The following is a 56,748-nucleotide window of genomic DNA, read 5'->3' as shown; positions in this document are numbered from 1 at the left end:
GCCGCTCACCCGGCCGTGTCGTCGGCGAGTCCCAGCCGGTGGGCGAGGATGACGGCGTGCACGCGGTCGCGCGACCCGGTCTTGGCCAGCACCCGGCCGACGTGCGTCTTCACGGTCGACTCGCTGAGGTACAGCTCCTGCGCGATCTCGCCGTTGGTGAGACCGCGGCCGATCGCGAGGAAGACGTCGCGCTCGCGCTCGGTCAGCCCCGCGAGCGGATCGGGTCCGGGCGGACGGCGCTGAGCCCGGGTCATCCGGTCGATGACCTGCCGTGTCACCCGGGGGGAGAGCACCGCATCCCCTCGGGACACGGCTCGGATCGCGCCGATCAGCTCCTGCCGGTGCGCGTCCTTGAGCAGGAACCCGCCGGCGCCCGCCTCCAGCGCCCCGAAGGCGTACTCGTCCAGGTCGAAGGTCGTGAGCACCAGGACCCGGGTGCGCGGGTGTGCGCGCACGATCCGCTCGGTCGCCGCGATCCCATCGAGCCGCGGCATCCGGACATCCATCAGCACGACGTCGGGGGAGTGGACCGCGACGGCGCGCACGGCCGCCTCGCCGTCGGCCGCCTCGCCCACGACCTCCAGGTCCGGCTCGGCCTCGAGGACGAGACGGAAGCCGACGCGGATGAGCTCCTGGTCGTCGACCAGGAGGACCCGGATGCGCTCGCTCATCCTCCGATCCTCTCCGACCCCGCGGGCAGCACGGCGCGCACACGCCACTCGTCCGCGCCCGCCGGTCCCGCCTCGATCGTCCCGCCCACGTGGGCCACGCGCTCGTACAGTCCTTGCAGTCCGTACCCGCCCGCGCTCGAGGCGGGGCGCGCGCCGTCGTTGACGATCTCGGCGGTCACCGACCGGGCGTCGTCGCCCGGAGCGCCGCCGTCGACCCGCACGCGGATCGCGGTCGCGGCCGGCGCATGCCGCATCGCATTGGTCAGGGACTCCTGCACGACGCGGGCGAGGGCGAACAGCACGGCGTGCGGGAGGCCGTCGGTCGTCCCGGTCGTGCGCAGCGTGACGGGGAACCCGGCGCGCTGCGCGGCACGGACGGCCGTGCCCACGGCGTCCTCGACGAGCGGGGCGAGGGGAGCGTCCTCAGCGTCGCCGTCACGGAGCACACCGAGCATCGCGCGCATCTCGACGAGCGCACCCCGCGCGGTGTCCGCGACCTGCGCCGTGACCGCACGGGCGCGTTCCCGGTCCGCCGTCGCCGTCGCGCCCTCCGCGAGGGCGACGATGACGGTCAGGCTGTGCGAGACGATGTCGTGCATCTCGCGCGCGATGCGCGTGCGTTCGGCGGCCGCGGCGAGCTGCGCCTGCTGGTCGCGTTCGACGAGCAGCTGGCGGGACCGGTCGATGATGCCCTCGACGTAGCGTTTCCTGTTGCCGATGTTCACGCCGACGAGCACGCCGAGCAGTGCCGAGACGATGCCGTTGATCGCGACGTTGAGGGGCGTGTGGACGGGCGATCCGAGCAGGGCGGCCAGGAGCGCCCCTGCCAGGAGTGCGGTGCACACCGCCGCGAAGGTCGTCCATGCCCGTCGGGTGGACGAGTAGACCGGGACGGCGTAGATCGCGACCATGAGGACCGGCCCGGAGACGATCGTCTCCGGCACCAGCAGGAGGCTGAGGCTCGCGACGGTCGCGCACGCGGTGACGAGCACCGGCCACCGGCGCCGGAGCAGGAGCGCAGCACAGGCGAGCAGCGTCAGCACGCCTGTGGCGACGGCTGTCGGGGGAGCGACGGCCTGCGACCCAGGGGCGTTCTGGACCCCTGAGGTGACGGCGGTCGCGGGCGCCAGCGAGAAGAAGACGACGAGGGCCGCGATCACCACGTCCGCGAAGACGGGGTGCCGCACCCAGAACTGGCGGATGACGCCCGGCGCACGCGGCAGCCGCAGCTCGTCGTCGCGGGCGACGTCGATGCTGCGGCTGCGGCGTTTCGGCACGGATCGACTCTAGGCGTCGCGCGAGCGGAGCACCGCCCAGGAGCCGAGGAGGCCCGCGGCGCACCACCCGCCGAGCGCGAGGAGCGCGGTCGGGTCGTCGAGGCCGCCCGGCGTCGTGCCCGGCGACATGAGCGCCTGGGCGGCGTTCATCGGGAGGAGCCGGGCGAGATCGCCCACCCAGGCCCAGGCGGGATCGACGGCGCCGAAGATGTTGGTCACGATGGGCAGCACGAACAGGATGCCGACGGTCGCGGCGACGGCACCGGCGCCGTTGCGGACGACGAAGCCGAACGAGAGCCCGATGATCGCGAACACCGCCATGCTGAGTGCTCCGTAGCCGATGGGCAGGATCGACTGCTCCGGCGTCGACCAGTCGATCGGCGTCGACTGCAGCGAAGGCGCGGTGACGAGCGCCGACAGGCCGAACACGACGAGGCTCGACACCGCCAGCACGACGGCGACCACGATCGCCTTCGCCGCCAGGACGACACCGCGACGCGGCTCGGCCGTCAGGGTCGAGCGGATCATGCCCGTCGAGTACTCGCCGGTGATCGCGATCGCGCCCAGCGCGCCGGCGAGCAGCATCGTGAACTGCGTCGGCGCGACGATCGCCATGACCGGAGCGTAGTCGAAGGAGACGCCCGCCTCCTCGGCGTTCCGGTACGACCCCGCCAACTGGGCGGCGATCATGAGCGAGAACCCGATCGAGAGGACGGCGACGATCCCGAGCGACCACCAGGTGGAGCGGAGGGTCAGGATCTTGATCGTCTCGCTGCGGATGACGCGACCGAACGAGAGGCGGTGGGGCGAGGTCCGGGTCTGCACCTCGGTCGCGGTCACGGCGCTCATGCGATCTCCTTGGTCTTGTACTCGATCGCCTCGACGGTGAGGGCCAGGTAGGCGTCTTCGAGCGATCCGGTCATGGGGGTGAGCTCGTGGAGCGGGATGCCGTGGTCGGAGGCGAGGTCGCCGATGCGCGCCGCGGGGAGCCCGGCGATCTCGAGGGTGTCCGGGCCCGTCGTGACGATCTCGACCTCGGCGCCGGCGACGGCCTGGGCCAGCTCCGCCGTGCGCGGGCTGCGCACTCTGACGGTGTGCGTCGTCCAGGCGCGGACGAGGTCCTCCAACGGCGCGTCGGCGAGGACCTTGCCGCGGCCGAGCACGATCACGTGGTCGGCGGTCTGCGCCATCTCGCTCATGAGGTGGCTCGAGAGCAGCACCGTGTTGCCCTGCCGGGCGAGGTACTTCACGAACTCGCGCACCCACCGCACGCCCTCCGGATCGAGTCCGTTGACGGGCTCGTCGAGGATGAGCGTGTGCGGTTCGCCGAGCAGCGCCGCCGCGATGCCGAGGCGCTGTCCCATGCCGAGCGAGAACTTGCCGGCGCGCTTGCGGGCCACATCGGCGATGCCGGTCAGCTCGATGACCTCGTCCACCCGGCTGTGGGGGATGCCGTGGGTCGCCGCCATGGCGCGCAGGTGGTTGCGGGCGCTGCGACCGGTGTGCACGGCCTTCGCGTCCAGCAGCACGCCGACCTCGGTGAGCGGAGCGCGCAGCTGCGCGTAGCTCTGGCCGTTGATCGTGGTGCGACCGGCCGTCGGGCGGTCGAGCCCCACGATCATGCGCATCGTGGTCGACTTCCCGGCACCGTTGGGTCCGAGGAACCCCGTGACCTTGCCCGGCTGGACGGTGAAGGAGACGTCGTCGACGGCGGTCTTGTCTCCGAACCTCTTGGTGAGGCCTTCTGCGGTGATCATGTCCTCGACGCTACGGAGCGGGAGGGTGCCGCCGCATCCGACCGAGGTACCACTTTCGGGGCGGGCCCGGGTACCACGGAACGACGTCGGCCGTGCCCGAGGCAGAGCGTTCGCCGGGCTCAGTCCTCCGCGTCGCGCGACTGCACGTCGAGGGCGCGCTCCACGCCGGCGAGGTTCTCCGCCACGAGGCGCCGCAGCGCCGCCGGTGCGTCGGCGTTCTGCCCGAGCCAGGCCCGGGTCGCGTCACGGAGCTCGGCGTTCGCGAGCGGTGCGGGGTAGAGCCCCGTGATCAGGTAGCTCGCGATCTGGTAGGTGCGGCCGTTCCACACCGGGAGCAGCATGTCGAAGTACGGCGTCACGTACTCCGCCAGCAGGTCGCGGCTCGCGGGGTGGGTGAAGCCCGCCGCGGCCGAGCGCAGCACCGTGTTGGGCAGCTCGTCGCGCTCGACCAGTCGGTCCCACGCCTCGCGCTTGGCGTCCGCGCTCGGCAGGGCCGCCTTGGCCTGCGCGGCGAACTCGCCGCCCTTGGCCGTGTTGTCGGCAGCGAGCGCGGCGTCGATGTCGGCCGTCGTGACGACGCCTCCCGCGGCGAGCGAGACCAGCAGCGCCCACGACAGGTCGGCGTCGATCTCGAGCCCGTCGAGGACGATCGCCCCGTCGCGCAGCGCCCGCACGGTCTCGAACTGCGCGGGCGTCGCCGCCGCGGAGGCGAAGGCCGTGACGAACTGCAGCTGGCTGTCACTGCCGGCCCCGGCCCCCTGCGCGAGGTTCCACAGGCCGTCGGCGACCTTCGCGCGCGTCTGCTCCCGCTTCTCGGGCGCCACGTAGGAGTTCGCCGTCAGCTGCAGCTGGCCGAGCGTCGTGCGCACGGTCGTCGACTCGGTCTCGCTGCCGATGTTGCCCAGCACCAGGTCGATGTAGGCGGATGCGGAGGCCTCGGCATCCCGCGTCTGGTCCCACGCGGCGCCCCACACGAGCGAGCGGGCAAGCGGGTCCGTGATCTTGGCGAGGTGCGCGACCGCCGTCGCGAGCGACCGGTCGTCGAGGCGGATCTTGGCGTAGGCCAGGTCGTCGTCGTTGAGCAGCACGAGGTCGGGGCGGGCCAGTCCCACGAGCTCGGCGACGTCCGTGCGGTCGCCGTCGACGTCGAGCTCGAGGCGGTGCACGCGCACCAGCTCGTCTCCGCGCAGCGAGTAGAAGCCGACGCCGAGCCGGTGCGGCCGGATCGTCGGGTAGTCGGCCGGGGCCGTCTGGATGATGGCGAACCGCGTGATGGTGCCGTCGGCGGCCTCGTCGATCGACGGGGTGAGGGTGTTCACGCCCGCCGTCTCGAGCCACTTCTTGGACCAGCCGGACAGGTCGCGGCCGCTCGTCGCCTCGAGCTCGACCAGGAGGTCACGCAGCTCCGTGTTGCCGAAGGCGTGCTTCTGGAAGTAGCGCCCGACTCCCGCGAAGAACGCCTCGATGCCGACCCAGGCGGCGAGCTGCTTGAGCACCGATCCGCCCTTGGCGTAGGTGATGCCGTCGAAGTTGACCTGCACGTCCTCGAGGTCGGTGATCTCGGCGACGACCGGATGCGTGGAGGGCAGCTGGTCCTGCCGGTAGGCCCAGGTCTTCTCCATCGCGTTGAAGGTCGTCCACGCCTCGGTCCACTCGGTGGCCTCGGCGGTCGCGATCGTCGACGCCCATTCGGCGAACGACTCGTTCAGCCAGAGGTCGTTCCACCACTTCATGGTCACGAGGTCGCCGAACCACATGTGCGCCAGCTCGTGCAGGATCGTGACGACGCGGCGCTCCTTGACGGCATCCGTCACCTTGCTGCGGAACACGTAGGTCTCGGTGAAGGTCACCGCTCCCGCGTTCTCCATGGCGCCCGCGTTGAACTCGGGCACGAACAGCTGGTCGTACTTGGCGAAGGGGTAGGGGACGCCGAACTTCTCCTCGTAGTACGCGAAGCCCTGACGCGTCTTCTCGAACACGTAGTCGGCGTCGAGGTGCTGCCACAGGCTCTTTCGGGCGTAGACGCCCAGCGGCACGACGCGGCCCGAGGCGCTCGTCAGCTCCGAGAAGGTCGCCTCGTACGGGCCCGCGATGAGCGCGGTGATGTACGACGAGATCCGCGGGGTCGGCTCGAACGCCCAGGTCGCGGTGCCCTCTCCGGCGGGCACCGGCTCCGGTGTGGGCGAGTTCGACACGACCTTCCACGCGACGGGCGCCGTCACGGTGAAGCGGAACTCGGCCTTCAGGTCCGGCTGCTCGAACACGGCGAACATGCGGCGGGAATCGGGCACCTCGAACTGCGAGTACAGATAGACCTCGCCGTCGACCGGGTCGACGAACCGGTGGAGGCCCTCGCCGGTGTTCGTGTAGAGGCAGTCGGCCTCGACCACGAGCTCGTTCTGGGCGGCCAGACCTTCGAGCGCGATGCGGCTCTCTGCGAAGGCCGCGGAGGCGTCGATCTCGCGACCGTTGAGCGTGATCCGGTGCACGTCGCGCGCGATCAGGTCGATGAACGTCGAGGCGCCCTCGGTCGCTGTGAAGCGCACGGTCGTCGTCGAACCGAACACCTCGGCCCCGCGGGTCAGATCGAGCACCACGTCGTAGGACTGCGTGTCCACGACGGCGCGGCGCTCCTGCGCCTCGATACGGGTGAGATTCTCTCCGGGCACGTTTCGCTCCCTGGGTTTCGGGGAAAAGGAGGCCGTCACCGGGTCGGACGGCGCACCGTCCACCCTATGCCCGACGGGTCAGCCGGCGGGGGCGGCGTGGCGGGCGACATGGCTGCGCGCGTGCGCGATCGCGGCATCCAGCTCGGTGAACAGGTGCCTGTGATGCCGGAGCGAGGCGAGCACGCCGACCGTGCGGAACAGCTCCTCGTGCCCGGGCTGCACGCCCTTGATCAGCACCGTCACGCCACGGCGCTCGAGCGCCTGCACGATCTCGGAGAGCACGCGGGCTCCGGTCGCGTCGACGAGCTCGAGACGCGACATCCGCAGCACGACGACCTCGACGCCCTCGACGCGGGTGACGTGGTCGAAGACACGCTCGGCTGCGGCGAAGAAGAGCGGCCCGTCCAGTCGCAGGACCGCGATCCGGTCGTCGCCCGGCTGAGGGGCGCCCGCGATCGGCTCGCGGACGACGGCCGTCTCGCGCGAGAGGCTGCGCAGGGCGAACACGGCCGCGCACAGGACGCCGATCACGACCGCCACGATGAGGTCGACGGAGACGGTGACGAGCGCCGTGACGACGAAGAGGATCGCGTCGCCCCGCGTGGATCGCAGGATGGAGGAGACCGTCGCCCGCTGCACCATGCGCACGGCGGTGACCATCAGCACCCCGGCGAGAGCTGCGAGCGGGATGGATCCCACGGGCCCCGAGATGACCAGGACGACGAGCAGCAGCACGATCGCGTGCACGATGGCTGCGAGCCGGCTGCGTCCGCCCGAGCGCACGTTGACCGCCGTGCGTGCGATCGCGCCCGTCGCGGGCATGCCGCCGAACATGGCCGATCCGATCGAGGCGATGCCCTGTCCGACCAGCTCCCTGTCGGGATCGTAGGGGCCGGTGTCGGCCAGGGATGCCGCGACCCGCGCGGAGAGCAGCGACTCGATCGCCGCGAGGGCGGCGACCGTCACGGCGGGCAGCAGCAGCGCCCCCAGGGTCGCCGTGTCCAGCGAGGGCAGCACGGGAGCGGGCAGGGAGGCCGGGAGCGCTCCGATGCGAGCCAGAGGCGTAGGGACGACGAGGGCGAGGAGCGTGACGAGCACGATTCCCACGAGCGAGCCGGGGATCGCGCGGTGGATGCGGGGCGCCAGCAGCATGCAGGCCGTCACGATCGCGATGGCCGCGAGCGACCACGGCACGTAGGTCCAGTCGGCGGCGAGGATCGACTGGACCGCCGCGACGATCGCGTTGGAGGAGTGCTCCCCGGCGGCGGCCGTGTGGCCGGAGGTCGCGAAGGGCACCTCCTGCATGAAGATGATGACCGCGATGCCGAGGGTGAAGCCTTCGATGACCGGCCAGGGGATGAACGAGACGGTGCGTCCGAGCCGCAGAGCGCCGGCGGCGAGCACGATCACGCCCGCGAGCAGCGTCACCACGACGACGGCGCCGGGGCCGTGGGCGGCCACGATGGGCACGAGCACGACGACCATGGCGCCGGTGGGTCCCGAGACCTGCACGTTCGATCCGCCGAAGACAGCGGCGAGGACGCCCGCGACGATCGCCGTCACGAGTCCGGCCTCGGCCGACAGGCCGGAGCTCACGCCGAACCCCAGCGCGAGGGGGAGCGCGACGATGCCGACCGTGACGCCGGAGACCAGGTCGCCGCGCCAGGTGCGGCGCAGCATCCGGTAGTCGCGGGGCCCCGGCAGCAGGGCTCTGGCGGCGGCGCCCGCGCGCGCCAGCCGCGTCATCCCGCGACCTCGATGCGGGGGAGCGCGGCGGCCGCGGCCGCGCGATCTCCGTCGGCGGCGACGATGTCGAGCAGCAGTGCCCGTGCGGTCGCGAGGAGATCGGCGACCCGGGGCTCGGCCAGGCGGTAGAAGACGTGGCTCGCCCGCCGCTCGCTCGTGACGAGACGGTGACGCCGGAGCACGGACAGGTGCTGGGAGAGGTGGGAGGCCTCGAGCCCGGTCTCGCGCTGGAGGTCGGCGACGCTCACCTCGGGCGCGGTCGAGAGCAGCTCGAGGATGCGGATGCGCAGCGGGTGGGCGAGTCCTTTGAAGAGGTTCGCCTTGATCTCGTAGAGCGGACGCTCTCGGTGACTTATCGGCATGATGGATCCATCATATCGTCGTCGCCGAGACATCCTGCGATTCCCGTCCCGCGGCGGTGCGAGGATGGAGGGGTGACAACGATCGACACCGAGCCCCTGTCGTCCGCGCCCGTGCCGTTCGCCTCCGCGGCGGCGTCCGCCGGCCCCGCCCACGTCACCGTGCCGGTCGCCTACGACGGCATCCTCCTCGCCGGCTTCGGCGGCCCCGAGGGGCAGGACGACGTGATCCCGTTCCTGCGCAACGTCACGCGCGGCCGCGGCATCCCGGATGAGCGGCTGGAGGAGGTCGCGCACCACTATCGGCATTTCGGCGGCGTCAGCCCGATCAACGCGCAGAACCGCGCGCTCAAGGCGGCCCTGGAGGCCGAGCTCGCCCGCCGCGGCATCGACCTCCCCGTCTACTGGGGCAACCGCAACTGGGCGCCCTATCTCAGCGAGGCCGTGACCGAGGCCGCCACCGCCGGCGACACGACGCTGCTGGCGATCGCCACGAGCGCCTACAGCTCCTTCTCGAGCTGCCGTCAGTACCGCGAGGACTACGCACGCGTGCTCACCGAGACCGGTCTCGGCGACCGCGTCACGATCGACAAGGTGCGGCAGTTCTTCGACCACCCCGGCTTCGTCGCCCCTTTCGTCGCGGGGGTGACGGACGCCGTGCGCGGCATCGTCGAGGAGGGCGTCGCCGCGGAGCGCATCGCGATCCTCTTCTCGACCCACAGCATCCCGACGGCCGATGCGCAGCGATCGGGCCCGCGCGACGTCGACTTCGGGCCCGGCGGCGCCTATCAGGCGCAGCACGAGGCCGTGGCCGCCTACGTCATGGCGCAGGTGGTGGCGGCCATCCCGGATGCTGCGGCCACGCCGTGGGAGCTGGTGTTCCAGTCCCGTTCGGGCCCCGCGTCGCAGCCGTGGCTGGAACCCGATGTCTGCGACGTGATCGCCGAGCTTCCCGGACGGGGAGCCGAGGCCGTCGTCGTGGTTCCTGTCGGCTTCGTCAGCGACCACATGGAGGTCCTGTGGGACCTCGACACCGAGGCGGTGGAGGCGGCCGAGGAAGCGGGGCTGCGGGTCGTCCGTGCGCCCACGCCGGGCGTCGACCCGGCTTATGTCGCCGGCCTCGTGGATCTCGTCGAGGAGCGTCTGCAGGGGCTCCCGGTGGCCGATCGCCCCCATGTGACCGATCTCGGACCCTGGTTCGACGTGTGCCGGCCCGGCTGCTGCGAGAACGTGCGTGCGGGGTTCAAGCCCGCAGCGGCCGGCATGGCCCCCTGAGGGGTCCGTTATCCACATCCCCGCCCGGTTCGTCGTGGGTTCTTGGTGTCGACGCTGCGTGATCGGTGGAGCGGCGAGGCGTCCGACGCCTACGAGCGCGCCCAGCGGCAGTGGACCGAGCAACTGCGTGTGCCGTCGCCCGCGTCCTCACGCTCGTGAAGGACATCGTGAACAAGATCGTCGAGTTCGTCATGACCTCCAGCCAGAAGCTGGAGAGCTTCCGGGCGGCGGCATCCGACGTCTCGGGGACCGACTTCGGCTCCTGGCCGGTTGCGCGGCTCGCCTGAGATGGCGGCGATCGTGAGCACGCGCCTGCGTCGGGCCGGAGTGATCGGTGCCGTGGGGCTCGTCGTCGCCCTGCTGGCGGGGTGCGGCCCGGAGGCGCCGTACGGGTCCGACGCGTACTCCGCCGAGATCGATGTGGCACGGCAGTTCATGTCGGCGCTCGAACGCGGTGCGGCATCGAGCGCGCTCGCGCTCACGACGGGGGATCTCGGCATCCGGCCCGATGCGGCGACCGACGTCTTCTACGAGAAGGCCGAGGCGAGGCCGACGAAGGCGACCATCGTCAGCGCGGTCGAGACCTCCGACACCGAGGTGTACGTCGACGTCCGCTTCCAGCTGGCCGGTGACGACCGCGAGATCAAGCTGGGGTTCCTTCGGGGGCAGTCGTCGCCGCGCATCACCGGCTGGCTGTTCCAGGGGATGTCCGTCGCGGGATACACGGGGGAGGGGACGCCGGGAAACCTGGTCGTCTCCGACGACGTGGCCTATCCGTTCGCTCGCGACTCGCAGCAGATCGTGCTGCTTCCGGGCCGCTACTCGTTCCACTACGAGGGCTCGGGACCGGTGGCGGGCAAGAGCTTTCCCGTCGACTTCCCCTACCAGTACCAGCAGCTCGAGCCGGACCTTCCCGCGGGTCTGAGCATCTCGTACACCTCGCTGACGGTCGACGACGCCGGCTGATCCGAGCCGTCGCCCCGGCATCGAGAACCCCCGAGTGCGCGTTGCGGATGCGTCCCCTTGCGATGACAGGATAGAGATCATGCGCATCCACATCGCGACCGACCACGCCGGTCTGGAGTTCTCCACCCAGCTGCAGCAGCACCTCGCCGCTCAGGGCCACGACGTCGTGGACCACGGACCCGTCGAGTACGATCCCGTCGACGACTACCCGGCCTTCTGCATCCGCGCCGCTCAGGCCGTCGTGTGCGATCAGGCCCAGGGCATCGAGACGCTCGGCGTCGTCTTCGGCGGCTCGGGCAACGGCGAGCAGATCGCCGCGAACAAGGTGCAGGGGATCCGCGCCGCGCTCGTGTGGAACATCTCGACGGCCGAGCTCGCCCGCCAGCACAACGACGCGAACGTGATCGCGATCGGCGCTCGCCAGCACACGTTCGAGGAGGCGGCGTCCTTCATCGACCGCTTCATCGCGACGCCGTTCTCGAACGAGGAGCGGCACGTGCGCCGCATCGCCCAGATCGCCGACTTCGAGCGCGACGGCTCGCTCCTGCCGGACCCCCGGGCCGGGGCGACGCAGCCGGATGTGCTCGCCGACGAGAGCTCGAGCTTCGACCCGGAAGCGGGCTGATGCCCGAAGGGCATTCCGTCCACCGCATCGCCCGGCAGTTCGACCGCAACTTCGTCGGGCGGAACGTCGCGGCCTCCAGCCCCCAGGGACGCTTCGCGGAAGGCGCCTCGCTGCTCGACGGGCGCGAGCTGCTGGAGGCGCGCGCGGTCGGGAAGCAGATGTTCCTCGGATTCGACGGCGAGCTGTGGCTGCGGGTGCACCTGGGGCTCTACGGCGCGTGGGACTTCGCCGGCGAGATCGCGGTCGATCCCACGATCGCGAGCGCGAACGGGCGCATGGGCCAGACGAACCAGCGCGGCACGATCCTGCCGGATGAGACCGTCATGGACGCTGCCGGCGAGAACTCGCTCTCCTCGATCGGTGCTCCGCGCCGCGCTCGCGTGCACGTGCGGATGTCGGAGCAGACCACCGGCCTCGCCACCGAGGACGCGTGGCCGCCGCCGATCGTCGGGCAGGTGCGCCTGCGCCTCCTCACCGACCTCACCTGCGCCGACCTGCGTGGCCCCACCGCCTGTGAGGTGCAGACCCCGGACGAGATGCTGGCGACGATCGCACGACTCGGGCCGGACCCGCTGGTGGGCGATCCAGCCGAGGGGGAGGAGCGCTTCGTCGCGGCCGTCCGGCGCAAGGGCACGCCCATCGGCCTGCTGCTGATGGACCAGAACGTCGTGAGCGGCATCGGCAACGTGTACCGCGCCGAGATGCTTTTCCGTGCGCGGCAGAACCCGCACACGCCCGGTCGCGACGTGCCCGAGGGCGTGGTGCGCGAGCTCTGGCGGGACTGGGTGCGGCTGCTGAGGATCGGCGTCGAGACCGGTCAGATGATGACGATGGACGACCTGACGCCCGAGCAGTGGCGCGCCGCGATGGCCAGCCGGGACGACCGGCACTGGGTCTATCACCGGGCGGGCCTGCCGTGCCGCGTCTGCGGGACGCAGATCGTGCTCGAGGAGATGGCCGCGCGCAAGCTCTACTGGTGCCCGCGCTGCCAGGCGTGAGGATGCGGCCATGATCGGCGAGAGAGCGGGCACGGTCACGGGCGTGCGCATCGCGGGTCCGGGCAGCGAGCTGCTGCCCGACGACGGTCCGTTCGACGTGTTCCTCGAGAACGGGCGGATCGCGGACATCGCCCCCGCGGGCGCGGTGCGCCCCCGCGGCCTTGTGCTGGACGGGGCGGGGGCGTGGCTGGTCCCCGGTCTCTGGGACCACCACGTGCACGTCACGCAGTGGGCGCTCGCCAGCCAGCGACACGAGCTCGCCGGCGCCGCCTCGGCCGTCGAGGCCGCACACGAGATGGCCGGCGCGGCGGTGCTCGCCGACGGGCGCCGGGTGGGCACCGGCTACCGCGACGCCCTCTGGCCCGATGCCCCCTCGCTCGACGTGCTCGACGCGGCGACCGGCGACATCCCCACCTACCTCGTCAACGCCGACGTCCACAGCGCGTGGCTCAACAGCGCGGCGCTGCGGCGCGAGGGCATGATCTCGCCGGACGGCGTGCTGCGGGAGGAGCCGGCGTTCGAGATCTCCCGGCGCCTCAACGCGGTCGACCCCGACACCGCCGACACGCTCGTGACGGCGATGGCCCGGCGAGCGGCCGCCCGCGGCGTCGTCGGGGTGGTCGATCTCGACCTCGCGTGGAACCACGAGGCGTGGGAACGCCGGGTCGCGCGCGGTCTCGACCTCCTGCGCGTCTCCTACGGCGTCTATCCGGAGCATCTGGATGCGGCGATCGCGGCGGGGCTGCGCTCGGGAGATCCGCTGGGTGACGGCCTCGTCCGCATGGGGCCGCTCAAGATCATCAGCGACGGCTCGCTCGGCACACGGACGGCGGCGTGCACGCACGCCCACGCGCAGGGCGACACGGGCGTGCTCACCGTCGGTCCCGACGAGCTCGCCGCCCTCCTGACGCGCGCGACGGGCGCGGGGCTCGCGTGCGCCGTGCACGCGATCGGGGACGTCGCGAACTCGTCTGCGCTGGACGCCTTCGCCGTCAGCGGCGCGGTCGGCACGATCGAGCACGCCCAGCTGGTCGCGCACGCCGACCTGGCCCGTTTCGGTCGTCTCGGGGTGGCAGCCAGCGTCCAGCCCGAGCACGCGCTGGACGATCGCGCTCTCGTCGACGCCCTCTGGGCGGCTCAGACCGCTCTGGCCTACCCGCTGCGCTCGCTTCACGCGGCGGGCGCGGATCTCCGTTTCGGCTCCGATGCGCCGGTCGCGCCGCTCGATCCATGGCGGGCGATCGCCGCCGCCGTCTTCCGCTCCCGCGACGGCGACAGCCCGTGGCACGCCGAGGAGACCGTGCCCCTCGAGGTCGCGCTGGCCGCGTCGACCGGAGGAGGTTCGCAGAACCCGTCGACCATCGCGGTCGGCTCGCCCGCCGACGTGGTCCTGGTGGATGCCGATCCGACGACCGCGGACGAGCCGGGACTGCGCGCCATGCCGGTGCGTGCGACGCTGCTCGGCGGTCGCGTGACGCACCTGCTCTGACGCGGGGCAGGCGGAACGACGAAGGCCCCGGCGGAGAACCGGGGCCTTCGTTCGAGGAAGCGTCTCAGGCGGCGAGGTGCGCGAAGAGGAACCAGCGGTCCTTGTCGAGGCCGCGCTTGATCTCGATCGCGACGTCCTGGCTCGAGAGGTCGATCTCGTCGAGCCCGTCGATCGCGGCCTGCACGTCGACGAGGATGGCGTCGATGTCGGCGATGAGGGCGCGGATGGCGACATCCGACTGCGTGAACCCGGCGGGGACCGCCGTGGCCTGCGCCTTCGCGGCGACCGTCTGCACGCGGGCGTCGATCGGGAGGCCCAGGGCAACGATGCGCTCAGCCGCGGTGTCGGCCCAGTCCTGCGCGTGCGAGACCACGGTGTCGAACAGCTCGTGCACGCCGATGAAGTTCGCGCCGCGCACGTGCCAGTGCGCCTGCTTGCCGTTGACGACGAGAGCCTCGAGACCGAGCACGACCGGCGAGAGGAACTGGGCCGTGCCCGCCGCCGTCGTGGGGTCGACCGCCGCCGCCTGAACCTGCTGGGTGTCTGTCATGATCATGCCTCCGTCTCGACAGAAAACTTCTGTATGACCACAACGCTAGTGATCCGTGCGCATTCCGCAAGCAAGTTGAGGCTGGGCTTATCAGCCGCCTCGGGCGGGATCAGCGCCGCAGCGTCTCAGCGGGAGACTCGCCGAAACGCAGCTTGTACTCGCCGGCGAAGCGTCCGAGATGTCCGAAGCCGCACGCCTCGGCGATGGCGGTCACGGTCGTCCGCGACGGATCCGAGCCGCGGAGCCGTTCGTGGGCACGACGGAAGCGCATCTCACGCAGCAGCACCGACGGGGTCGACCCGGACGCCCGGTGCACGTGCTCCTGCAGGGTCCGCAACGGCATCCCCAGCATGCGGGCGATCTCGAGGGGCGTGAGATCCTCGATCGGCGACTGCTCGGCGGCGGCGACGAAGCGACGGTAGGTCTGGTCGCTGCTGTGGGAGGTCGCGGGGGCCTGCCAGCTCTCCAGCGAGCGGGCGACCGAGCTGTCGACCGCGAGCAGCAGCCGGCTCACCATGAGCTCGGCGGCCAGCTTGCGCGACAGCTCGCCGTTGGGTGCGTTCGGCGCATCGAGGACGTCGTGGAGCTCGAGGACGGAACGGAGGAAGGCCTGCCCGGCGGGTGTGCCCAGCTCGAGTCCCGGTGCGAGTCGCAGGCGTGAGGGATCCTCGATGCTCCACATCACGGAGGCGACCCGCAGCAGTTCCTCGCGGTCGACGTAGACGATGAGGTGGGGGGTGTCGTCCTTCCACTCCATCACGAAGTCGCGGTCGATCGGGGGCACCGTGGCCCGCTGCGGCGACGACTCGACGACCGTGCCCCCCACGCGCATGCGAGCGCGACCGCGCAGCGGGATCTGCACCAGATGGAACTCGCCGAGGCCGACGGGGGAGATGCGCACCCCCTCGCCGTAGTTGAGCAGCTCCAGCCCGACGGGACCGGCGTGCGCCGAGCGCAGGGTCAGCTGCACGCCCTGCTCCAGGGGCACGAGCGTATGCGCGCAGAACAGGTTCGCGATGAGGTCGTTCGCCTCGTCGACGTCGCCCGCGCGGACGCCCTGACGGGTCGCGAGCACATCGGAAGGGCGTGGCAGGCGGGCCGGAGGCGACAGAGTCACGTGTGGCCTCCCGGAGCGGTTCGGTCACGGCGAGGGGGCGAACACCTGCCCCCACGTTACTGCGGTGTTTCGAGGGCGAAAGCGTGTCGTTTCCGCGACGGTTTTCGGATGGATGCTGCGTTGGATGGATAGTACCCGTCTTCGCGCAGTCGCTTGACTGCCTCCACACACGTCGCGCAGGGACCATCCGGCGCGAGGGACAGGAGGTCAAGATGAGCGGACTGGACGGACGGGTCGCGATCGTCACCGGAGGGGCGACGAAGATCGGTCGCGGCGTCGTGGACGCCCTCCGCGCAGAGGGTGCCACGGTCGTCGTGGCCGACATCGACGAGCAGGGGCTCGCCGCTCTGCCCGCGGACGTCGACGCGCGGCGGATCGACATCACGGACGACGTGCAGCTGGAGCGGCTCGTCTCGGACACGGTGTCGCGCCACGGCGGCATCGACATCGTCGTGAACCTCGCCGCGACCTATCTCGACAACGGCGCCGACACGTCGCGGGCCGACTGGCTGACGGCGCTGGACGTGAACCTCGTCAGCGCCGTGCGCGTCGTCGCCGTGGCCCGCCCCCACCTCGCGTCGTCCGCCCACGCTGCCGTGATCAACTTCACCTCCATCTCGGCCAAGGTCGCGCAGACCGGCCGGTGGGTGTATCCCACGAGCAAGGCGGCGATCGTCGAGCTCACCCGCGCGATGGCGTTGGACCTGCAGCCGGACGGCATCCGGGTGAACTCGGTGAGCCCCGGATGGACGTGGTCGAACATCATGGACGGTCTCAGCGGCGGGGACCTCGCGAAGACCGACCGGGTCGCCGCGCCCTTCCACATCCTCGGCCGGGTCGGACGCCCCGACGAGGTCGGGAACGTCGTGGCGTTCCTCGCGAGCGACCTGGCCAGCGGCGTCACGGGCGCCGACTGGGCCGTCGACGGCGGCTATTCCGCCCTCGGCCCGGAGCAGAAAGACCCCACCATCCCTCTCCTCGCGGCCGAGTGACCGCATCCACAACGAAAGGCATCGCAATGTCCCGTCGTATCACCATCGTCGGCGCCGGCCAGTCCGGCCTCCAACTGGGTCTGGGCCTGCTCGCACAGGGCTTCGAGGTGCGCCTGATCTCCAACCGCACCCCCGACGACATCCGTTCCGGTCGCGTGGCCTCCAGCCAGTGCATGTTCCACACGCCGCTGCAGTACGAGGCCGCCGTCGGCGCCGACCTGTGGCCCGACGCGCCGCCCGTCGAGGGGGTCGGACTCGCGGTGCCGAACCCGGAGGCGCCGGGCGAGAAGCTCTTGGGATGGACCGGGAGGCTCGACGCGCCCGCGCAGTCCGTGGACCAGCGGCTCAAGTTCCCGGCATTGATCGAGCTCTTCGAGAAGCGCGGCGGCGAGCTCGTCTTCGAGGACGCCGGCATCGACGACCTGGAGCGCTACACCTCGGAGGACGAGCTCGTGCTGGTCGCCGCAGGCAAGGGCGAGATCGCGCGGCTGTTCGAGCGGGACGCCGCGCGCTCGACGTTCGACGCGCCGCAGCGGGCGCTCGCGCTCACCTACGTGCACGGCCTGACGCCGGATGCGGACCTGCCCAAGGTCGCGTTCAACCTCATCCCCGGCGTCGGCGAGTACTTCGTCTTCCCCGCGCTCACGCTGTCCGGACCCTGCCACATCATGGTGTTCGAGGGCATTCCGGGCGGCCCCATGGACCGCTTCGCCGGCGCCGGCGGCGCGGCGGAGCACTTCGAGATATCCAAGGACATCCTCAAGACCTTCCTGCCGTGGGAGCACGCCCGCGCTGCGGACGCCTCGCTCACCGACGAGCTGGGCGTGCTCCAGGGGCGTTTCGCGCCGACTGTCCGGAAGCCCCTCGTGACGCTGCCCTCCGGGCGGACCGTCCTCGGAATGGCGGATGTCGTCGTCCTCAACGACCCGATCACCGGTCAGGGATCCAACAACGCCTCGCGCTGCGCCCAGAGCTATCTCTCCTCGATCGTGGAGCAGGGCGACGGCGAGTACGACGACGCGTGGAAGGAACAGGTCTTCGAGCGCTACTGGACGGTCGCGGAGCCCGTGGTCACCTGGACCAACGCGTTCCTCGTGCCGCCGCCGCCCCACCTGCTGAACGTCCTCGGCGCCGCCTCTCAGTTCCCGCCGATCGCCGACCGCTTCGCCAACGGCTTCGACGACCCGTCGGACTTCGGCAGCTGGTTCCTGGACCCGGAGGGGTCCGAGCGCTACATCGCCGGCGTCGCCGCGGGCGCGGGGGTCTGACATGCCGGGCGGACGCAGGATCGCGATCATCGGCGCCGGCGAGGCCGGAGCCCAGCTCGCGCTGGGGCTGCACGACGAGGGCTACGCGGTCACCCTGATCTCCGAGCGCTCCGCCGAGCAGATCCGCACCGGCAACATCCTCTCCAGCCAGTGCATGTTCGGCTCCGCGCTCGCCGCCCAGGAGGACGTCGCCGCGTGCGCGGACGGCGCGGCGGGCGTGGAGATATCCGGCATCCGGTTCGCGGTCCCGGGGCTCGTCGAGCCCTGGGCCGCGTCCCTGGACCGGCCCGCGCTCTCGATCGACCAGCGGGTCAAGTGCGCGGAGTGGATCGAGCGGTTCGTGCGCGACGGGGGCGACTTCCGCATCGAGCACGCCGGCGTCCCGCTGCTGGAGTCCCTCGCCGCCGGCTACGACCTCGTCGTCGTCGCCACCGGAAAGGGCGAGCTCTCGCAGCTGTTCGCGACGGACCACGGCCGCAGCCCCTTCGACCGCCCGCAGCGCGTGAGCGCCGTCACCTACGTCACGGCCGCCGACGAGGACGCCGAGCCCCATCGGATCCGGCTGTCCGTGCTCCCGGGCGTCGGAGAGTTCTTCACCTTCCCGGGCCTGACCGTCTCGGGGCCCTGCCGGATGATGGTCTTCGAGGGCGTTCCCGGCGGCCCCTTCGACCGATGGGACGACGTCTCCACCCCGGCCGAGCATCTCACCCGGTCGATGGAGCTGCTGGCCGACCACCTCCCCGACGAGGCCGAGCGGTTCGTCGGCGCACGGCTCACGGACGAGGGCGCGACCCTGCGCGGACGGGTCACCCCGACCGTCAGGGTCCCGGTGGGAACCCTCGCCAGCGGGCGCTCGGTCTTCGCCCTGGGCGATGCCGCGGTGCTCAACGACCCGCTGACGGGGCAGGGGTCCAACAACGCGTCGATCGCGGCGCACCACTACCTCGACGCGATCGTGCGCCGGGGCGACAAGCCGTTCGACGCGGAGTGGATGCGGCGGACGTTCGAGGACTACTGGCGCGGATGGGGCCAATGGTCGACCGCCTGGACCAACGGGATGCTGCAGGGGCTGCGCCCCGCGCAGCTGCGTCTCATCGAGGCGGCCGAATCCGTGCCCACCCTCGCCCAGGCCATCGTGGCCGGCTTCGACGACCCGCGCACCCTCTTCCCGTGGTGGAGCGACGAGACGGCGGCCGCCGAGTTCCTGGCCGCGCGCGAGTCCGAGAGGGACGCCCGGTTCGACCTGCGCGACTTCCGCAACGCTCTCGGGCAGTTCGCGACGGGGGTGACGGTCATCACGACGCGGGCCGCCGACGGGCACCTGGTCGGAATGACCGCGAACTCGTTCGCGTCCGTCTCGATGGATCCCCCGCTCGTGCTCTGGTGTCCCGGCAAGCACGTGGCGAGCCTGTCGGACTTCACCGATGCGACGCACTTCGCGATCAACGTCCTCGCCAGCTCGCAGCACCACCTGTCCCGCCAGTTCGCGCTGCCGGGAACGGACAAGTTCGCCGGGGTGCCGATCCGGGAGGGACGCGCCGGCGTGCCGGTGCTCGAGGGAGCCCTCGCGACGTTCGAGTGCCGCACGGTGGCCCGTCACGACGCCGGCGATCACGTGATCTACGTCGGCGAGGTCGAACGGTACGAATACCACCCCGACGACCCGCTCGTCTTCCACGGCGGCGCCTACCACGACACGGCACGCCACCGGTCGGTGACCTCATGAGCGCGACCGACCGGATCGTCGTGATCGGCGGCGGGATCAACGGCATGGTCGCCGCCGCCGAGCTCGCGCGTGCCGGGCGCCACGTGACGATCGTCGAGTCGAACGCGCGACTGGGAGGGTTCATCGACTCCGGCGAGCGGACGCTCCCCGGATACGTGCACGACACCTTCTCGTCGTGGCATCCGCTCTTCGTGTCGGGCCCCGCCTACGCCGAGCTCGGCGCCGAGCTCCACCGCCACGGGCTGGAGTACGCCAACACCGAGGGTGCGCTGACGGCCACGGCGTTCACGAGACGGGGCGAACATCGTGCGGTCATCGCCTACCGCGATGCGGAGCGGACCGCCGCGGCGCTGCCGAGCGAGGCGGATGCGGCGGCCTACCTCGCGATGCTCGGCGAGCTCGGTCCGCGCGGGCCCGTCGTCTTCGGCGCGCTCGGCGCCGACCTCGGGCGCCGCAGGGCCCTGGCCGCTCTCGGCTGGAAGGCCTGGCGGAGCCTGGGTGCCTCGGGGATCTCCGAGCTCGCGAAGGACGCGCTCGCGAGCGGCAGGAGCTTCGCGGCACGACGGTTCGCGGGGCCCGAGGTCGACGCGCTCTGGGTGCCGTGGCTGCTGCACGCCGGGCTCGGGCCCGATCACGCCTCCGGCGGCGTCATGCTGCCGGTGTTCGCGGGCACGATGCATCAGGCCGGCCTTCCGATCGTGGTCGGTGGCGCGGCGCGCTTCGTCGACGCCTTCACCTCGCTGCTCACCGACCTCGGCGTCGACATCCGCACCGGCCACACCGCCCGGGAGATCGTGGTCGAATCCGGCAGGGTGCGCGCGGTACGGACCTCGGAGGGCACGATCGCCGCGGACCGGGTCGTCGCCGGCGTCGCACCGCGGGCCCTCTACGAGACCCTGCTGAAGGGCGTCGCCTCCGCCCGGGCCGGGCGCGACAAGGCAGCGGGCTACCTGCCCGGTCGAGGTGCGATGCAGATCCACCTCGCGCTCGACCGGCCCGTGCCGTGGCGCGATGCACGCTTGTCCGAGGTGCCGCTGGTCCACCTGGCCGAAGGATCCGACTCGACCGGCGTCGCGGTCGCGCAGGCCTCGGCCGGCGTCATCCCGCAGCGTCCGACCGTCGTGGTCGGCCAGCAGAGCGTGCTCGACCCCGGCCGTGCCCCCGCGGGCGGCGCGACTCTCTGGCTGCAGCTGCAGGAGGTGCCCACGCATCCCGTGGCGGATGCGGCCGAGCGGCTGCCGGCATCCCGCGGCTGGACCGACGCCGCACTGCGCGAGGGGTTCCTCGATCGCGTGCTCGGCCGTCTCGAGGAGTACGCGCCGGGGGTGACCGCCAGCGTCCTCGGACGGGACATCATCTCGCCGGCCGACCTCGAGGCCTACAACGCCAACGCGATCGACGGCGACCCCTACTCCGGGGCCGCCACCCTCGATCAGAACCTCCTGTGGCGGCCGTTCGCCGGCGGCGCCGGCCACCGGACGGGCGTCCGCGGCGTGTGGCACATCGGCGCCGCCACGCACCCGGGCCCCGGGCTCGGCGCCGGCAGCGGCCACCTCGTCGCCCAACGCCTCCTCGCCTCCCGCCGATGACCGTTCGTCCCCACACCCCCGAAGGAGCTCCCATGACCCTCACCGCCACCGTGCTCGCCGCGCTCGCCGCAGGTCGTCTGCGCATCGTCGACCTCACCAACACGCTCTCGCCGGACACGCCCACGCTCCGGCTCCCCGCGCCGTTCGCGAACCTCATCGACTTCTCCGCCGAGGTCGTCGCGGAGTTCGACGACCTCGGACCCCTGTGGAAGCACCAGAACCTGCACGTGGGCGAGCACATCGGCACGCACCTGGACGCACCCGTGCACTGGATCTCGGGTCGCCACGGCAAGGACGTCTCGCAGATCGAGCCCGAGCGCCTCGTGGGCCCGGCCGTCGTGATCGACGTGCGGGAGCACGTCGCCGCGGACCCCGACTTCCTCTTGCAGATCTCCCACGTGCAGGACTGGGAGACCGAGCACGGCCCCCTCCCGGAGAACTCCTGGCTGCTGCTGCGCACCGGCTGGGAGCAGTACTCCGACTCGCAGGAGGCGTTCCTGAACGCCGACGAGTCCGGCTCCCACACGCCGGGGATCGCGGTGGAGACCGCGCTGTGGCTGGCGACCGAGCGCCCGATCTCCGGATACGGCGTCGAGACGGTCGGCATCGACGCCGGACGCGGCGCCGAGCTCGACCCGCCGTTCCCGGCCCACTACCACCTGCTCGGCCACGACAAGTACGGGCTCACCTCGCTGCAGAACCTCGGCGAGCTCCCACCGACGGGCGCGGTGATCATCGTCGCGCCGCTGCCGATCGTGGGCGGGACGGCGAGCCCCAGCCGCGTGTTCGCCCTCGTGGAGGCGTGACGATGGACACGGCCGAGACGACCCTCTCCGCCCGCGAGGCGGCCGTCCCCGTCACGACCGTCGCGGAGCTCGTCGCGGACACCCTCGTGCGACTGGGCGTCGGACACTGCTTCGGCGTCGTCGGCAGCGGGAACTTCGCGGTCACCAACGCGCTGCGTGCGCGGGGCGTCCCGTTCACGGCGGCGCGTCACGAGGGCGGGGCGGCGACCATGGCCGACGCCTACGCGCGGATGTCGGGCGACATCGCGCTGGTGAGCGTGCACCAGGGGTGCGGGCTCACGAACGCGATCACCGGGATCGGCGAGGCGGCCAAGAGCCGCTCGGGGGTGATCGTGCTCACGGCGGAGACAGCAGGGGCATCGGTGCTCTCGAACTTCACGATCGACCAGCCGGCGCTGGCTCGCAGCGTCGGCGCGGCCGCCGAGCGCGTGCACAGCGCAGCGAGCGCGGTCGCCGACGTCGTGCGGGCCTACACCGCCGCACGGGCCGGGCGACGCACAGTCGTGCTCAACCTGCCGCTCGACGTGCAGGCGGCCGCTGCTCCCGCGGTGCCGCCCGCGGTCGGTCCGGTCGCCGCGCGCGCCACCCGACCCGCCGCATCCGAGGTCGCCGCCGTCGCCGACCTGATCGCCGCCGCGCGCCGTCCGGTGATCGTCGCAGGGCGCGGCGCGCGTGCGGCGGGCCCGGAGCTGCGGGAGCTGGGGGAGGCGGCCGGCGCGCTCCTGGCGACCTCGGCGGTCGCCAACGGGCTCTTCGCCGGCGATCCGTTCGCGCTCGGCATATCCGGGGGCTTCTCCTCGCCCCTCGCCGCGGAGCTCATCTCCGACGCCGACCTCCTCATCGGCGTGGGCTGTGCCCTGAACATGTGGACGATGCGCCACGGGAGCCTCGTCGGCACCGGCGCCCGCGTCGTCCAGATCGACGACGACCCGCTCGCCCTCGGCGCGCACCGGCCGGTCGCGCTCGGGGTGCTCGGCGACGCCGCGCTCACGGCGCGGGACCTCGCCGACGCCCTCCGTGCACGCGGCGGATCGGCGGCCCGATACCGCACGCCGGAGGTCGCCGCCCGGATCTCCGCCTCCGCCCGCTGGAACCAGACGCCGACCCCGGATCTGTCCGGCGACGGCCGGATCGACCCCCGTGTGCTCAGTGCCCGGCTCGACGAGCTGCTCCCGATCGAGCGCATCGTCTCGATCGACTCCGGCAACTTCATGGGCTATCCCAGCCAGTACCTGCGGGTGCCCGACGAGTTCGGCTTCTGCTTCACGCAGGCGTTCCAGTCGATCGGGCTGGGCCTGCCGACGGCGATCGGCGCGGCGCTCGCCCAGCCCGGGCGGCTTCCTGTGCTCGGCACGGGGGACGGCGGCTTCTTCATGGCGATCGCTGAGCTCGAGACGGCCGTGCGACTCGCGCTGCCGCTCGTCGTGGTCGTCTACAACGACGCCGCCTACGGCGCCGAGGTGCACCACTTCGCCGACGCCGACCCGGATGTCGACGTGGACACCGTGGTCTTCCCCGACACCGACATCGCGGCCATCGCCCGCGGCTACGGAGCCACCGGGCTCACCGTGCGCGCGGTCGCCGACCTCGACGCCGTCTCCGTCTGGCTCGACTCCGAGCCCGCCGCGCCTCTCGTCATCGACGCGAAGATCGCGTCCGACGGCGGCGCCTGGTGGCTGCACGAGGCGTTCCGCGGCCACTGACCACTCCCTTACCCCACCCCGAGAGGACCCTGCCATGACCCCTACCTCCGACGGGCGCAGCCCGTTCTGGAATCCGAAGACCGAGACCCTGCCCCGTGAGCAGCTGGCTGCCCTGCAGCTGGCGAAGCTGCGTCGCACGGTCGAGTGGGCCGAATCCCGGAGCCCGCTCTATCGGCGCAAGTACCGCGCGGCCGGGTTCTCGTCCGAGCAGCTGAAGAGCCTCGACGACTACGAGCGCATCCCCTTCCTCACGCGCGACGAGTGGATGGCCAACCAGGCCGAGTTCCCGCCCTACGGCGACATCCCCGTCGTCGGCGCCCCCGGGGCCATCCGCCTCCACACGACCTCCGGAACATCCGGACGCACGCCGCTGCGCGCCCTCGACTCGCGCAAGGACTGGTTCTGGTCGGCCGAGATGTGGTGCTATGCGCTGTGGGGTGCGGGAGTGCGACCCGATGACGTCGGCTACGTCGCCTTCGGCTACGGCTCCTTCATCGGGTTCTGGGGGCTGCACAACGGACTGGAGAAGATCGGCGCGCTGACGATCCCCGGCGGCGCGCAGACGACGACCCAGCGGGTGCGGCAGATCATCGACTTCGAGGCGACGGTCGTGGCGACCACTCCCACCTATGCGTTCCGGATGGCGCAGGAGGCGCGTGAGCTCGGCATCGACCTGCCCGCGTCTCCCGTGCGGACGATCATCCTCTCGGGGGAGCCGGCGGGCATGATCCCCGAGACGAAGGCGCTCATCGAGGCCGAGTGGGGCGCGAAAGCCTACGACACCGCCGGGATGACCGAGATCTCGACGATCTTCATGTTCGAGCCGGCCGACCAGCCCGGCGGCTGCCACATCATCGAGGACCACATCCTCGAGAAGGTGTTCGACCCCGACACGCTGCGCGAGCTGCCCTACGGCGAACGCGGCGAGCGGGTCACGACCTCCTTCGGTCGCGGGATCATCCCCCTCATCAAGTACCGGACGGGGGATGCCGTCGTGAAGGTGCCGTACACGGCGGGCGGCAGCGGCCGCACCTGGGACCTGTACGAGGGTGGGATCCTCGGCCGCGTCGACGACATGAAGCTCGTCCGCGGCACGAACGTGTATCCGCGCGCGGTGGAGGCGATCGTCCGGGGCTACCCCGTCGAGGAGTTCCAGATCCGCATCGAGAAGGTCGAGCTGCGCGACGAGATCTTCCTCGCGGTCGAGCCGCCCGCATCCGTCGCGGACGCCGAGTGGCCCCAGATCGCGAAGCGGCTGCAGGACGACCTCGCCGACGCGCACGAGGGGCTGCGCTTCATCATCGAGCGCGCGGCCGTCGGCACGCTTCCCCGATTCGAGCTGAAGGCCAAGCGCCTGCAGGACCTTCGCTGACCCCGAAAGGACGACGACCATGACCACTGATCTCCTCGGCACCCCGCTGACCCCGGCGGAGACCGATCTGCTCGCCGCGTACGACACCGTGAAGGCCCTCGTCGCTCGCGACGATCTGCCTCCCGCGGCGATCTCCAACGCCCGGGTCGCGCTGGCCGCCCTCGGCATCGCCGTCGCCGATCTCGCGATCGAGTTCGAGCACCTCATCGACGCCGGCGTCTGACGCGATGCTTCCCCCGACGAGCGCCCGACCGCTAGGTTTCGAGGCGGGCCTCGTGCTTCGCTCCGCTTCGGTCGCCGTGCCGAGCCCCTACCCAGGAGGTATCCCCATGAATCCCGACGACATCGTGCTCGGTCCGCTGGACCCGGGCATCACGAGGCTCGACGAGGCCTTCGCCGAGCACACCTTCAACGTCCTCGGTCACCGGTACGTCTCCAAGATCGAGACGGCCTCGACGTTCGCGTGGCTCTCGAACGACCCGGTCGGCACGGGGGTCCCGCCCCACGTGCACCCCACGCAGGACGAGTTCATCCATGTGCTGTCCGGCGAGTACACGCTCTACCTCGACGGCGACTGGCACACGGCACGCGCGGGCGACACGGTCCGGATGCCGCGGGGCATCGCCCATGCCTATTACAACCGTGCACAGGAGCCGGCGACATCGATGTTCTGGGTGAGCCCGGGCGGCAAGCTCGCGAACCTCTTCCGCCTGCTGCACGACCTCGAGGACGCCGAGGAGGTCGTACGCCTCTCCGCGCTCAACGACGTCGACTTCCTGCCGCCGGGCGCGGTGCCCGGCGCGTGAGCGACGTCGCGGCCGCGCCGGAGCGGCTCCTGCGCTATGGCGGGCATGACGACCAGTGGGTCCGACTGCGCTGCGCGCCCGCCGATCGCGTCTGCGTGTGCCTCCTCCATGGCGGGTACTGGCGTCCGCGCCACACGGCGGACCTCATGACACCGCTCGTACACGCTGCGGCGCGGACCTTCGGGGCGGCGACCGTCGCGAACATCGAGTACCGCCGCGAGCACGGTGCCGAGGCGATGCGCGCGGACGTCATCGCGGCGCTCGGGGCGATCCGGGACGAGCTCGGCGCGGCCCGGATGGTGGTGGTCGGACACTCCGCCGGCGGGCACCTCGCCCTGCTCACGGCGGCGCACGCGGACGCGGTCGTGGCCCTTGCGCCCGTCACCGACCTCGTCAGCGGGTACGCCGACGGAATCGGAGAGGGGGCGGTCGCCGAGCTCATGGGCGCCGCTCCCGACGAGCGCCCCGCGGCGTACCGCGCGCTGACGCCGAGCCCGTCGTCGGTCCCGACCCTCGTGGTGCACGGCGCCGACGACGAGCGGGTCCCGGTATCGCAGTCCCAGGGCTTCGTCCGCTCCGCACGGACGGTCGGGGCGCCCGTCGACTACCTCGAGCCCGCTCGGCTGGCACACATGGTCCTCATCGACCCCGCCGCAGGCCACTGGCCGCTCGTGCGGGAATGGACCCGCCGCGCACTCACCCCGTGATGACGCGGTCCGCGTAGCGCTGCGCCCTCTCCGCGAATCGCCACTTGAGCTCGTGGAACAGCATGGCGCTCTCGCGGCCCGGCCAGTTCCCGGGCAGCAGCTCATAGGGCAGCCCCGGGTCGAGGAAGGACAGCGGCCGCCACGCGTCCACGCCCGTCACGAACCGCCGGAACGCCTCTTCCTCGTCCGGCTCGTCGGCGAGAAGCGGGCGCACGGTCTCGGCGAAGGCGCGATGGGCATGAGCGATCGCCGCCAGGTCCCACCAGCGCGCCACCGCATCCGCGAGCGATCCCTCCACGATCGGCCGCGGAGTCGTGAACAGCACGGCCTGGGACTGCACGTCCAGCTCGGCCAGCACCCCGCGCACCTCGTCGCGCAGGAAGTCCGGACCGATCCACAGCGCCGACGCGACAGGGCCGAAGCCGATCTGCGCCAGTCGCCGCCGGAGCTGCGATCGCAGCGCGCGCCGGGACTCCGGAAGGCTGAACGAGACCACGCACCAGGGGTCGTCGAGCCGCATGGTGCGTGGCTGCAGGATGCGGCGATCCCCCTCGTCCAGCAGCCGCACGGCCCCCTCGGAAAGACGGTACCCGGCGACGCGTCCGCGTCGTTCCGGCACGAGGATGCCCTTCTGCTTCAGCCGCGTGAGCGCCGTGCGGGCGAGCGGCCCGGCGACCCCGGCCGCCTCGGCCAGCTGCACGATGGCGAGGGAGGACAGCCAGCCGCCGGCTCCCGCGCTGATAGAGACCGATCAGCGTCATCACGCGAGAGCGGGCGCTGCCGGTGCGGGGGAGGAGGTCGGTGCCCGCGTCGGCGGGCTCGACGTCGTTGCGCGCATCCATGCGTCGAGCGTACGGCGGCCGGCCCCGCGGCGTTCGCGACGGGGCCGGCGCCTCGTCAGCCGGCGACGAGCGGTTCGGCATCCACGGCCCGGCGCGCCCCGTCGATCCAGCGCGTGTGCACGGGAACGGGCTCGGGCGCGCGACGGGTGAGCAGCTCGAGCCGAGGGCGCACCGCGTCCGTGCGCGCCGTGGGCGGCTTGCGGGATCCGGCGCGGAACGGCAACGGCCAGTCGGCTCCCGGACCGCGGTACCCGAGGTCGGCGGCGGCGTGCAGCGTCCACTGCGGATCCCAGAGGTGCGTGCGCCCGAGCGCCACCAGGTCGGCGCGTCCGGCCAGCAGCAGCGAGTTCACGTCGTCCGCGGAGGAGATCGCGCCGACCGCGATCACGGTCGCACCGCTGCCGGCGAGCCGATTGCGGATGGCGTCGGCGAACGGCGTCTGGTAGCTGCGTCCGAACGCGGGCTTCTCGTGCCGCACCACCTGGCCGCTCGAGACGTCGATGCCGTCGGCGCCGTGGGCCACGAACGCGGCCGCGATCTCGACCGCGTCGGCCACGGTGTTGCCGCCGGGCGCCCAGTCGCTCGCCGAGAGGCGCACGACGATCGGGCGCTCGGCCGGCCAGGCGGCGCGCACGGCGTCGAAGACGGCGAGCGGGAAGCGCAGGCGGTTCTCGAGCGATCCGCCGTACTCGTCCGTGCGCGTGTTGGCGAGCGGGCTGAGGAACGAGGACAGCAGATAGCCGTGCGCGGCGTGGAGCTCGAGCAGATCGAAGCCCGCCTCGGCCGCCCGGCGCGTCGCGTCGACGTAGTCGTCGACGATGGCCTCGAGCTCGGCGGGCGTGAGCGCGCGCGGAACGGCGCTGCCCTCGCCGTAGGGGATCGCGGAGGGGCCGACGGGCTGCCAGCCGCCCTCCGTGAGCGGGTCGTCGATGCCCTCCCACATCAGCTTCGTCGAGCCCTTGCGACCGGAGTGACCGAGCTGCGCGCCGATGCGCGCCGTCGAGTGCGTGTGCACGAAGTCGACGATGCGCGCCCAGGCGTCGCGCTGCTCATCGGTGTACAGCCCGCCGCAGCCCAGGGTGATGCGTCCGGTCGCGCTCGGCGCGATCATCTCGGTCATCACGAGTCCGGCGCCTCCGAGCGCCTTGCTGCCGAGGTGCGCGAGGTGGAAGTCGCCCGCGACCCCGTCGACGGCCATGTACTGGTCCATGGGGGACACGACGATGCGGTTCTTGAGCTCGAGCGCCCCGATCCGGTGCGGCTGGAACAGTGCCGGGGTGTCGGCATCCGATCCGATTCGCTCCGCGAAGCTCGCCTGGACCCGCCGGGCGAAGTCGGCGTCGCGCAGTGCGAGGCCGTCGAAGGTGATGCGGCGCGAGCGGGTGAGCAGGTTGAACGTGAACTGCAGGGCGTCCTGCGCGGTGTACTGTCCGATGTTCTCGAACCACTCCAGCGATGCCTGGGCCGCTCGCTGGGTGGACAGGACGACCGGGCGGCGCTCGCTCTCGTAGGCCGCGAGGGCCGAGGCGACGTCGGGCTGCTCGGCGATGGTGGCGGCGAGCGCCAGGGCGTCCTCCATGGCGAGCTTGGTCCCCGAGCCGATGGAGAAATGCGCCGTGTGCGCCGCGTCGCCGACGAGCACCACGTTCTGGTGCGACCAGCGCTCGTTGCGGACGGTCGTGAAGTTGATCCACTTCGAGTTGTTGGCCAGCAGCTGCGCGTCGCCGAGCTCGTCCGCGAACAGCTCGCGGATGCGGTCGATCGAGCGGGTGTCGCTCACGCCCGGCGGGAGGGACTCGGTCAGGCTGGCGTCGAAGCCCGCCGCGACCCACACGTCCTCGTGCATCTCGACGATGAAGGTCGAGCGGTCCGCGGAGAAGGGATAGCCGTGCACCTGCATGACGCCGTAGGGCGTGTTCTTCACGATGAACGTGAACGCCTCGAGGGGCTTGTCGAGCGCGAGCCAGATGTACTTGGAGGCCCGAACGTCCAGCGACGGGCGGAAACGCTCGGCGTAGAACGAGCGCACCCGCGAGTTGAGACCGTCGCCGGCGACCACGAGGTCGTACTGGTGGGAGAGCTCGTCGACCGGGGGAGCTTCGGTACGGAAGCGGATCTCGACGCCGAGCTCGGCGCAGCGCTCCTGGAGCAGCAGCAGCAGCTCGCGGCGGCTCATCGCGGCGAAGCCCTGGCCGCCGACCGTGTGCGCCACCCCGTCGAAGGTCACGTCGATGTCGCTCCAGCGCGCGAACCGGCTCTGCATCTGCTCGAAGATCCGGCGGTCCGCGTTCTCGATGCCGCCCAGGGTCTCGTCGCTGAAGACGACACCGAACCCGAAGGTGTCGTCGGCGGCGTTGCGCTCCCAGACGACGATCTCGTGGGCGGGGTCGAGCTGCTTGCTGAGCGCGGCGAAGTAGAGTCCCGCGGGGCCTCCGCCGATGATGGCGATCTTCATGACACGTCCTGCCTTTCAGGTCGGGTGGTGCACGGTTGGTCTCGATCGGGGAGGCGGACCATCCCCTCCTGGGCGACGGTGGCGACGAGGGCGCCCTCGCCGGTGAAGAAGCGACCGAGGTTCAGCGCGCGACCGCTCTGCACGCCGGCGCTCTGCTGGGCGTAGAGCAGCCAGTCGTCGGCGCGGGCGTCGGCGTGGAACCAGATCGCGTGGTCCAGGCTCGCGGTCTGGAGACCGGGCGTGCGCCAGGTCGCCCCGAGGGCGCGCAGCGAGGGCTCGAGGATGCTGTAGTCGCACACGTACGCGATGGCGAGCCGATGGAGGACCGGATCGTCGGGCAGCCGTGAGAAGGCACGGAGCCAGACGTTCTGCGCGTCGGAGGAGTCGCGCGTGTGCGTGCCGTACAGATCGCCCTCGACGTGGCGATGATCGAAGCTGCGGCCGTGACCCCAGTAGCGTGCGGCGTCGTCGTCGTGAGCGGCGACGGCCTGCGCGGTGGTGGGGAGACGGTCGGGTGAGCCGCCGGCGTGGGCCGCGGGAGCGTGCCGAGGACCGTGCTCGGGCACCTGGAAGGAGACGGTGCTCGCGAAGACGAGCCTGTCGCGTTGGATGCCGCGGACGTAGCGCGTCGAGTAGCCCCGCCCGTCGCGGGTCAGCTCGACCTCGTACCGGACGGGTTCGAGCACCTCGACCGGTCGGAGGAACGTGGAGTGCGCGGAGTGCGCGACCCGGTCGGCGCCCACGGTCCGCCAGGCGGCGGCGAGGGACTGGGCGACGGCGTCGCCGCCGTAGGCCTTGGGCCACGGCACGTACTGCGGCGTCGCCTCGAACGCGCGGTCGAAGAGCGTCGGCGTCGTCTCGGCGAGGGCGATCGCGCGGAGGAAGGTCTCGGCATCCGGCGCGTCGGGGAGGTCTGCGCTCATGCCGAGACCGTCCCGTCCTCGGTGATGCGGAACGGGTTGCGCAGCTCCCCGATGCCCGCGATGCGCGTCGTGAGCACCTCGCCGTCGCTCAGGTACCGGCGCGGCGTGCGTCCGAGGCCGACCCCGCTGGGTGTGCCGGTGAGGACGAGGTCGCCGGGGGAGAGCCGCAGGAACCGGGAGATGTAGGCCACGAGCTCCGCGGCGCCGAAGAGCAGCTGATCGACCGTGCTCGACTGCACGACCTCCGCGTCGATCAGCGTCTCGATGCGCGCGCCGTCGGCGGGGTCGAACTCGTCGGCGGTGACGACGACGGGGCCGAGTGGGGTCGTGGCATCCCACACCTTGCCCTGCATCCACTGCAGCGTGCGCGACTGCCAGTCGCGCATGGACACGTCGTTGGCGATCGTGTAGCCGAGGATCGCGGCCCGTGCGTCGGCGACGGTGGCACGGGTCACGTCCGCGCCCACGACGACCGCGAGCTCCGCCTCCCAGTCGACGGCGGACGAGCCCGAGACGGCGATCTCGGCGCCCGGATCGGTGAGCGTGTCGGCGAACTTCGCGAAGAGCGTCGGATGCCTGGGCGTCTCGCGCCCGGTCTCGGCGATGTGGTCGCGGTAGTTGAGCCCGCAGCACACGATCTTCCGCGGGGAGAGCAGGGGACGAAGGAGCGTGACGTCGGCCGCCGCGGCGCGCTCCCCGGTGCGCCGAGCCGCGGCCGCCTGCGCGCTCAGGTCGCCGGCCGCGATCGCGGCGTCCAGGGTGGGTGCGGACAGCAGCCTCCAGTCGTCGCCGTCCGCCGCGGCGGCGCGCGTGCCGCCGTCGGGCAGGCGTACGGTTGCGAGTCTCATGGTCACTTCCGATCACGGTCGAGGTGGCATGACTATTACATATTGCTAGCGATCGCGTCAATACAGTCATAGAATGAGAGTGCCGCCAGAGGGCGGCCGTCCGGAAGGGAACAGCATGTCGCGTCGTATCGTCAATCCGCCCGAACTCGTGCCCCCCATTGGATTCGCGCACGCCGTGGTCGCCGGCGGCACCGTGTACCTGGGGGGTCAGACCGCACTCGACGCCGAGGGGCGCGTCGTCGCGGGCGGGATCGTCGAGCAGTTCACCCGGGCGCTGGAGAATGTCCTGATCTCGCTCCGCGCCGCCGGCGGCGAGCCGTCGGACCTGGTCAACGTCACGATCTTCCTCACGGACGTCGACGACTACCTCGCCCACGGCAAGGCCATCGGGCGCGTCTGGCGGGAGCTGGCGGGCATCGAGTATCCCGCCATGGCGGGCATCGGCATCACCCGGCTGTGGCAGCCCGAGGCGCTCGTCGAGATCCAGGCGATCGCCCACATCGATCGCTGACCTGGTGGACGCCGAAGGGGGAGCCGGGCGCGGCCCGGCTCCCCCTTCAGCGTGTCGCTAGTCGCGGATGTCGAGTTGGATGTCGGCGACGTCCTGATCGCTGAGGTTGACCACGATGTTGTCGGGGGTGCGGGTGGTCAGCCAGATGAGCTCTTTGGTGGCTCCGGCGTTTCCCTCGATGTGGGGCACGAAGGGCGGCACGTAGACGAAGTCGCCCTCCTCGAGATAGAGGACCTCCTGGTAGCGATCGCCGAAGCGGATGAACCCGCGGCCCTGCAGGACGTATCCGCCGGTCTCGGCCTCGCCATGGTGGTGCGGGTCGGAGACCTCTCCCACGCCGGTGTGGACGCGGCCGTACCAGAGGCCTTCGACCTCGGTCGTCTCGACGGAGACGCCGGAATAGCGTCGTGCCTTCGCGGTCTGGCCGGGGGCGAGGGGGAGCTCTGCGGCTCGCTGCACCGTGAGCCGCTTGAGAGCGGGAGCATCGCTCATGTGATTCCTTTCGTGTGGTGTCGTCTGTATTGCAACAGTATTGCGAAAGTACAAAAAACGAAATAGAAACCGACGATCGGACTGCTCGGTCCTCTGCCGAGAGGAGGCCCCGGGAGCGCGGGTCGAGGGGTTCAGCGGCCGGCCCCTCGTCGGCACTCTGTGGGAGACGCCCCGCTGTCGCGGGGGGATCGCGGCTAGAGTCGTGTCATGACCGTGTCTGAGGACGCATCGGTGCTGCGGATCGGGGAGCTCGCGCCGAGGCTGGATCCGACATCCTTCCTTGCCGCCGGTGCACGCCTCATCGGCGACGTCGTGCTCGGGCCGCAGGCGAGCGTCTGGTACAACGCCGTCCTCCGCGCCGAGGCTGCAACGATCACGATCGGCGCCCGCAGCAACCTGCAGGACGGCGTCGCGGTGCACGTCGACGCGGGCAGGCCCGTGACGATCGGTGAGGACGTCTCGGTCGGCCACAACGCCGTCGTGCACGGCTGCACGATCGGCGACGGCTCGCTCATCGGCATGGGAAGCGTCGTCCTCAACGGTGCCGTCATCGGCTCCGGGTGCCTCGTCGCCGGGGGAGCGGTCGTGCTGGAGGGCACGGTCGTGCCGGACGGGATGCTGGTCGCCGGTGTTCCGGCGAAGGTGCGACGCGAGCTGACCGACGAGGAGCGCCAGGGGCTGATCCGCAATGCGCAGGCGTATCTCGGGCACACCGAGACGCATCGGGGTGTGAGCGACGAACACGGGGGAGGAACGTCATGAGCGTTGACGCACAGGATCCGTCCGCCGGACCGTCTCGGCCGGGAAGCATCAGCTCCCGTTCCTACGGCGCCGCCCGGACGACCTCCAACGACGCCGCGGTGACCAACGCGCGCGACGCGGCGACCCGCGCCCGCCAGGCCAAGTACCTCGCCAAGCAGGACGAGATCAAGGAGCTCGCGAAGGCGATCGAGTCGCTGGCCAAGGCGATCGAGGCCATCGCCCGCTCGGCGGACTGATCGCCCGGATCAGGACATCTCGCCGAAGCAAGCCGTCCCCGACAGCGAACGTCCTGATCCTGCACGATGTCCTGTTGCGGCGCGCTGAGACGCGCCGGCGTGAGGCGGCCTCCCGCCGCGCTGTCGCGGCGGGAGGGACATGGAGGGGATGACGGGAATCGAACCCGCGTAATCAGTTTGGAAGACTGAGGCTCTACCATTGAGCTACATCCCCGAAGCGGCGCGAGCCGCAGCATCCGACAGTCTATACGGATGCCGCAGGCACCTCCGGACACCCGCCTCGGCGGGGCGTGGGGTTCGGCTAGACTTCGAGGCGCCGTTGTGGGCGCACCTTCGCGTGCGGGCTGCGCGGGGCGTAGCTCAGCTTGGTAGAGCGCCCGCTTTGGGAGCGGGAGGCCGCAGGTTCAAATCCTGTCGCCCCGACCACGGCACCGCGTCTCTGCCGACCATGGCGACGCACCCGGCTTTGTAGGCTGTCGTGATGTCCACGCGTGCGGCCCGCTCCTCGATCGTGGGCCGTGTCGTGCGCCATCCGCTCAGCTGGGCCGCGGTCTGCGCGACCGGGGCGGCGATCCTCGCGCCGGGTCTCGGCCTCGACCTCCCCGTGTACCTGCTCATCCTCGCCAGCGGCTTCCTCTGCGGCTACTGGTTCGTCGGCCTCACGCTACGCGACGCGCGGCCGCGCCGGGGTCTGCTCGTCCACGTGATCGTCGCGGTCCTGCTCGTGCCGCTGTTCGTGCTCCTGGTCGAGGTGATGCCAGGTCTCCTTCCGCGCGGGGCGCCGCGGACGGCGTTGGCGTTCGTGTCGATGGGAGTCGTGCCCGCTGCCGGCTGGATCTGGCTCGGGCTGATCTCTCGCGTCACGGGATGGGTGAGATCCCGGGAGAGGCGCGTCGTGCAGGCGACAGCCGAGTGGGAGCACGAAGCAGGTGTCGCGATCGTCCACGTCGGCGCGGTGCGGCTGTCGATGCGCGCGCTGGCTCTCGGGATCGCCGTGGCGATCGCTCTCGGCGGCTCGATGGCCGTGGTCGTGCTGATCGCGGTCGACGACATCGTGACGCGGTGGTTCAGCCCGCAGCTCGCTGTCGTGCTGTTCGGCGGGGCGATCGCCCTGCCGGTGTACGGCGTCCTCGCCGCTCTCGTGCGCCGCCGAACCTCGCCCTGCACGATCGCCTTCGATCGCGGCGTGCTGCGGATCACGGTCGGGGGCGAACGGCGCGAGCTCGCGTTCCGCGACATCCGCCTGCTGCGCTGGCGCCAGACGAGCGAGTACGCCCGTCTCGAGGTCCGTGTCGCCTCCCGCTCGGAGACTCTTCTGATCGGGATGGCGCGTCAGGCGCCCGGCGTCGCCGCGGCGCTGCCGCCCCTCCCACGTCGTGTCGAGGCGGAGCTCGTGCGCAGCGGACTGCAGGCGAGCAGAACCCGGCGCGGCGTCGACGAGTATCGGCGCCCGAGCGCGCACGGACGGACGGGCACGGACGCCGACGCGCCCGAAGCCGCGGAACGCCGCTGACCCCTCGGGGAGACACGCGGGCACGATCCGTTAGACTTCCTGGGCTGGACGTCGTCGTTTCTGCCTGCTCCCGCAACGGATCGGTAGGCGTTCGGGACGAACCGACCGTGTCGGCACCGGCGCCCGATCGCACGGGCGCGGCCACTCCGACATCACGACCCCACCCACAGATTCTCCGCGCGCGACCGCGTGCGGTCCGTCACGAGGAGAGAACACCACATGGTGAACAGCACCGTCGAGCAGCTGAGCCCGACCCGCGTCAAGCTGCACATCACGGTCACACCCGAGGACCTCAAGCCCTCGATCGCGCACGCGTACGAGCACATCGCGCAGGACGTGCAGATCCCCGGCTTCCGCAAGGGCAAGGTGCCCGCGCCCATCATCGACCAGCGCATCGGCCGCGGCGCCGTGCTGGAGCACGCCGTCAACGAGGGCCTCGACGGCTTCTACCGTCAGGCCGTCGCCGACAACGAGGTGCGGGTGATCGGCCGTCCCGAGGCGGAGATCGTCGAGCTGCCCGAGGTCAAGGACTTCTCCGGCGACCTCAAGGTCGACGTCGAGGTCGACGTGCGGCCCGAGTTCGAGCTGCCCGCCTACGAGGGCCTGACCATCACGGTCGACGCCGTCGAGGCCGACGAGGCCGCCATCGACGCCGAGCTCGACCGCCTGCGCGGCCGCTTCGGCACGCTCATCACGGTGGACCGTCCCGCCAAGGCCGGCGACTTCGTCGAGCTCGACCTCGTCGCCACCATCGGGGGCACGGAGATCGACCGCGCCGAGGGCGTCTCCTACGAGGTCGGATCGGGCGAGCTCCTCGAGGGCATCGACGAGGCCATCGACTCCCTCACCGCCGGCGAGGACACCACCTTCCGCTCGACCCTCGTCGGCGGAGACCACGCCGGCGAGGAGGCCGAGGTCGCCGTCACGGTCAAGGCCGTCAAGGAGCGCGAGCTCCCGGAGGCCGACGACGACTTCGCGCAGATCGCGAGCGAGTTCGACACGATCGCCGAGCTGCGCGCCTCCCTCGCCGAGCGCGTCGCCCAGCAGTCGACCTTCTCGCAGGGCGCCGCCGCGCGCGACAAGCTCGTCGAGCAGCTCATCGAGCAGTCCGACATCCCCGTCCCCGCCAAGCTCGTCGAGGACGAGGTCCACTCGCACCTCGAAGGCGAGGGCCGTCTGGAGGACGACGAGCACCGCGCCGAGGTCACCGAGGCGAGCGAGAAGCAGTTCCGCACTCAGATGATCCTCGACAAGCTCGCCGAGCAGACGAACGTCCAGGTCTCGCAGGACGAGCTGACGCAGTACCTCATCCAGTCGGCTGCCCAGTACGGCATGGCCCCGCAGGAGTTCGTCGAGGCGCTGCAGCAGGGCAACCAGCTGCCGGCGCTCGTGGGCGAGGTCGCACGCAACAAGGCGCTCGCGATCGCGCTCGGTCGGGTCAACGTCGTCGACTCGAACGGGAACCCCGTCGACCTGACCGGCTTCGTCGCCGTCGCCGACGAGGCCGCTGCCGAGGAGGACGTCGTCGAGGAGGCGGAGGAGATCGCGGATGCCGCGGCCGACGCCGAGGAGGAGAAGCCCGCCAAGAAGGCGCCCGCCCGCAAGACCGCCGCGAAGAAGGCCGACGCCGCCGAGGGCGAGGAGCAGGCCCCGAAGAAGCCCGCTCGCCGCACCGCCAAGAAGGCCGACGCGGAGTAAGACGACCAGAGCGCTCTGCGAGGGATGTCGCGAGACACCGGTCCTGCCGGGTCTCGCGACATCCCTCTTTCGTGAGCAGCCGGAGGAGACGATGAGCAACTGGCAGACGCGCGTGGACGCCGTGTGGGAGGACGCGACGCTCGATGACGAGGCGCGCCTCGCCGCGATCGCCGCCCTCGCGGCCGAGCGGCCCGACGATCCGGTGGCCCTGTTCGAGCTGGCGGGCGCCTACGACTCCGCCGGGCAGGAGGCCGACGCCGAGCCCCGCTATCGTCGAGCGTTGGCCGTGGGCCTCGACGAACAGCGGCGGGTGCAGGCGGTCATCCAGCTCGCGAGCACGTTGCGCAATCTCGGGCGGCTCGACGAGGCCCTCGGGATGCTGCGGGCCGAGGCCGAGCGCACGCACGACGGAGGCATGGACGATGCCGTCGCCGCCTTCCTCGCCCTCGCCCTCGCCTCCGTCGGCCGGGAGCGTGAGGGGCTCGCGGTGGCGCTGGCCGCCCTCGCGCCGCACCTGCCGAGGTATACGCGCTCGGTCGCCGGATATGCCGCGGAACTCGTGGATGCCCCGAGCGGTATGCCGACGGCGAACACGGGCGAGGGGCCGGAATCGCGCCGGTAGATTCGATGCCACGACCACCGAAACGGGAGTGAACATGGCTGAACCCCTTGTCGCGACGAGTGTCTTCGACAGGCTGCTGAAGGATCGCATCATCTGGCTCGGATCCGAGGTGCGCGACGAGAACGCCAACGAGATCTGCGCGAAGATCCTGCTGCTGGCCGCCGAGGACTCGCAGAAGGACATCTACCTCTACATCAACTCGCCCGGCGGCTCGATCACGGCCGGCATGGCGATCTACGACACCATGCAGTTCGTCCCGAACGACATCGTCACGGTCGGCATCGGCATGGCGGCCTCGATGGGCCAGCTGCTGCTGACGGCGGGCACGAAGGGCAAGCGCTACATCACGCCCAACGCCCGCGTGCTGCTCCACCAGCCGCACGGCGGCTTCGGCGGAACCGCGAGCGACATCCAGACGCAGGCGCAGCTCATCGTCTCGATGAAGAACCGGCTGGCCGAGATCACGGCCGCGCAGACGGGCAAGTCGGTCGAGCAGATCAACGCCGACGGCGACCGCGACCGCTGGTTCACGGCCGACGAGGCGCTCGAGTACGGCTTCGTCGACCACATCCGGGAGTCCGCGACCGACGTCATCGGCGGCGGCGGGACCGGAAACTAGGCGTACAGGCATCGGAAGAGAGAGAACCCTGATGAACACCCCCACCGCAGGAATCCCGCAGGGCCTGCAGATGCCGTCCAGCCGCTACGTCCTGCCCCAGTTCGAGGAGCGCACGGCGTACGGCTACAAGCGCCAGGACCCGTACAACAAGCTGTTCGAGGACCGCGTGATCTTCCTCGGAGTGCAGGTCGACGACGCCTCCGCCGACGACGTCATGGCGCAGCTGCTCGTGCTCGAGTCCCAGGACCCCGACCGCGACATCATCATGTACATCAACTCGCCCGGCGGCTCGTTCACGGCGATGACCGCGATCTACGACACGATGCAGTACGTCTCGCCGCAGATCCAGACCGTCGTGCTCGGTCAGGCCGCGTCGGCCGCGTCCGTGCTGCTGGCGGCGGGCGCCCCCGGCAAGCGACTCGCCCTGCCGAACGCCCGCATCCTCATGCACCAGCCCGCCATGGGCGAGTCCGGCCACGGCCAGGCCTCCGACATCGAGATCCAGGCGGCCGAGATCCTCCGGATGCGCACCTGGCTGGAGGAGACCATGGCCCGTCACACCGGAAAGCCGGTGGAGCAGATCAACAAGGACATCGACCGCGACAAGATCCTCTCGGCGGCCGAGGCGCTCGAGTACGGCATCGTCGACCAGGTGCTGACCACGCGCAAGCGCACCCCCGCCGCCCTCACCTCCTGAGAGCAGCGGGATGACGCGGGGCCCCGGTCGGGGAACGGCCGGGGCCCCGCGTCATCCGTCGTGATGTGACGCAAATGCGGGCACATGTCACAGCCAGCGGTTAGGCTCGTCACCACGGGGGAGAAGTCCGTGGGAAGAAAGGGGCGTCATGGCTCGCATCGGTGAGAGCGCAGACCTGTTCAAGTGCTCCTTCTGCGGCAAGAGTCAGAAGCAGGTGCAGCAGCTGATCGCCGGCCCGGGGGTCTACATCTGCGACGAGTGCGTCGAGCTCTGCAACGAGATCATCGAAGAGCGCATGGCCGAGCAGACCGACGGCACGGTCGCCGAGTTCGATCTGCCCAAGCCGCGCGAGATCTTCGCCTTCCTCGAGGAGTACGTCGTCGGCCAGGAGCAGGCGAAGCGCGCCCTCTCGGTCGCCGTGTACAACCACTACAAGCGCGTGCGTGCGCAGTCCACGATCACCTCCGCCGAGCAGCGGGCAGATGAGATCGAGATCGCCAAGAGCAACATCCTCATGCTCGGCCCCACCGGATGCGGTAAGACCTACCTGGCGCAGACGCTCGCCAAGCGGCTCAACGTCCCCTTCGCCGTCGCGGATGCGACCGCGCTGACCGAGGCCGGCTACGTCGGCGAAGACGTCGAGAACATCCTGTTGAAGCTCCTGCAGGCCGCGGACTTCGACACGAAGCGCGCCGAGACCGGCATCATCTACATCGACGAGGTCGACAAGATCGCCCGCAAGGCCGAGAACCCCTCGATCACCCGCGACGTGTCCGGGGAGGGCGTGCAGCAGGCGCTGCTGAAGATCCTCGAGGGCACGGTCGCCTCGGTGCCCCCGCAGGGCGGGCGCAAGCACCCGCATCAGGAGTTCATCCAGATCGACACGACGAATGTGCTCTTCATCGTCGCGGGCGCGTTCGCGGGTCTGGAAGAGATCATCTCCTCGCGCATCGGCAAGCACGGCGTCGGCTTCGGCGCTCCGCTGCAGCGCAAGGACGACGGCCCCGACCTGTTCAGCGAGGTCCTGCCCGAAGACCTGCACAAGTTCGGCCTGATCCCCGAGTTCATCGGCCGGCTCCCCGTGGTCGCGTCGGTCTCGCCGCTGGACCGCGAGGCGCTCATGGAGATTCTCACGGAGCCGAAGAACGCCCTGGTCAAGCAGTATCAGCGCATGTTCGAGCTCGACGGTGTCGAACTCGACTTCGACGACGAGGCGCTCGCGGCCATCGCCGACCTGGCCGTCTCCCGCAAGACCGGTGCGCGCGGACTTCGCGCCATCCTCGAAGACGTGCTGGGGCCGATCATGTTCGAGATCCCCTCCAGCGGCGACGTGGCGAAGGTCATCATCACCCGCGCGGCCGTCGAAGACGGCGCGGAGCCCACGCTCGTGCTCGCTCAGAAGCGCAAGAGCGCCTGAGCGCCTCCGCGCTCACGTCACGCGGCCACGGCGGGCGCGGGCTGCAGTCGACCGTCCCGCAGCCACAGCAGGTCGTGCAGGTGCGGTGCGAGCGACAGATCGTGCGTCACGAGGAGGGTCGCGGTCGCGCGCTCGGCGGTCAGATCCACGAGCAGCCGCATGATCTGCGCGCCGCGCTCCTGATCCAGCGCGCTGGTCGGCTCGTCGACGACCAGGACGCTCGGTTCGTTCATCAGCGCTCGCGCGATGTTGACGCGTTGACGCTGCCCGCCGGAGAGCTGGTGCGGGCGTTTCTCCCGGTGCTCGGCCATTCCGACCGAGGCGAGCAGCTCGTCCGCGCGTCGCTCGGCCGCGGCGCCGCGGAGCGTGCTCGCCCCGCCCAGGTGTCCCATCACGAGGAGCTGTTCGCGCGCCGTGAGCGAGGGCAGCAGGTTCGCCTGCTGGAAGACGATGCCGATCCGCTCCCGGCGCACGGTCGTGCGCTCCGCCGCGGAGAGGTCGGAGACATCCACGTCGTCGATGAGCACGCGCCCGGCGTCGGGCCGGATGAGGGTCGCGGCGACCGCGAGAACGCTCGACTTGCCCGAGCCGGAGGGGCCCGTGAGGCCCGTGACGTTGCCCGCGGCGACGGCGAGTGACACGTCGTCGACCGCGCGGACGCGGCTCGCGCCGTCGGGGAAGGTGAGGGTGACGGACTCGAGGCGGATCATCGGCTGCTCCCGAGAGCGGTGAGGGGGGCGGAGGAGGTCACGGCGCGAAGCGAGAACGCGGCGCCGATCAGGCCCACGGCGATCATGAGGAGTGCGGGCAGCAGTGTCGTCAGTGGGCTGAGGAGGAACGGCAGCGCGCGGGACGCGAGGGCGCCGGCGGTCGTCGTGATTCCGATTCCCACCGCCGTCCCGACCACGAGCACGACCAGCGCCTGGCCGAGCGCGTCCCGCAGGAGCGAGCCGTTCGTCGCCCCGAGGGCCTTGAGGACGGCGACGTCGCCGCGACGTTGCATGGTCCAGACGGTGAAGAAGGCGCCGACCACGAGCGCGGAGATGCCGAAGAGCAGCCCCACGATCAGCAGGAGGGAGCCGATCTCGGAGCGGAACGCCGGCAGGCCCGTGAGCGAGCCCGTGAGGCTCGTGGAGGTCGTCGCGCTGGCGGCGTCCACCGTGCTCCAGTCGGCCGATCCGGAGACGAGGAGGGCGGTCGCATAGGGGCTCGTGGCTCCCGTCGCGGCGGCGATGCGCTGCCACGCAGTCAGCGTGACGTCGACGATCGACGTGTGGCTGTACCAGCTGTCATCTCCGACACGAGCAACCCGGAACGACTGGCCGCCGACGGTGACGGTGTCGCCGGCGGCCGCGTTCAGCGCCCGGGCCGCGCCCGTGGAGAGCACGGCCGCGGCGTCTGAGCCGGGGTCGTCGGCGTCGCCCGCCGCACGTCCGAACACCGCGACCGCGGCGCTCGCGTCCGGCGTCGTCGCCCGCAGCTGGCTGATGCCCAGCGGGGCGACGGCACGGACCCCGGATGCATCCGCCCAGGCGCGTGCCTGCTCCGCCGTGACGGCGGAGTCCGCGAGCGACGGTGACGCACCCGGCGAGGAGGAGGCGACGACCACACGGTCGGCGTGGAGGGAGAGGAGGCCGGAGACGTTCTGCCACGCGAGTCCGCCGGTCAGGCCGCTGAGGAAGCCGACGAGCACCGTGATGAGACCGACGACAGCGGTGATGAGCAGGAACCGGCCACGAGCGAACCGCAGGTCGCGCCAGGCGACGAACATGGGACGACACCTTTCGATGGAGGGGAGGACACCTCAAGACTCGCGGCGGGGCCGTCCTCCGGCATCGGCCGGGCGGTCGCATCCGGTCGGGTCCGCGCGGACGAGTCGGATCTCCACCTTTCGGGTGAGGCACAGCGACGCCGCGACGCCTACTCTGGTGTGGTCATGCGACCGACCCATCCTCCCGTCAGCCCGGTCGTCGTCGGGTTGCAGGTCGGGCTGCAGGCCCTGTTCGCGGGGCTGCTGCTGTTCACGGTCGTCTCTGCGATCGTGAGCCCCTCGGCGGCGACGTGGTGGATCGTGGCGGTGGCGGCCGTCATGGCCGTCATCACATATCTGGCGAGCATCCTCTCGCACGCCGTGACCGAGCAGCGACGTCGGCAGGGCTGGCGCGTGGTCTGGCTCGGCGTCCTCACGGTCGAATGGCTTCTCCTGGTGTGGCTCACACCGTTCGCGGCCTACCTCGTCTTCCCGCTGTTCTTCCTCTACCTCGATCAGCTTCGCGACCCCTGGGGGCCGTTGGCGGTCGGTGTCACGGCCGCCGGCAGCATCGTCGCGCTCGGGGCTCACGGCAGCTAGAGCGTCGGCGGCGTTCTGGGGCCTGCGGTCGGCGCCGTCGTCGCGCTCGTCATCGGGCGGGCGTATGCGGCACTGCGTCGCGACAGCGAACAGCACGAGCGGCTCTATCGCGAGCTCCTGGCCACGCAGGGGCGCCTCGCCGCCGTGGAACGGGAGGCGGGAGTGCTGGCCGAGCGGGAGCGCCTGGGGCGCGACATCCATGACACCGTCGCGCAGAGCCTCTCGAGCATCAGCCTGCTGCTCACAGCCGTCGAGCGGCGGGATCCCGACTCCCCGGCTCTCGCCGAGGTGCGCCTGGCTCGGGAGACAGCCGTGGCGAGCCTCGCGGAGACGCGGTCGCTGATCCGCGAGCTGACCCCGCCGCCACTGGCGGAGCAGGGCATCGCCGCAGCGCTGCGGCGTCTCGCCGCCGGGGCGTGGGCCCGGCCCGGTCTCGTCATCGACGTGCGAGCGGCCGACTCCCCGGGGATCCCCATCTCGCAGCAGACGGCGCTCCTGCGCGTCGCCCAGGGCGCCATGGCGAACGTGCTCGGCCATGCGCACGCGCGCGCCGTCCGCATCGAGCTGGTGGTCAGCCCGAGAGTCGTCGAGCTGAGGATCGACGATGACGGCATCGGGTTCGACCCCGCGGCCCTCGACATCGCCGCTGCGGAGGTCCCGACGAATGGCGCGTTCGGGCTGCGTGCGGCGCGCGAACGCGCCGAGCAGCTGGGCGGAGCGATGGCGGTCGACTCCGCGCCTGGTCGTGGCACGCGGCTGCGTGTCACCCTCCCGAGGGAGGACGCGGCGTGAGCATCCGTGTTCTGCTCGCCGACGATCATCCCGTCGTCCGTGCCGGCCTGCGTGCCGTGCTCGCGACCGAGCCCGACCTCGAGATCGTGGGAGAGGTCTCCACTCCGGATGCGGCGGTCCACGCCGCTGCGGAGCTGAGCCCCGACGTGGTGCTCATGGATCTGCAGTTCGGTGTCGCCGAGACCGGCGCCGACGCGACCCGCCGGATCTGCGCTGCTCCGGGCGCGCCGGCGGTTCTCGTGCTCACCAACTACGACAGCGACGCCGACATCCTCTCCGCCGTCGAGGCGGGCGCGGGAGGGTATCTGCTCAAGGACAGCGCGGCGGACGAGCTGATCGCCGCGGTGCGGGCCGCGGCGGCGGGGGAGAGCGCTCTGGCGCCGACGATCACCTCGCGGCTCCTCGCCCGCATCCGTTCGCCGCGCCCCGCGCTCACCCCGCGCGAGCTCGATGTGCTGGTGCTCGCGGCCGAGGGCCTCGGCAACGCGGCGATCGCCGAGCGTCTCTTCCTCAGCGAGGCGACGGTGAAGTCGCATCTGGCGCACGTGTACGACAAGCTCGGCGTCGCCTCGCGCAGCGCGGCCGTGGCCGCGGCGCGCACCGCGGGCATGCTGCGCTGATCGGGCGCAGCCGATCCCTGCGATCCGTGACTCCGCGGGATCCCGCTCGCGCGACCGGGGTCGTGCGGATCGCGGATCCGACGACGCTTCACGCGTCGAGCCCGCGTCGCGCGAGCAGCGGTGCGATCTCGGCGTCGCGGCCACGGAAGTCGCGGTAGGCCTCGAGCGGGTCCTTGCTCCCGCCCACGCCGAGCAGTCGGCGGCGGAACCGCTCCCCGTTCTCGCGCGTGAGGCCGCCGTTCTCACGGAACCACTCGACCGTGTCGGCGTCGAGCACCTCGCTCCAGATGTACGAGTAGTAGCCCGCGCTGTACCCGCCGGAGAAGACATGAGCGAAGTACGTCGACGAGTAGCGCGGCGGGATCGCCGGGTCGTCGAGGCCGATCTCCCGCAGCGCCGCCGCCTCGAACGCCTCGACATCCGCGGCTCCGGCGGCTCCCGCGTCGAGCGAGTGCCACGCGAGGTCGAGCCAGGAGGCGGCGAGATACTCGCTCGTCGCGAATCCCTGGTTGAACGTCTCGGTCGCGCGCAGCCGCGCCACGACGTCGGCGGGCAGGGGCTCGCCCGTCTCGACGTGCCGGGCGTAGTTGTCCAGCACCTCGGGCCAGAGGATCCACATCTCGTTGACCTGGCTGGGGAACTCGACGAAGTCGCGACGCACCGCCGTCCCGCCGAAGGACGGGTAGGTGACGTGTGCGAACAGCCCGTGCAGCGCGTGCCCGAACTCGTGGAACAGCGTCGTGACCTCGTCCAGGGTGAGGAGCGTGGGCATCCCGGCCGCAGGGCGGGCGACGTTGAGGTTGTTCACGACGACCGGTGCCGTGCCGCGCACCTCCGACTGCACGGCGATCGAGTTCATCCACGCGCCGCCGCGCTTGGTGTCTCGCGTGTACAGGTCCAGCAGGAACAGGCCGAGCGGGGAGCCGTCGGGCTCCAGGACCTCGAAGGCACGCACATCCGGGTGATAGCCGGGGATGTCGAAGCGCTCGGCGAAGGTCAGGCCGTACAACCGTCCGGCCGCGAAGAAGACCCCGTCGCGGAGCACCCGCTCGGCCTCGAACCACGGGCGGAGCGCACTCGTGTCGATGTCGTGTTCCGCTCGGCGTACGTTCTCGGTCAGGTAGGCCCAGTCCGCGCTCTCGACCGCGAACGGCGTGCCCGAGGCGTCGGCCTGCGCCTGGAGCGCCGCCTTCTCCCGCTGCGCGTTGGCCGCCGCCGCCGGCGCGAGCCGGCGAAGCAGCTCCGTCACGGCCGCCGGCGAGCCGGCGGTCTGATCCGCCGTCACGTATGCGGCGTGGCTGTCGTAGCCGAGCAGCGCCGCCCGCTCCGCGCGGAGGCGGACGATCTGCGTCAGCGTCGCACGGTTGTCGTGCTCGCCACCTCGGATGCCGCGACTGCGGGAGGCGGCCATGATGCGCTGGCGGGTCGCCCGCGAGGTGAGCGAGGCGAGCCAGGGATGACCCGTGAACAGCGGCAGGGTGACGAGCCAGACCCCGTCCAGCCCCCGGTCGGCCGCCGCCTGCGCAGCGGCGGAGACCTCGCCGGCACCGAGCCCGTCCAGCTCGCGCTCGTCCTCGATCACGAGCGCCAGCCCGTTCGTGTCGGCCAGCAGATGCTTCTCGAACCGCTGGGTGAGGGTCGACAGCTGCGTGTTGAGCTCGGACAACCGTGCCTGCGCGGCGCCGTCGAGGCCCGCGCCGGCACGCGCCATGCCCGTGTACCGGCGTTCGAGGAGATACCGCTGCTCGGGCGTCAGAGCGAGCTCGTCCCGTTGCGCGTACAGTGCGCCGACACGGCCGAACAGATCGGCGTCGAAGGTGATCGCGTCGCCGTGCGCCGACATCCGCGGCGCGAGAGCCTCGTCGATCTCCTGGATCTCCGGCGTCGCATCGGCGGAGGACACGGTCGAGAAGGTCCGGCTCACCCGGTCGAGCAGCGCGCCGGCCTCCTCGAGGGTGAGGATCGTGTTCTCGAACGTGGGCGTCTCGCCGCTCCGCGCGATCGTGTCGATCTCGGCGCGGTGCTCCGCGAACGCGACCTCGAAGGCGGGCAGGTAGTGCGCGGGCCGGATGGCGTCGTAGCGCGGAACCCCGTAGGGCAGCGTACTGGGGCTCAGCAGGGGGTTCTCGGCATCCGTCACGGAGCCAGCGTAGAGCCTGGAGACGCGCCCCGCCGCGGCGGCGATCCCCCGTCGCGCCCACCACGTGAGGGCGAGACCGAGCAGCAGGACCGGGATGAGCTCGGGCGCGAGAGCTGCGCCGGCGAGAACGACCTCGAGGGTCTCGAACCCGACGAGGGATCCGGCGGCGACCCAGGCGAGGGCGTGCAGCCGCCAGAGATGCCAGCGTCAGCGGTTCACGCGACGGCGCAGCAGGAGAGCGAAGAGGGACAGCAGACGACGCGTCCGGTGTGCGGACATGGGGGCTCCGGATCGAGCGGGCGGCGGATGCGGCGCGCTCGGGGAGGCCGCGGGTCAGGGGAGGGCGAGGAGCGCGCGCGACGCCCGCCCCGGGGCGCGCGCGGTGACGGCGCCGCGCAGGGGCGGTGCCGGGGGAGGACACGGCTCATGCGAGGCGCGGAGCGGCCGTGTCGCCGGAGCGGAGAGGGGAGGGATGCGGAGGGCCGTGGGACGGATCAGGAGCGGCGCCGTGACTGCCGCGAGCAGCAGAGACGACGCGAAGAGGACGACGGGCAGCGCGTGACCGGCCAGCCACAGGGCGCTCGCCGCCTCGATGAGAGGCGCCGAGATCAGCCCGTCGATCCGCGTGAGCATCGGCTCAGGCGAACTCGTCGTCGGGGTCATGGCGGACGACCGCCTCGCCGTCGGCGTCGAGCGACACGATGACGCCCGTGTCGAGCTCGGCGACCGGGCGGCCCTCGAGCCAGGTGAGCGTCCACCGCGGCGTCGGCTGATCCGACCACTGCGACTCCGTGATGGCGGCCTCGACGGCGGCGATCTGCTCCCGCAGCGCGGCGGGCACGGCCTTGGGCGGCTCGGTGCGGGCGGTCCAGCGGGTTCCGAGCTGCATGTCAGTCCTCCTGCGGGGCGAGCTCGACGTCGACGACGGCGAGGGCCTCGGCTTCCGTGATGGTGAGCTCATCGATGCGGCCCACGGCCTTCAGATCCCCCTCCGCCACGCGGAGCGCCGCCGCCGCCGGGCCGGCGAGCACGAGCCGTGCGACGGGAGTCTTCTGGGAGACCTTCGCCTCGGTCTTCGCGCGGCGGATGAGGATGAGGGCCTCCCCGACCGCGGTCAGCACCGCCGGGTCGCCCTCGATGCCGAGCGGTTCCGGCCACGCCGCGGTGTGCACCGAGTCGTCGTGGAACCAGGACCAGGCCTCCTCCGCGGCGAAGGCGAGCACCGGGGCGAGCAGCCGCAGCAGCGTCTCGAGCGCCATGCGCAGCGCCAGGGCGGCCGAGGCCTGACCCACGTCGGCCTGGTCGTAGGCGCGCTCCTTGACGAGCTCGAGGTAGTCGTCGCAGAAGGTCCAGAAGAACGACTCGGTGAGCTCGAGTGCGCGGGCGTGGTCGTACTGCTCGAACGCGCGCGTCGCATCCCGTACGACCGAGTCGAGGGTCGCGAGCATCGACGCGTCCAGCGCGTGCGTGATGCGCGCGTCCTCGGGCACCGGGAAGGACAGCACGAACTTCGCCGCGTTCAGGAGCTTGATCGCCAGACGGCGGCCGATCTTGATCTGCGTCGGGTTCTGCGGATCGAAGGCGGCGTCGGTGCCCAGACGGCTGGAGGCCGCCCAGTAGCGCACCGCGTCCGAGCCGTGCTGGTCCAGGATCGCGGCCGGTGTGACCACGTTGCCCTTGGACTTCGACATCTTCTTGCGGTCGGGGTCGACGATGAAGCCGCTGATGGCGGCGTTCGACCACGGCGAGCGGTCGTCCTCGAGGGCACTGCGGAGCATGGTCGAGAACAGCCAGGTGCGGATGATGTCCTGCCCCTGCGGACGCAGGTCGAACGGCGCGACGAGCTTCCAGAGCTCGTCGTCGCGCTGCCAGCCGCCGGCGAGCTGCGGTGTCAGCGAGGAGGTCGCCCACGTGTCGAAGATGTCGCGCTCGGCGTCGAAGCCGCCGGGGACACCGCGCTGCGACTCGTCGTAGCCCGGTGGGACGTCGCTCGTCGGGTCGACGGGGAGGGCGGCCAGGTCCGGCGTCAGCACGCGGTCGTAGTCACGTTCGCCGTTCTCGTCGAGGGCGTACCAGATCGGGATGGGGACCCCGAAGAACCGCTGGCGGCTCACGAGCCAGTCGCCCGTCAGCCCGTTGGTCCAGTTCTCGTACCGGACGCGCATGAAATCGGGGTGCCAGTCGAGCTCCCGGCCGAGGGCGATGAGCTTGTCGCGCAGCTCTCCGTCGCGCGCGCCGTTGCGCAGGTACCACTGGCGCGTCGAGACGATCTCCAGCGGCCGGTCGCCCTTCTCGAAGAACTTGACCGGGTGGGTGAAGGGCTTCGAGACCTCGATCAGCTCGCCGGACTCGGAGAGCAGCTCGACGATGCGCTTCTTGGCGCTGAAGACCGTCTTGCCCGCGAGCTCGGCGTAGGCGGCGATGGCGGCATCCGTGGTCATGACCTCGGGCGGCTCGGGCAGCACCCGGCCGTCATGGCCGATGACCGTGCGGTTGGGAAGGTCGAGCTCGCGCCACCAGATGATGTCGGTCACGTCGCCGAAGGTACAGATCATCGCGATGCCCGAGCCCTTGTCGGGCTGGGCCAGCGGATGCGGCTTGATCGGCACCTCGACGCCGAACAGCGGTGTCGTCACGGTCGTGCCGAACAGCGGCCGGTACCGCTCGTCGTCGGGATGCGCGACGAGCGCGACGCACGCGGGCAGCAGCTCGGGACGCGTCGTCTCGATCAGCACGTCACCGCCGCCGTCCGTGCGGTGGAACGCGAGGCGGTGATAGGACGCCTGCTGCTCGCGGTCCTCGAGCTCGGCCTGTGCGATCGCCGAGCGGAAGTCGACATCCCAGAGTGTCGGGGCCAGCGACTGGTAGGCCTCGCCGCGCTCCAGGTTGCGCAGGAACGCCAGCTGGCTCGTGCGGATCGTGTCATCGGAGATCGTGCGATAGGTCTGGGTCCAGTCGACGCTCAGCCCGAGCTTGCGGAAGAGGTCCTCGAACTGCTTCTCGTCCTCGACCGTGAGGCGCTCGCACAGCTCGATGAAGTTGCGGCGGCTGATCGGGATCTGGTCGGCCGCCCGGCTCGACTTGTTGTCGCCGCCCTCGAACGGGGGAGTGAAGTCCGGGTCGTAGGGCAGGCTCGGGTCGCAGCGCACGCCGTAGTAGTTCTGCACGCGACGCTCGGTCGGCAGGCCGTTGTCGTCCCAGCCCATCGGGTAGAACACGGTCTTGCCGCGCATCCGCTCGAATCGGGCCTTCAGATCGGTGTGCGTGAAGCTGAACACGTGACCGATGTGGAGGCTGCCGGACGCGGTCGGGGGCGGAGTGTCGATGGAGTACACGCTCTCGCGGCCGGTCGCGGCGGCACGGTCGAACAGATACGTGCCCCGTTCCGCCCACGCGGCGTCCCATTTGGCTTCGAGGCCTTCGAGGGCGGGCTTGTCGGGAACGGCCATGGGGACTCCTCGAATATGTGCGGCACCGTGTGTGCGTGCCTGAGTGTGGGACTGCGCGACAGTCTACCCGGGGAGCCGCGCGGGATCCGGGCGCGCGCCGTCCGCGATCGGCACGACCTCGGTCGATCGCGCGGATGCGCGGTGAGGATGCGCGGATCGCCGCCGTGTCAGGACCGGCGCAGGTCCTCGCGACCGACGGCGAAGCCGAGGTGCGGCATGTCCACGCCGCGGTAGTGCGTGACGAACCTCCGCCGCGCGGTCATCCCGAGCCGGATCGCCACGTTCATCGAGGCCAGGTTCGTGTCACGGATCTTGGCCCACACCCGGTCGGCGTCGAGCTCGGCGAACGCCCAGTCGCGGGCCGCCGCGGCGGCCTCGGTCGCGAGGCCCCGGCCCCAGACATCCCGCCGGAAGAGATAGCCGACCTCGAGCACCTCGTCGCCCTCGATCTTCTGCCGGGTGATGCCGCACTGCCCGACCATCTCGCCCTCGAGGCGGGCCGCCCACAGCCCGAAGCCATCCGACGCGTAGCGTGCGCGCATCCGTTCGAGCCAGGCGCGCGTCTCCTCCTCGTCGAACGCGCCCTCGTAGGCGGTCATGGTGACCAGATCCTGCAGGATGCGGCGGAGCGAGGGAAGATCGGCCTCGCTCATCTCGTCGAGCGTCAGGCGGGGCGTGCGCAGGATCATCCGTCCATCCTGCCGCCACGCAGTCTCCGCGCCCCGCGTGACCTCAGCGGGCTTCGGAGAACGTGACCGAGGTCGCACGCGTCGCCTCGGTCGCGTGCGTCGAGAGTCGCCCGGCCGCGAGGGCGGACACGAGCGTCAGGGCCGAGAGCGCCGCCAGCACGATGCCGGGGTGCCACCAGGCCTGCGCGGTCGCGGCGCCCAGCGCGGAGGTCACCAGCGGCACGAAGCCGCTGACCGTCGCGGCGATCGCGTAGGCGAACGAGAGCGCCGAGTAGCGGAAACGGTCGGGGAACAGATCCGCCATGAGGCCGCCGAGCGCCGCCCACGACATGGTCGGCAGGATGCCGCCGATCACCATCATCGCGACGAGCACGCCGAAGTCGGCGGACTGCAGCAGCGCGTACATCGGGAACGCGATCACGAGCGTGCCGAGCGCCCCCCAGGCGACCACCTTCGCGGAGCCGATCCGGCTCGCCCAGGCGCCGAACAGCGGGATCGTCACGAGCTGCAGCAGCGCGCCGATCGTCGCGGCGGTGAGCAGGTTCATGTAGCTGAAGCCGAGGACCGCCGACCCGTAGTTCATCGTGTAGGTGTTCATGAGCGAGTACGAGCCGATGCCGAGCAGCGCCGACCCCACCGCGATCACGAGCGCGAGCGGGCGCTCGCGGAACATCGTCAGCACCGGAACGCGTTCGCGCCGATGCTCGGCCACGAGCCCGGTGAACACCGGGGTCTCGGTGATCGACCACCGCAGGTACAGCGACACGAGCAGGAGCGGCAGTGCGAGCAGGAACGGGATGCGCCATCCCCACGCCGCGAGCTGGTCCGAGGGGAGCGCGACCACGAGCACGATGAACACGGCTGCCGAGAGGATCGACCCGACGGGGGAGCCCAGCTGCGGGATCGCCGCCGAGAAGGCGCGCTTGACGGGTGAGGAGTGCTCGGTCGCGAGCAGGATCGAGCCGCCCCATTCGCCGCCGAGCGAGATGCCCTGCGCGATCCGCAACAGCACGAGCAGGACCGCTCCGACCCAGCCGGCCTGGTCGTAGCTCGGAAGCACGCCGATGAGTCCGGTCGCGACCCCCATGATCGCCACGGTCCACAGCAGCGTCGCCCGGCGGCCGAGCCGGTCGCCCATCCACCCGAACACGATCGCGCCGATCGGCCGCACGACGAAGGCGACGGCGATCGTCGTGAACGAGGCGAGCGTCGCGCCCGTCGCGCCGAGCGGCTCGAAGAACAGCGGTCCGACGAAGAACGCCGAGAAATAGGCGAAGACGTAGAAGTCGAACGACTCGAGCGAGGTGCCCACCATCGAGGCCCAGGCGACGCGGTGGGCGGGAGAGGGCGCTGTGGTGTGCGCTGCAGGCGCTGCGGTGGTCACAGGCATCCATCTTGGCACGAGTCCAGAAACCGCGGGCTGTCCGGCTCCGCACCTGCGTGACACCACCCGAGAGGCCCGAGGCGGGTAGAATCGGCGCACCAGCGTTGATCCGGCCATCACCGGGGAGCTCTCGGAAGAACGGCGCAGCCCAGTAGAACCGAGCGGGTCAGGCCCGTCACAGCCGCAGTGAGAGGGGCCGGAGCGATCCGGCACGCAGGGTGGTACCGCGGTCCGTGAGGGTCGTCCCGGCATGGAGTTCCGACGACCCCTGTGAGCACACGATGACCTACCCTCGCCCCTCCGCCTTCGGGCCGGCAGCCGACCCGACGCCGAGCCCGCGCTTCCCAGCCATCGAGGAGGACGTCCTCGACTTCTGGCGCCGGGACGACACGTTCCGCGCCTCGATCGCCCAGCGCGAGGGCTCCCCCGAGTGGGTGTTCTACGACGGCCCTCCGTTCGCGAACGGGCTGCCGCACTACGGCCATCTGCTGACCGGCTACGCGAAGGACGTCTTCCCGCGGTTCCAGACCATGCGCGGCAAGAAGGTCGACCGCGTCTTCGGCTGGGACACGCATGGTCTCCCGGCGGAGCTCGAGGCCATGAAGCAGCTCGGCATCACCGAGAAGAGCGAGATCGAGCGCATGGGCATCGCCGCGTTCAACGCGAAGGCCCGCGAGTCCGTGCTCGTCTACACGCGCGAGTGGGAGGACTACGTCACTCGTCAGGCGCGCTGGGTCGACTTCGAACGCGGCTACAAGACGCTCGACCTCGGCTACATGGAGTCGGTGCTCTGGGCCTTCAAGACCCTGTACGACAAGGGTCTCGCGTACGAGGGCTACCGTGTGCTGCCGTACTGCTGGCGCGACGAGACGCCGCTGTCCAACCACGAGCTGCGCATGGACGACGACGTCTACAAGATGCGCCAGGACCCCTCGGTCACCGTGACGTTCCCGCTCGTCGGCGCCAAGGCCGAGGCTCTCGGCCTCACGGGCGTGCGGGCGCTGGCCTGGACCACGACCCCGTGGACGCTGCCGACCAACCTCGCGCTCGCCGTCGGACCCGACATCCGCTACGTCGTGCTGCCGGCCGGCCCCGCCGGCGCCGCGGACGTGCCCGCCGGCGACGACGTCGAGAGCGCGGCCGCCCACCGCTACCTGCTGGCCGCCGATCTGCTGGCCGGTCACGCCAAGGACCTGGGCTACGCCTCGGCGGAGGATGCGGCCGCGGCCGTCGAGCGCGAGATCCCCGGCGCTGAGCTCGCGGGCGTCTCCTACGACCGTCTCTTCGACTACTACGCGGACGCCGACACCTGGGGTACGCAGGACGCCTGGCGGATCCTCGTCGACGACTACGTCACGACGACCGACGGCACGGGCATCGTGCACCAGGCGCCGGCCTACGGTGAGGACGACAAGCGCGTCGCGGATGCCGCCGGCATCCCCACGATCGTCAGCCTCGACGACGGCGGGCGCTTCCTGCCGCAGGTCACGGATGTCGCGGGCGAGCTGTGGATGGACGCGAACCGTCCGCTCATCCGACTGCTCAAGGCCGAGGGCCGGCTCCTGCGCGAGGCGAGCTACGAGCACTCGTACCCGCACTGCTGGCGGTGCCGGAACCCCCTGATCTACAAGGCCGTGTCGAGCTGGTTCGTGCGGGTGACCGAGTTCAAGGACCGCATGTCCGAGCTGAACGAGCAGATCACCTGGGCGCCCGAGAACGTCAAGCACGGGCAGTTCGGCAAGTGGGTGGAGGGCGCACGCGACTGGTCTGTCAGCCGCAACCGGTACTGGGGGTCGCCGATCCCGGTGTGGAAGAGCGACGACGCGTCCTACCCGCGCGTCGACGTCTACGGCTCGCTCGAGGACCTCGAGCGGGACTTCGGCCGCCTGCCGCGCGATCCCGAGGGAAATGTCGATCTGCATCGCCCCTACATCGACGGCCTCACCCGTCCGAACCCGGACGACCCCACGGGTCGGAGCACGATGCGTCGCATCGAGGACGTGTTCGACGTGTGGTTCGACTCCGGATCGATGCCCTACGCGCAGGTGCACTATCCGTTCGAGAACCGCGAGTGGTTCGACGAGCACTCGCCGGCCGACTTCATCGTCGAGTACATCGGACAGACGCGCGGCTGGTTCTACGTCATGCACGCGCTCTCGACCGCGCTGTTCGACCGTCCGGCGTTCACGGGCGTCTCCTGCCACGGCATCGTCCTCGGCTCGGACGGCCAGAAGATGTCGAAGTCGCTGCGCAACTATCCCGACGTCAGCGAGGTGTTCGAACGCGACGGCTCGGACGCCATGCGCTGGTTCCTCATGTCGAGCTCCGTGCTGCGCGGCGGCAACCTCGTCGTCACGGAGGAGGGGATCCGCGCGGGCGTGCGCGAGTTCCTGCTGCCGCTGTGGAACGCCTGGTACTTCTTCGTCACCTATGCGAACGCCGCGCAGCCCGGCGGCTACGAGGCGCGGTGGCGCACCGACTCCGAGGACGTCCTCGACCGGTACGTCCTGGCGCTCCTGGGCGACCTGGTGAGGGATGTCGCCGCCGACCTCGACGCGCTCGACTCCACGACCGCCGCCTCGCGCCTGCGTGATTTCGCCGAGGTGCTGACGAACTGGTACATCCGGCGCTCACGCGACCGGTTCTGGGTCGGCATCACGGACGACGCGCGCTCGGCGGAGGCGTTCGACACCCTCTACACCGTGCTCGAGACCCTCACCCGGGTCGCAGCGCCCCTCATCCCGCTCGTCGCCGAACGGGTCTGGCAGGGGCTGACGGGCGGTCGCAGCGTGCATCTGGCCGACTGGCCCGACGACGCCGCTTTCCCGGATGCGGCCGACATCCGCTCCGCCATGGACGCGGTGCGCGAGGTGTCCTCGGTCGCGAACGCCCTGCGCAAGAAGGAGGGACGCCGCGTGCGGCTGCCGCTGCCGCTGCTGACGGTCGTCGTGCCCGATGCCGAAGCGCTCGCGCAGTTCGACGACATCCTGCGCGACGAGCTGAACGTGAAGTCCGTTGAGCTCGTCGAGCTGCGCGAGCAGACCGCCGGGGAGTACGGCATCACACACCGTCTGACGGTCAACGCCCGTGCGGCCGGTCCCCGGCTGGGCAAGCAGGTGCAGCAGGTCATCGGCGCCGCGCGCAACGGCGACTGGAGCGAGAGCGACGGGATCGTGACGGCCGGCGGCGTCGTCCTGGAGCCGGGCGAGTACGACCTCGTGCTCGAGACGGCCGGACGCCCGGAGGGGGAGGCGCTCGCCGTGCTCTCGGGTGGCGGGTTCGTGCTGCTGGACACGACGACGACGCCGGAGCTGGAGGCCGAGGGCCTGGCGCGTGACGTCGTCCGCGCGATCCAGGACACCCGCAAGGCCGCCGGTTTCGAGGTGAGCGACCGCATCGCGCTGCGCCTGGAGTTCACCGACGCGGACGATCGGGCGGCGATCGAGTCCGCCTTCGAACGGGTCGGCGCGGCGGAGGACACCCTCGCGGTCCGCTATGTCGTGACGGGCGCCGGCCGGGAGGCGATCGCCGGAGAGAGCGCGATCGAGGCCGCGGGCCTCTCGACCGCACGCGTTCCGAGCACGGAGGCGGACGTCGCGATCGAGCACTCCGGGGAGTTCGCCGCCGGCGCCTTCGCCAACCGCGGAGCGTTCACGGTCGGTGTGACACGGGTGGGAGCCCCCCGATGAGCGGCATCCCCCTCATCCATGTCCCAGTTCGGACCGCTGCGGATGCCCGCAAGCGGCCCGAACTGGGACATGCACCGGTCGAAAGTGGGACATGGAAGGGTGAGGAACGATGAGCGAGACGGGTGATCGACGCCGCGCGGATGCGGTGTACAGCGCGCTCCTGCGACGCCAGGGCGAGCAGTGGGTCCAGCCCCGGGTGGAGCGGACGCGGCGCGTGCTCGAGCTGCTCGACGATCCGCAGCGCACGTATCGCGTCGTGCACGTGACGGGCACGAACGGCAAGACCTCCACGAGCCGCATGATCGAGAGCCTGCTGCGCGCCGCCGGGCTGCGCACGGGACTGTTCACGAGCCCGCACCTCGTCCGGTTCACCGAGCGCATCATGATCGACGGCGATCCGATCCAGGATGCGGCGGTCGCCGACGCCTGGGACGAGATCGCGCCGTTCGTCGATCTCGTCGACGCCGAGCTCGCCGCCGCGGGCGACGCGGCGCTCACGTTCTTCGAGCTGCTCACGGTGCTCGCCTTCGTCGCGTTCTCCGACGCCCCGGTGGATGTCGCGGTGGTCGAGGTGGGCATGGGCGGTGCGTGGGACTCGACGAACACGGCCGACGGGGATGTGGCCGTCATCGCACCCGTGGGGCTCGACCACGCCGATCGGCTGGGCGAGACGATCGGGGAGATCGCAACCGTCAAGGCGGGCATCATCAAGCCCGGCGCCGCCGTGGTCTCGGCCGCGCAGGAGCCGGCGGCGGCCGACGCGATCGCGCGGGCGGCACGAGCCGCGGAGGCGTCCGTCGCCGTCGAGGGGGGCGCGTTCGGTCTCGCGCAGCAGCGACTCGCCGTCGGCGGGCAGCTCCTCGACATCCGCGGGCTCGGCGGCACCTACGAGGAGGTGTACCTGCCGCTGTACGGCGCGCATCAGGGCCGCAACGCGGCGCTCGCCCTCGCCGCCGTCGAGTCGCTCATCGGGCGGCCCGGTCAGACGCTCGCGGCGGACGTCGTGGGCGAGGGCTTCGCGCAGGTGACCTCTCCCGGCCGGCTGCAGCTCATCGGCACCAACCCGACCGTGCTCGTGGATGCCGCGCACAACCCGCACGGCGTGCACGCGCTCGTCGCGGCGCTGCGCGAGTCGTTCGACTTCGACGAGTGGGGCATCGTGCTCGGAGTGCTCGAGGACAAGGATGCCGCGGGCATCGTGGCCGAGCTCGCCGCCGTCGCGACCCGCGTGTTCGCGACCGCACCCGAATCCGAGCGGGCGCGCGACGCCGACGCGGTCGCGGACCTCGCCGAGGCGCGTGAGCTGACGGTGACGGTGCACCCGGACCTCGCGGATGCGGCGGATGCGGCGCGGGAGTGGGCCGCGGCATCCGATCGCCGTGCCGTCGCGATCGCCGGGTCTGTCGTCCTGGCCGGGCAGGCCATCGCCCTGGCCGAGGACGAGGACTGGAAGAGCGGGTGGGACGGATGAGCCAGCGGCGCGTCCGCGGCGCGCAGGAGTCGCTCGGACAGGTCGTGCTCGTCTTCGAGTC

Annotated in this window: 53 protein-coding genes and 2 tRNA genes (1 of these 55 cut by a window edge); 32 read left to right on the top strand and 23 right to left on the bottom strand. The window is 71.3% G+C overall.

What is annotated here, in order from left to right:
* Positions 1-5: 5 nt before the first annotated feature.
* The 7 genes from QE381_RS04450 to QE381_RS04420 all read right to left on the bottom strand — a co-directional run bounded on the left by QE381_RS04450 (position 6) and on the right by QE381_RS04420 (position 8,482).
* Positions 6-671, bottom strand: a complete 666-nt coding sequence (locus QE381_RS04450) for a response regulator transcription factor (RefSeq protein ID WP_307215843.1) — start codon at positions 669-671, stop codon at positions 6-8.
* The gene (locus QE381_RS04445) at positions 668-1,948 is read right to left on the bottom strand and encodes a sensor histidine kinase (RefSeq protein ID WP_307215842.1); all 1,281 of its coding nucleotides are present in this window, start codon (positions 1,946-1,948) and stop codon (positions 668-670) included. Before QE381_RS04445 ends, QE381_RS04450 begins: the two co-directional genes overlap by 4 nt.
* A gap of 9 nt (positions 1,949-1,957) precedes the next feature.
* Complete coding sequence (locus QE381_RS04440; protein WP_307215840.1) at positions 1,958-2,797, bottom strand: ABC transporter permease subunit; 840 nt, start codon at positions 2,795-2,797, stop codon at positions 1,958-1,960.
* Positions 2,794-3,705, bottom strand: a complete 912-nt coding sequence (locus QE381_RS04435; RefSeq protein ID WP_307215839.1) for an ABC transporter ATP-binding protein — start codon at positions 3,703-3,705, stop codon at positions 2,794-2,796. The genes QE381_RS04440 and QE381_RS04435 overlap by 4 nt, the downstream gene beginning before the upstream one ends.
* Before the next feature lie 119 nt (positions 3,706-3,824).
* Positions 3,825-6,374 (bottom strand): aminopeptidase N, encoded by a 2,550-nt coding sequence (gene pepN / locus QE381_RS04430; protein ID WP_307215838.1) that lies wholly within the window; start codon positions 6,372-6,374, stop codon positions 3,825-3,827.
* Positions 6,375-6,452: 78 nt separating this feature from the next.
* Positions 6,453-8,120, bottom strand: coding sequence for a SulP family inorganic anion transporter (locus QE381_RS04425; RefSeq protein ID WP_307215836.1), 1,668 nt, complete (start codon positions 8,118-8,120; stop codon positions 6,453-6,455).
* Positions 8,117-8,482 carry a helix-turn-helix transcriptional regulator gene (locus tag QE381_RS04420; protein ID WP_307215834.1) on the bottom strand — a complete coding sequence of 122 codons (366 nt, stop codon included), beginning with the start codon at positions 8,480-8,482 and terminating at the stop codon, positions 8,117-8,119. The genes QE381_RS04425 and QE381_RS04420 overlap by 4 nt, the downstream gene beginning before the upstream one ends.
* Positions 8,483-8,554: 72 nt before the next feature.
* On the opposite strand from QE381_RS04420, the gene QE381_RS04415 reads away from it, so the two are divergent.
* The 6 genes from QE381_RS04415 to QE381_RS04390 all read left to right on the top strand — a co-directional run bounded on the left by QE381_RS04415 (position 8,555) and on the right by QE381_RS04390 (position 13,832).
* A complete protein-coding gene (locus QE381_RS04415; RefSeq protein ID WP_307215832.1) occupies positions 8,555-9,754 on the top strand; it encodes a ferrochelatase in 1,200 nt (399 codons plus the stop codon).
* 110 nt (positions 9,755-9,864) lie between these two features.
* A complete protein-coding gene (locus tag QE381_RS04410) occupies positions 9,865-10,041 on the top strand; it encodes a hypothetical protein (RefSeq protein ID WP_307215830.1) in 177 nt (58 codons plus the stop codon).
* Between the two features lie 13 nt (positions 10,042-10,054).
* Entirely contained in the window at positions 10,055-10,720 is a 666-nt protein-coding gene (locus tag QE381_RS04405; protein WP_307215828.1) for a hypothetical protein, read from the top strand.
* 79 nt (positions 10,721-10,799) lie between these two features.
* Entirely contained in the window at positions 10,800-11,345 is a 546-nt protein-coding gene (locus QE381_RS04400; RefSeq protein ID WP_307215827.1) for a ribose-5-phosphate isomerase, read from the top strand.
* Entirely contained in the window at positions 11,345-12,343 is a 999-nt protein-coding gene (locus QE381_RS04395; protein ID WP_307215825.1) for an Fpg/Nei family DNA glycosylase, read from the top strand. The genes QE381_RS04400 and QE381_RS04395 overlap by 1 nt, the downstream gene beginning before the upstream one ends.
* Before the next feature lie 10 nt (positions 12,344-12,353).
* The gene (locus QE381_RS04390) at positions 12,354-13,832 is read left to right on the top strand and encodes an amidohydrolase (RefSeq protein ID WP_307215823.1); all 1,479 of its coding nucleotides are present in this window, start codon (positions 12,354-12,356) and stop codon (positions 13,830-13,832) included.
* 64 nt (positions 13,833-13,896) lie between these two features.
* On the opposite strand, the gene QE381_RS04385 is transcribed toward QE381_RS04390, so the two are convergent.
* On the bottom strand, positions 13,897-14,382 hold the full coding sequence (locus tag QE381_RS04385) for a Dps family protein (protein ID WP_307215821.1): 486 nt from the start codon (positions 14,380-14,382) through the stop codon (positions 13,897-13,899).
* A gap of 109 nt (positions 14,383-14,491) precedes the next feature.
* Complete coding sequence (locus tag QE381_RS04380) at positions 14,492-15,457, bottom strand: AraC family transcriptional regulator (protein WP_307215820.1); 966 nt, start codon at positions 15,455-15,457, stop codon at positions 14,492-14,494.
* Between the two features lie 254 nt (positions 15,458-15,711).
* Between QE381_RS04380 and QE381_RS04375 the strand changes: the two genes are divergently transcribed.
* From QE381_RS04375 to QE381_RS04330, 10 genes are all read left to right on the top strand, one after another.
* Positions 15,712-16,491 carry an SDR family oxidoreductase gene (locus QE381_RS04375; protein WP_307215818.1) on the top strand — a complete coding sequence of 260 codons (780 nt, stop codon included), beginning with the start codon at positions 15,712-15,714 and terminating at the stop codon, positions 16,489-16,491.
* A gap of 26 nt (positions 16,492-16,517) precedes the next feature.
* Positions 16,518-17,759 (top strand): styrene monooxygenase/indole monooxygenase family protein, encoded by a 1,242-nt coding sequence (locus QE381_RS04370; protein ID WP_307215816.1) that lies wholly within the window; start codon positions 16,518-16,520, stop codon positions 17,757-17,759.
* Between the two features lies 1 nt (position 17,760).
* Positions 17,761-19,485 carry a flavin reductase gene (locus QE381_RS04365; protein WP_307215815.1) on the top strand — a complete coding sequence of 575 codons (1,725 nt, stop codon included), beginning with the start codon at positions 17,761-17,763 and terminating at the stop codon, positions 19,483-19,485.
* Positions 19,482-21,074 (top strand): NAD(P)/FAD-dependent oxidoreductase, encoded by a 1,593-nt coding sequence (locus tag QE381_RS04360; protein ID WP_307215813.1) that lies wholly within the window; start codon positions 19,482-19,484, stop codon positions 21,072-21,074. Before QE381_RS04365 ends, QE381_RS04360 begins: the two co-directional genes overlap by 4 nt.
* 32 nt (positions 21,075-21,106) lie before the next feature.
* On the top strand, positions 21,107-21,880 hold the full coding sequence (locus QE381_RS04355) for a cyclase family protein (RefSeq protein WP_307215811.1): 774 nt from the start codon (positions 21,107-21,109) through the stop codon (positions 21,878-21,880).
* A gap of 2 nt (positions 21,881-21,882) precedes the next feature.
* Complete coding sequence (locus tag QE381_RS04350) at positions 21,883-23,583, top strand: thiamine pyrophosphate-binding protein (protein ID WP_307215809.1); 1,701 nt, start codon at positions 21,883-21,885, stop codon at positions 23,581-23,583.
* Between the two features lie 34 nt (positions 23,584-23,617).
* Positions 23,618-24,955: a phenylacetate--CoA ligase family protein gene (locus tag QE381_RS04345; protein ID WP_307215808.1), complete on the top strand. Its 1,338-nt coding sequence runs from the start codon at positions 23,618-23,620 to the stop codon at positions 24,953-24,955.
* Between the two features lie 19 nt (positions 24,956-24,974).
* Positions 24,975-25,178, top strand: coding sequence for a hypothetical protein (locus tag QE381_RS04340; protein ID WP_307215806.1), 204 nt, complete (start codon positions 24,975-24,977; stop codon positions 25,176-25,178).
* 106 nt (positions 25,179-25,284) lie between these two features.
* Positions 25,285-25,761: a cupin domain-containing protein gene (locus QE381_RS04335; RefSeq protein WP_307215804.1), complete on the top strand. Its 477-nt coding sequence runs from the start codon at positions 25,285-25,287 to the stop codon at positions 25,759-25,761.
* The gene (locus QE381_RS04330; protein ID WP_307215803.1) at positions 25,758-26,468 is read left to right on the top strand and encodes a S9 family peptidase; all 711 of its coding nucleotides are present in this window, start codon (positions 25,758-25,760) and stop codon (positions 26,466-26,468) included. The genes QE381_RS04335 and QE381_RS04330 overlap by 4 nt, the downstream gene beginning before the upstream one ends.
* On the opposite strand, the gene QE381_RS04325 is transcribed toward QE381_RS04330, so the two are convergent.
* The 4 genes from QE381_RS04325 to QE381_RS04310 form a co-directional block, all read right to left on the bottom strand.
* Entirely contained in the window at positions 26,458-27,186 is a 729-nt protein-coding gene (locus QE381_RS04325) for a PaaX family transcriptional regulator C-terminal domain-containing protein (protein ID WP_307220399.1), read from the bottom strand. The two genes, QE381_RS04330 and QE381_RS04325, sit on opposite strands and share 11 nt — an antisense overlap.
* Positions 27,187-27,365: 179 nt before the next feature.
* Positions 27,366-29,765, bottom strand: a complete 2,400-nt coding sequence (locus QE381_RS04320) for a bifunctional salicylyl-CoA 5-hydroxylase/oxidoreductase (RefSeq protein ID WP_307215800.1) — start codon at positions 29,763-29,765, stop codon at positions 27,366-27,368.
* Positions 29,762-30,688: an acyl-CoA thioesterase II gene (locus QE381_RS04315; protein ID WP_307215799.1), complete on the bottom strand. Its 927-nt coding sequence runs from the start codon at positions 30,686-30,688 to the stop codon at positions 29,762-29,764. The genes QE381_RS04320 and QE381_RS04315 overlap by 4 nt, the downstream gene beginning before the upstream one ends.
* Entirely contained in the window at positions 30,685-31,536 is an 852-nt protein-coding gene (locus QE381_RS04310) for a fumarylacetoacetate hydrolase family protein (protein WP_307215797.1), read from the bottom strand. The genes QE381_RS04315 and QE381_RS04310 overlap by 4 nt, the downstream gene beginning before the upstream one ends.
* Before the next feature lie 115 nt (positions 31,537-31,651).
* Here QE381_RS04310 and QE381_RS04305 point away from each other — a divergent pair, with 115 nt between their 5' ends.
* On the top strand, positions 31,652-32,047 hold the full coding sequence (locus QE381_RS04305; protein ID WP_307215796.1) for a RidA family protein: 396 nt from the start codon (positions 31,652-31,654) through the stop codon (positions 32,045-32,047).
* Between the two features lie 57 nt (positions 32,048-32,104).
* On the opposite strand, the gene QE381_RS04300 is transcribed toward QE381_RS04305, so the two are convergent.
* Positions 32,105-32,539, bottom strand: coding sequence for a cupin domain-containing protein (locus QE381_RS04300; protein ID WP_307215794.1), 435 nt, complete (start codon positions 32,537-32,539; stop codon positions 32,105-32,107).
* Between the two features lie 207 nt (positions 32,540-32,746).
* Here QE381_RS04300 and QE381_RS04295 point away from each other — a divergent pair, with 207 nt between their 5' ends.
* Both QE381_RS04295 and QE381_RS04290 read left to right on the top strand, forming a co-directional pair.
* The gene (locus QE381_RS04295) at positions 32,747-33,301 is read left to right on the top strand and encodes a gamma carbonic anhydrase family protein (RefSeq protein ID WP_307215792.1); all 555 of its coding nucleotides are present in this window, start codon (positions 32,747-32,749) and stop codon (positions 33,299-33,301) included.
* Entirely contained in the window at positions 33,298-33,537 is a 240-nt protein-coding gene (locus QE381_RS04290) for a hypothetical protein (RefSeq protein ID WP_307215790.1), read from the top strand. Before QE381_RS04295 ends, QE381_RS04290 begins: the two co-directional genes overlap by 4 nt.
* 140 nt (positions 33,538-33,677) lie before the next feature.
* Here the strand turns inward: QE381_RS04290 and QE381_RS04285 are convergent.
* Positions 33,678-33,751, bottom strand: a tRNA-Gly gene (locus tag QE381_RS04285).
* A 135-nt stretch (positions 33,752-33,886) separates the two neighbouring features.
* On the opposite strand from QE381_RS04285, the gene QE381_RS04280 reads away from it, so the two are divergent.
* The 7 genes from QE381_RS04280 to clpX all read left to right on the top strand — a co-directional run bounded on the left by QE381_RS04280 (position 33,887) and on the right by clpX (position 40,103).
* Positions 33,887-33,963 (top strand) — tRNA-Pro (locus QE381_RS04280).
* Between the two features lie 55 nt (positions 33,964-34,018).
* Complete coding sequence (locus tag QE381_RS04275) at positions 34,019-35,050, top strand: hypothetical protein (protein ID WP_307215788.1); 1,032 nt, start codon at positions 34,019-34,021, stop codon at positions 35,048-35,050.
* Between the two features lie 219 nt (positions 35,051-35,269).
* Positions 35,270-36,748, top strand: coding sequence for a trigger factor (gene tig / locus QE381_RS04270; RefSeq protein WP_307215786.1), 1,479 nt, complete (start codon positions 35,270-35,272; stop codon positions 36,746-36,748).
* A gap of 91 nt (positions 36,749-36,839) precedes the next feature.
* The gene (locus QE381_RS04265) at positions 36,840-37,370 is read left to right on the top strand and encodes a tetratricopeptide repeat protein (RefSeq protein ID WP_307215784.1); all 531 of its coding nucleotides are present in this window, start codon (positions 36,840-36,842) and stop codon (positions 37,368-37,370) included.
* Between the two features lie 34 nt (positions 37,371-37,404).
* Positions 37,405-37,989 (top strand): ATP-dependent Clp protease proteolytic subunit, encoded by a 585-nt coding sequence (locus QE381_RS04260; RefSeq protein ID WP_307215782.1) that lies wholly within the window; start codon positions 37,405-37,407, stop codon positions 37,987-37,989.
* A 31-nt stretch (positions 37,990-38,020) separates the two neighbouring features.
* Complete coding sequence (locus tag QE381_RS04255; protein ID WP_307215781.1) at positions 38,021-38,686, top strand: ATP-dependent Clp protease proteolytic subunit; 666 nt, start codon at positions 38,021-38,023, stop codon at positions 38,684-38,686.
* A 148-nt stretch (positions 38,687-38,834) separates the two neighbouring features.
* Positions 38,835-40,103, top strand: coding sequence for an ATP-dependent Clp protease ATP-binding subunit ClpX (gene clpX / locus QE381_RS04250; RefSeq protein ID WP_307215779.1), 1,269 nt, complete (start codon positions 38,835-38,837; stop codon positions 40,101-40,103).
* A 17-nt stretch (positions 40,104-40,120) separates the two neighbouring features.
* Here the strand turns inward: clpX and QE381_RS04245 are convergent, their stop codons facing one another.
* Together QE381_RS04245 and QE381_RS04240 are read right to left on the bottom strand one after the other, a co-directional pair.
* On the bottom strand, positions 40,121-40,813 hold the full coding sequence (locus QE381_RS04245) for an ABC transporter ATP-binding protein (RefSeq protein WP_307215777.1): 693 nt from the start codon (positions 40,811-40,813) through the stop codon (positions 40,121-40,123).
* Positions 40,810-41,874 carry an FtsX-like permease family protein gene (locus tag QE381_RS04240; RefSeq protein WP_307215775.1) on the bottom strand — a complete coding sequence of 355 codons (1,065 nt, stop codon included), beginning with the start codon at positions 41,872-41,874 and terminating at the stop codon, positions 40,810-40,812. The genes QE381_RS04245 and QE381_RS04240 overlap by 4 nt, the downstream gene beginning before the upstream one ends.
* A 165-nt stretch (positions 41,875-42,039) precedes the next feature.
* On the opposite strand from QE381_RS04240, the gene QE381_RS04235 reads away from it, so the two are divergent.
* From QE381_RS04235 to QE381_RS04225, 3 genes are all read left to right on the top strand, one after another.
* The gene (locus tag QE381_RS04235) at positions 42,040-42,453 is read left to right on the top strand and encodes a hypothetical protein (protein WP_307215773.1); all 414 of its coding nucleotides are present in this window, start codon (positions 42,040-42,042) and stop codon (positions 42,451-42,453) included.
* Between the two features lie 144 nt (positions 42,454-42,597).
* A complete protein-coding gene (locus QE381_RS04230) occupies positions 42,598-43,245 on the top strand; it encodes a sensor histidine kinase (protein WP_307215771.1) in 648 nt (215 codons plus the stop codon).
* Positions 43,242-43,865, top strand: a complete 624-nt coding sequence (locus QE381_RS04225; protein ID WP_307215770.1) for a response regulator transcription factor — start codon at positions 43,242-43,244, stop codon at positions 43,863-43,865. Before QE381_RS04230 ends, QE381_RS04225 begins: the two co-directional genes overlap by 4 nt.
* An 88-nt stretch (positions 43,866-43,953) precedes the next feature.
* On the opposite strand, the gene QE381_RS04220 is transcribed toward QE381_RS04225, so the two are convergent.
* From QE381_RS04220 to QE381_RS04195, 6 genes are all read right to left on the bottom strand, one after another.
* Positions 43,954-46,005 (bottom strand): M3 family metallopeptidase, encoded by a 2,052-nt coding sequence (locus QE381_RS04220; RefSeq protein ID WP_307215768.1) that lies wholly within the window; start codon positions 46,003-46,005, stop codon positions 43,954-43,956.
* 333 nt (positions 46,006-46,338) lie between these two features.
* A complete protein-coding gene (locus tag QE381_RS04215; RefSeq protein ID WP_307215766.1) occupies positions 46,339-46,638 on the bottom strand; it encodes a hypothetical protein in 300 nt (99 codons plus the stop codon).
* 4 nt (positions 46,639-46,642) lie between these two features.
* Positions 46,643-46,894, bottom strand: a complete 252-nt coding sequence (locus tag QE381_RS04210) for a hypothetical protein (protein ID WP_307215764.1) — start codon at positions 46,892-46,894, stop codon at positions 46,643-46,645.
* A gap of 1 nt (position 46,895) precedes the next feature.
* Entirely contained in the window at positions 46,896-49,454 is a 2,559-nt protein-coding gene (gene valS / locus QE381_RS04205; protein ID WP_307215762.1) for a valine--tRNA ligase, read from the bottom strand.
* A gap of 167 nt (positions 49,455-49,621) precedes the next feature.
* Positions 49,622-50,143, bottom strand: a complete 522-nt coding sequence (locus QE381_RS04200) for a GNAT family N-acetyltransferase (protein WP_307215760.1) — start codon at positions 50,141-50,143, stop codon at positions 49,622-49,624.
* 43 nt (positions 50,144-50,186) lie between these two features.
* Positions 50,187-51,533: an MFS transporter gene (locus tag QE381_RS04195; RefSeq protein ID WP_373426911.1), complete on the bottom strand. Its 1,347-nt coding sequence runs from the start codon at positions 51,531-51,533 to the stop codon at positions 50,187-50,189.
* Positions 51,534-51,808: 275 nt separating this feature from the next.
* Between QE381_RS04195 and ileS the strand changes: the two genes are divergently transcribed.
* From ileS to QE381_RS04180, 3 genes are all read left to right on the top strand, one after another.
* Complete coding sequence (gene ileS, locus QE381_RS04190; RefSeq protein ID WP_307215757.1) at positions 51,809-55,216, top strand: isoleucine--tRNA ligase; 3,408 nt, start codon at positions 51,809-51,811, stop codon at positions 55,214-55,216.
* Between the two features lie 109 nt (positions 55,217-55,325).
* Positions 55,326-56,687 (top strand): folylpolyglutamate synthase/dihydrofolate synthase family protein, encoded by a 1,362-nt coding sequence (locus QE381_RS04185; RefSeq protein WP_307215756.1) that lies wholly within the window; start codon positions 55,326-55,328, stop codon positions 56,685-56,687.
* On the top strand, positions 56,684-56,748 hold the 5' portion of the coding sequence (locus QE381_RS04180; protein WP_307215754.1) for a DUF4233 domain-containing protein. It continues 325 nt past the right edge of the window; only the first 65 of its 390 coding nucleotides appear in the window; the start codon lies at positions 56,684-56,686; its stop codon lies beyond the right edge, outside the window. Before QE381_RS04185 ends, QE381_RS04180 begins: the two co-directional genes overlap by 4 nt.

This window comes from Microbacterium sp. SORGH_AS_0888 (assembly GCF_030818905.1).
GTDB lineage: Bacteria > Actinomycetota > Actinomycetes > Actinomycetales > Microbacteriaceae > Microbacterium.
Note: the sequence above shows the minus strand (reverse complement) of the source record. Positions and strands in the feature narration are given on the sequence as shown.

Coding starts and splice junctions, on each gene's coding strand:
- QE381_RS04450 (WP_307215843.1), bottom strand. CDS start 671: ATGAGCGAGCGCATCCGGGTCCTCCTGGTCGACGACCAGGAGCTCATC.
- QE381_RS04440 (WP_307215840.1), bottom strand. CDS start 2,797: ATGAGCGCCGTGACCGCGACCGAGGTGCAGACCCGGACCTCGCCCCAC.
- QE381_RS04435 (WP_307215839.1), bottom strand. CDS start 3,705: ATGATCACCGCAGAAGGCCTCACCAAGAGGTTCGGAGACAAGACCGCC.
- QE381_RS04425 (WP_307215836.1), bottom strand. CDS start 8,120: ATGACGCGGCTGGCGCGCGCGGGCGCCGCCGCCAGAGCCCTGCTGCCG.
- QE381_RS04420 (WP_307215834.1), bottom strand. CDS start 8,482: ATGCCGATAAGTCACCGAGAGCGTCCGCTCTACGAGATCAAGGCGAAC.
- QE381_RS04400 (WP_307215827.1), top strand. CDS start 10,800: ATGCGCATCCACATCGCGACCGACCACGCCGGTCTGGAGTTCTCCACC.
- QE381_RS04395 (WP_307215825.1), top strand. CDS start 11,345: ATGCCCGAAGGGCATTCCGTCCACCGCATCGCCCGGCAGTTCGACCGC.
- QE381_RS04390 (WP_307215823.1), top strand. CDS start 12,354: ATGATCGGCGAGAGAGCGGGCACGGTCACGGGCGTGCGCATCGCGGGT.
- QE381_RS04385 (WP_307215821.1), bottom strand. CDS start 14,382: ATGACAGACACCCAGCAGGTTCAGGCGGCGGCGGTCGACCCCACGACG.
- QE381_RS04375 (WP_307215818.1), top strand. CDS start 15,712: ATGAGCGGACTGGACGGACGGGTCGCGATCGTCACCGGAGGGGCGACG.
- QE381_RS04370 (WP_307215816.1), top strand. CDS start 16,518: ATGTCCCGTCGTATCACCATCGTCGGCGCCGGCCAGTCCGGCCTCCAA.
- QE381_RS04365 (WP_307215815.1), top strand. CDS start 17,761: ATGCCGGGCGGACGCAGGATCGCGATCATCGGCGCCGGCGAGGCCGGA.
- QE381_RS04360 (WP_307215813.1), top strand. CDS start 19,482: ATGAGCGCGACCGACCGGATCGTCGTGATCGGCGGCGGGATCAACGGC.
- QE381_RS04355 (WP_307215811.1), top strand. CDS start 21,107: ATGACCCTCACCGCCACCGTGCTCGCCGCGCTCGCCGCAGGTCGTCTG.
- QE381_RS04350 (WP_307215809.1), top strand. CDS start 21,883: ATGGACACGGCCGAGACGACCCTCTCCGCCCGCGAGGCGGCCGTCCCC.
- QE381_RS04345 (WP_307215808.1), top strand. CDS start 23,618: ATGACCCCTACCTCCGACGGGCGCAGCCCGTTCTGGAATCCGAAGACC.
- QE381_RS04340 (WP_307215806.1), top strand. CDS start 24,975: ATGACCACTGATCTCCTCGGCACCCCGCTGACCCCGGCGGAGACCGAT.
- QE381_RS04335 (WP_307215804.1), top strand. CDS start 25,285: ATGAATCCCGACGACATCGTGCTCGGTCCGCTGGACCCGGGCATCACG.
- QE381_RS04320 (WP_307215800.1), bottom strand. CDS start 29,765: ATGAAGATCGCCATCATCGGCGGAGGCCCCGCGGGACTCTACTTCGCC.
- QE381_RS04315 (WP_307215799.1), bottom strand. CDS start 30,688: ATGAGCGCAGACCTCCCCGACGCGCCGGATGCCGAGACCTTCCTCCGC.
- QE381_RS04310 (WP_307215797.1), bottom strand. CDS start 31,536: ATGAGACTCGCAACCGTACGCCTGCCCGACGGCGGCACGCGCGCCGCC.
- QE381_RS04305 (WP_307215796.1), top strand. CDS start 31,652: ATGTCGCGTCGTATCGTCAATCCGCCCGAACTCGTGCCCCCCATTGGA.
- QE381_RS04300 (WP_307215794.1), bottom strand. CDS start 32,539: ATGAGCGATGCTCCCGCTCTCAAGCGGCTCACGGTGCAGCGAGCCGCA.
- QE381_RS04295 (WP_307215792.1), top strand. CDS start 32,747: ATGACCGTGTCTGAGGACGCATCGGTGCTGCGGATCGGGGAGCTCGCG.
- QE381_RS04290 (WP_307215790.1), top strand. CDS start 33,298: ATGAGCGTTGACGCACAGGATCCGTCCGCCGGACCGTCTCGGCCGGGA.
- QE381_RS04275 (WP_307215788.1), top strand. CDS start 34,019: ATGTCCACGCGTGCGGCCCGCTCCTCGATCGTGGGCCGTGTCGTGCGC.
- tig (WP_307215786.1), top strand. CDS start 35,270: ATGGTGAACAGCACCGTCGAGCAGCTGAGCCCGACCCGCGTCAAGCTG.
- QE381_RS04265 (WP_307215784.1), top strand. CDS start 36,840: ATGAGCAACTGGCAGACGCGCGTGGACGCCGTGTGGGAGGACGCGACG.
- QE381_RS04260 (WP_307215782.1), top strand. CDS start 37,405: ATGGCTGAACCCCTTGTCGCGACGAGTGTCTTCGACAGGCTGCTGAAG.
- QE381_RS04255 (WP_307215781.1), top strand. CDS start 38,021: ATGAACACCCCCACCGCAGGAATCCCGCAGGGCCTGCAGATGCCGTCC.
- clpX (WP_307215779.1), top strand. CDS start 38,835: ATGGCTCGCATCGGTGAGAGCGCAGACCTGTTCAAGTGCTCCTTCTGC.
- QE381_RS04245 (WP_307215777.1), bottom strand. CDS start 40,813: ATGATCCGCCTCGAGTCCGTCACCCTCACCTTCCCCGACGGCGCGAGC.
- QE381_RS04240 (WP_307215775.1), bottom strand. CDS start 41,874: ATGTTCGTCGCCTGGCGCGACCTGCGGTTCGCTCGTGGCCGGTTCCTG.
- QE381_RS04235 (WP_307215773.1), top strand. CDS start 42,040: ATGCGACCGACCCATCCTCCCGTCAGCCCGGTCGTCGTCGGGTTGCAG.
- QE381_RS04215 (WP_307215766.1), bottom strand. CDS start 46,638: ATGCTCACGCGGATCGACGGGCTGATCTCGGCGCCTCTCATCGAGGCG.
- QE381_RS04210 (WP_307215764.1), bottom strand. CDS start 46,894: ATGCAGCTCGGAACCCGCTGGACCGCCCGCACCGAGCCGCCCAAGGCC.
- valS (WP_307215762.1), bottom strand. CDS start 49,454: ATGGCCGTTCCCGACAAGCCCGCCCTCGAAGGCCTCGAAGCCAAATGG.
- QE381_RS04200 (WP_307215760.1), bottom strand. CDS start 50,143: ATGATCCTGCGCACGCCCCGCCTGACGCTCGACGAGATGAGCGAGGCC.
- QE381_RS04195 (WP_373426911.1), bottom strand. CDS start 51,533: ATGCCTGTGACCACCGCAGCGCCTGCAGCGCACACCACAGCGCCCTCT.
- ileS (WP_307215757.1), top strand. CDS start 51,809: ATGACCTACCCTCGCCCCTCCGCCTTCGGGCCGGCAGCCGACCCGACG.
- QE381_RS04185 (WP_307215756.1), top strand. CDS start 55,326: ATGAGCGAGACGGGTGATCGACGCCGCGCGGATGCGGTGTACAGCGCG.